This window comes from Flagellimonas algarum, from assembly GCF_040513375.1.
Taxonomy (GTDB): domain Bacteria; phylum Bacteroidota; class Bacteroidia; order Flavobacteriales; family Flavobacteriaceae; genus Flagellimonas_B; species Flagellimonas_B algarum.
In genome coordinates this window covers 344983-402381 of the sequence record NZ_JBEVTG010000002.1, presented here as the reverse complement: position 1 = coordinate 402381, position 57399 = coordinate 344983, and the positions used below count along the sequence as shown (strand labels likewise).

The window sequence follows — 57399 nt, the reverse complement described above, 5'->3', positions numbered from 1 at the left end:
TCCTTACGGGGTTTCAGCGATTCGTCATTCTTTGAACGGTATAAGTTCAGTATCGGCGGCATCCAGGCCGGGCAGCGTGAAAGGCTGTTGACCTCCGGCTTCCTCCATGTTGATTTCGCCCATTTGTTTTTCAACATGTTCACGCTGTATTTTTTCGCTGATGTGGTGATCAGCTGGTTGGGCAGCACCAATTTCGTCATCTTGTATTTCATCAGTTTGGTTGCGGGCAGCTTATTGGCGCTGTTTTTTCATAAAGAAGAGCCGTTTTATAGTGCGGTGGGGGCCAGTGGTGCGGTCACCGGGGTATTGTATGCCGCGATCCTATTACAACCCGATATGAGATTGGCCCTCATGTTCATTCCGATACCCTTACCGGCCTATGTATTGGGTATTGGGTATTTGCTTTATTCTATTTATGGCATGAAAAGCCGCCTGGGCAATATCGGTCATACGGCCCATTTCGGTGGGGCCATTGGGGGCTATGTCACCACCTTGCTGTTCCGACCAAGTCTTTTGGCGACCGATACCCTGATGGTCTTCCTATTGGCGGTGCCTATCGTGATTTTGTTCGTCCTTGAAAAAACGGGCAAACTATCTTAATTAGTAAGATATAACTTACAATTCCCCTGATTTTCTAACGTTTTCGTGCACTTCATCGAAAAAATAGGGTCTTACGTACCATCCGTTGGGGCTTCCCGTTTGTTTTTTACACCAATCACCCCCATTATGAGAAGAGTATTACTTCTAAGCCTACTTTTTACCTTTTTATTTCAAGCTTGTTCCGATACCACGACCGTCTTTGAAGACCAGGATGATAACCTGTCTTTGGAGACCAACGAAACGGTATTGACCTCGAGCATCAGCTATGCCGAAAGCGGTGTACTTGATATTTATGACGAGCAGGAAGACGGTGGACAACAGTCCCGTTTTTTGGACGAACAAGCTGGCGACTATCCATTGACTTTGGTCGCCAGAGTATCGCCACCTTCTTTTAGTGGCGCGAACAACCTGACGGCCACCCATGTCGATTTGGTCGGCGACTATGCGTATGTATCTTACAATACGGTCAATGAGCAATACGCCGGGGCCATCGATATCATCTACGTAGGCGATCCCAACAGTCCACGGGTAACTTCACGTTTGTATTTTACGAATGCCGACTTGAGTTCCATCATGTATGAGAGCAACTATGTGTATGCCGTAGGAGGCGTTGATTCGGAACAATCGGTGATCGCAACGGGCAATTCCTTTATCATCAAGCTACGCGTCGATAACGGCCGCTTCAGTCTGAATGCCGGTTATTCGCTTGGGTTCCAACAAGGATTCGTGGCCAATGATGTGAAGGCGACCACCTCCGGAATTTTGGTCACCAGCGGTAAAGATGGATATATCACCGAATACGATCGGAATGAATTGGAAATCATTCAAGAGGCTCCATTTACCGATTTACGTTCCGTTGCTGTTCATAATGGTCAAATCGCGGTGCTGGATGCCAGTTTAGGTGTCCGTTTATTGGATGGATCCCTGATGGAGACCAGTCAAATTCCGATCAGTGCCGATTTTAGGATTGCGGATAAACGAACCCTGGCCATTTCCGATGATAAGGTCGTAGTGGCCGAAGGAAGTAACGGGGCCGGAATCTATGATTTGAGCTCGGGCACCTTGTTGGAGAACGTACCGATCGTCATCAACCCTGAAGATACGGCCGAATCCGACATCGTTACCAACGCCACCGCCTTGAACGAAGGGGCGCTATTGATGGCCAATGGTGGGGCCGGACTTTGTATCTCTGAGGAAAATGGCAGTTTTGATGTGGTCGGGATCATTGAACTCAACGGTTCGATCAACTATGTTGCTTCAAAGGGAGATTATATTTTCGCCGCCTCGGGACGCGAAGGATTACAGATTATCAAAATGAACAAACCCTCGAACAGTTTGGAAGCGGCCTGTTCCGATGCCCCTGAATACAGCGGCAGTTCCAAATTATTCGTAGGAACGGGAGAGACCCAAGAATACAGCGGTTCGAAACGATTCAATTCCATTCAAGTACAGGGGGAATTGTTGTTGTGCGGAACATGGACGGTCCGAAACGGTATCGATGTCGAAGAGGACGCGGTGTTCGAAATGCGCGGCACCCTGATCAATGGGCGTAACAACCGAAGAAGGGATGTGACCGTTGCAGAAAACGGAACCATGCGCATTGACGGAAACCTCACCGTGTATGGGGATTTGATTTTGGAAGACAATGCCACGCTATCCTTCTTAGGCGATAACGCGACTGTCAATATTTTTGGGGATGTGATTATCGCCCCAACGGCCAATGTAACCGGAACCTTCGATGATATTCAGGATAAGTTTTAACGAAGCCTTAAAACAAAAGAACCAAAGCCTCCGTAAGGGGGCTTTTTTAGTTCAACAACTCGGCGACCTTCTGTTCTAAGGCAGGGCCACGCAGGTTCTTGGCGACGATGACGCCGTTTTCGTCCAATAAAAAAGCGGCCGGGATCGCATTGATGCCGTATTTCTCGGCAATCGGCCCTTGAAAGTACTGGAGGTGGCTGACATGGTTCCACGCCAAACCGTCCACTTCGATGGCTTGCAGCCAATCTTCGGCTTTTCGATCTAAGGAAACCCCGATAACGTTGAACCCTTTGTCTTTGTACTTTTCATAGACCGAAACGATGTTCGGGTTTTCCATACGACAGGGTTTGCACCAAGCGGCCCAAAAATCGATCAAGGTCAGCTTTCCCTTTACTTGGTTCAGGGCCAACTCCTTCCCATCCGGGGTGGGTCCGGAAAAATCAGGGGCTGGAGATCCAATGGCCGTAGCTTTTTCCTTTTCCAATAATTGTTTGACCCGTTTTCCAGGGCGGGTCGCTTTGATCTCATCGGTCAAGGCTTCGTACAATTCGGTGGCCTCTGCCACGGGGATGGTCTTTTGGGCGACCCCCTGATCCAGCAACAAGGCCGAAATCAAGGCTTCAGGGTGCTCTTTGATATAGCTGTTGTTGTAATTCTTGGCTTCTTCTTGGATTTCGAAGTATTCTTCCCGCAGGGATCCCAGGGCGATCGTGTCACGATCCAATTGCGCCTTGTTGAGGTCTTGTCTGAGGGATTGTACCATTTCGCCATAGCGGCGGATTTCTTTCAGATAGCCCATGAACAGTTTGTTCTGGGGAGTTCCTTTTACCTCGGAGTAGGGGAGGCTGTCTTTTTGGGCCGAAATGGTTATCGTGCCGTTTTCGGTGATAAAGGGCACATTGCCGCGTAGTCCGTCGACGAAGAGGTAATGTAATCTCGGAAGGTCGCTGACCCCTTCAAAAGAGAAGGTGCCGCCAACTAGGGTGGTCGTATCGATATCGATGACCCGATTCATCGAATCGGTGGCCTTTAAGAACACCTGGGTGCTGTCTTCCACTTCCCCACTGATGGTCCCATTGACTACGAACCCTTCCTTTTCGGAGGTACATGCCGTTATTGCGATGGCCAATAGTCCGGCTATGGCCCAATACTTTTTCATATCCTTGATTTTCCCCAAAGGTATGGATTCTAGATGGGGGCAAAAAAAAAGTGCTTCGTTCGGAAGCACTTTTTAGTTTGTCAGTTCTCATATCAAAATTGATAGCGGATACCCAAGGCGATGTCAAACAGAAAGTCGTTATCGAATTCATCGAAACCGATGATCCCGATTTCGGGCCGAAAGTCCAAGGATAACAAAAGCGGAATGTCGAAATCGTACTCGATACCGAGATTCCCAGCGGCGAAAAGAAAGAAACCGTCATCGCGGTTGCGGTCGGGTACCGGTTCGAAGTCCGAACTTCCGAGACCTCCACCGACACCGTAGTACCAGTTGAAATTGCCATCGAGTTGGTGAACCCATTGGTAGACCCCTGCCAATTTGAAGGCATCGAACTCACGGCTGTCGCGCCATCCCAAGTTGATTTCCGCCCGGTTGTAGCGGCCGATGGATTTTTGATACGAAATCTCGGCACCGAATCCGTCGCTATCACCCAAACGCAGCCCTAAACTATGGTCGGCGATACTTTGTGCACTAAGGCTCGCTGTTGCAAAAACGAATAGTACGGTAAATAATGTGGTAATCTTCATAAGTTGCTCTTTAAGTTCAAAATTAAGAATAGCTTTGTAACGCTATTGCGATATAAACTTCGTTTGTCATCCAAAAATTGTTCCAAATTGGATAAAAATGTTTTAGAAAAGCTATCCCAGGCCTTGGAAGGTGAACTACAGACCGATGCACTTAGCAAGGCCCTTTATGCTACCGACGCCTCGGTGTATCGCAAGATTCCCGCCGCGGTTTGCTTCCCTAAACATGCCGAAGATCTTAAAAAATTGGTGCATTTCGCCAATGAAAATAAAGTAGGTTTGATTCCCCGTACGGCAGGTACCTCCTTGGCCGGTCAATGTGTCGGTGAGGGCATCGTGGTGGATACCTCTAGGTATTTTACTAAAATCGGACCGATAAACGAGAAAACCAAGCAGATCGTCGTCGAACCTGGGGTGGTGCGTGATGAGCTCAATCGGTATTTAAAACCATTCGGTCTTTTTTTCGGACCCAACACCTCGACTTCGAACCGTTGTATGATCGGGGGAATGGTCGGTAACAACTCCTCGGGCACCACTTCAATCCAATACGGGGTAACCCGCGACAAGGTCGTGGCCATGCGCACCGTACTTGCCGACGGCAGCGAAGTGGTTTTCGAAGAAGTAACCCCAGAACGATTCGCGAAAAAGCTGACCCAGAACGATTTTGAAGGGCGATTGTACCAAACGATCCAAAAAGAACTGTCGGATGCCCAGATCCAAGAATCGATTCGGACGGAATTCCCCAAACCTGAGATCCATAGAAGAAATACGGGCTACGCCATTGATGGCATGCTCGAAAGCGCTGTTTTTACAGAAAAAGGTGCCCCTTTCAATTTTTCACACCTTTTGAGTGGCAGTGAAGGCACCTTGGCCTTCACCACGGAGATCACACTACAACTCGACGACTTGCCGCCTGAACATGCTGCCATGGTGGCCACCCATTACCACAGTCTTGAGGATTGTTTGTCCGATGTGGCCGTGACCATGCAACACAACCTCTTCATGTGTGAGATGATGGACAAAGTGATCCTCGATTGCACCAAGAACAACCGACAACAAATGGAAAATCGGTTTTTCGTCAAGGGGGATCCCGCTGGTGTGCTGATGTTGGAGGTCCGGGCGACCAGCGCCAAAGAATTGGACACCCAAATCACCGCTTTATTGAAAACCATCGCGACGTCGGGCTTGAGTTACCATCATCCGGTATTGTATGGCGATGACATCCAAAAGGCGATCGCCTTACGAAAGGCGGGCCTAGGCCTTTTGGGCAATATGGTCGGAGACCGGAAAGCGGTAGCCTGCATCGAAGATACGGCCGTAGCTTTGGGAGACCTGAAGGATTTTATCGGCGAATTCACGAAAATCATGTCCGATTTCGGTCAAGAGGCCGTGTATTATGCCCATGCCGGGGCGGGTGAACTCCATCTTCGCCCCATATTGAACCTAAAACGTACCGAAGACGTGCTCCTTTTTCGAAAGATCACCACCGAAGTGGCGAAACTTACTAAAAGGTACCGGGGCAGTTTCAGCGGGGAGCACGGGGACGGCATCGTGCGGGCCGAGTTTATACCCCTGATGATCGGGGATGCGAATTACGCCCTGCTCAAACGAATTAAAACGGCATTCGATCCCAATGGTATTTTCAACCCGGGCAAGATCGTTGATGCCTATCCGATGGATGCCTCCTTGCGTTATGAAGTGGATCGCGAAGAACCCCAGATCGAGACCTTACTCGATTTTTCGGATAGCGAAGGGATCTTAAAGGCCGTCGAAAAATGCAATGGTAGTGGCGATTGCCGTAAATCGGCGGATATGGGCGGGGCCATGTGTCCCAGTTACCATGCCACGAAAAGCGAACAGCATACCACCCGGGGTCGGGCGAATACGCTTCGGGAGTTTTTGACCGGTTCCGAAAAAACGAACCGATTCGACCATGACGAACTGAAGTCGGTCTTCGATCTGTGTCTTAGTTGTAAGGCTTGCGCCAGCGAATGTCCGAGCAATGTCGACGTAGCGACACTAAAAGCAGAGTTCCAACACCAATACCAAGAAGCCAATGGCTATTCATGGCGGAGCAAGTTGTTCGCCCACAATACCAAAATCAACCGCTTGGCCGTTCGCAGTCCGAAACTGGTGAATCGCATCTACCGTTCCGGAGTGGGCAGTTTGCTGAAACGCATGAGTGGGGTAGCGGCAGCACGCAGTTTTCCTGAGTTGCACCGTTTTGATTTTGATGCCTATTTGGAACAACAAAGGGGTAAGGGCGGTCCCACGAAATCTAAAGTCGCCTTGTATATCGATGAGTTTACCCGCTATATGGATGTAACGGTCGGCAAGGATGCCATCGATCTTTTGATCGGTCTGGGGTATGAGGTCCGCCTTTTTTATGCAGAAAGCGGACGCACCTATTTATCCAAAGGTTTTTTGAAACAAGCCAAGGCTTTAGCCAAGCGGAATGTTGAAAAGGCCCGACCGATTTTGGATGAAAAGATACCGATAGTGGGGCTGGAACCATCGGCCGTACTCTCGTTCCGTGACGAATATCCGCGTTTGCTCGAAGCTTCCGAAACTGTCGAAGCCTTGGCCGCTTCTTCTTTTTTGATCGAAGAATTCCTAGCAGCCGAGATAGCGGAAGGGCGCGTCACTGCGAATCGATTTACCGAAAAGCCGCGAACAGTCAAGATCCATGGGCACTGCCATCAAAAGGCCTTATCGAACCAAAAAGTCACCTTTGACTTGTTGAACCTACCCAAGAATTACAAGGTAAGCATCATTGCTTCCGGCTGTTGCGGTATGGCAGGTTCGTTCGGTTATGAAGCAGAGCACTATGACATCAGCATGCAGGTCGGCGCACTTAAACTCTTTCCATCCATCAAAAAATCAGATCCTAGCGTTTTGATTTCGGCCAATGGCACCAGCTGCAGGCATCAAATACAGGACGGCACCGGTCGAACGGCCTTACACCCCGTCAGCATCTTGCGTGAGGCCCTGCTGGTCTAAGTCCAGGGGTTCGCCAAGGGGGAGTTTCTCCTCAGGCTTCATTGAAATCGCAGGTTCTTTATCGGTAATGGAGGCGATCAGTTCGTTCATATCCATTTCCTTAAGATCTTCATCGACGAAAAAGGGAGACAGTTTATCGTGGTTGTAGTGGTACACCCGCCAACGTTTGAAGGAGTATTCGAGGGCGGTGAGGTTTTCTACCCAATCCCCTGAATTTAGGTACAGGCAATTTCCGTGTCGGTTTTCATACCGCTCTTTTTTGGGCTGGTGTATGTGTCCGCAAACCACATAGTCATATCCATTTTCAATAGCCAAATCGGCAGCGGTACGTTCAAAATCATTAATGTACTTCACGGCGCGTTTGACCCCTTTTTTGATGCGTTTGGAGAGGGAGTACTTTTCACGCCCCAATCGGGCCAAGATCCAATTTACTATACTGTTGATCATGATCAAAAGATTATACCCATAGCCCCCGAGTTTGGCCAGCCATTTGGCATTTTGGATCGACAGGTCGAAGACATCGCCATGGAAGATCCAGGCTTTCTTTCCATCCAATTCCAAGACCAATTTGTTGCTGATGTTGAAATTCCCCATCAGGGTCGGCGCGAATTTGCGCAACATTTCATCATGGTTTCCGGTGATGTAGTGCACTTCGGTGCCTTTGGAGGCCATACCGATCACTTTTTTTAACACTTTCAAGTGGGATGGGGGAAAATAACGCTTGCTGAACTGCCACATATCGATGATGTCACCATTAAGGAGCAACTTTTTAGGTTGGATGCTGTTGAGGTACGCCAACAATTCATCGGCGTGGCACCCATAGGTTCCAAGGTGGACATCGGAGATTACGGCTACTTCGATCTTGCGTCGTTTCACTAGAATAGGATTTTGGCTACAAAGTAACTTCGCTTCAATGAATTGAAAATCAAATTGAAATCAAGAATTCATAAGCTTTGCGTTAAGATAATGTCACGCCGGTACCCCCATTGTTTCCAAAACCTTAAGTGAAAACCGGCTTTTTTAACACGGCAATATGGAGTACCTTAGCGTTTTGATACTTATCGGTATGGCAGGAAACTCTTTTGGCACCCTATTTAAGCTTATGACGTACGGCGAATCACACGGTCGCGCCATTGGCGGGGTCTTGGATGGATGTCCGGCGGGACTGGAACTCGATATCGATGCCATTCAAGCGGAACTCGACCGAAGAAAGCCAGGGCAATCCGCCATTGTAACCCAGCGGAAGGAACCCGATACCGTCGAGATCTATTCGGGGGTATTCGAAGGGAAGACTACCGGCACCCCGATCGGTTTCGCAATCCACAATACCAATCAAAAGTCTAAGGACTATTCCCATATCAAGGATTCGTACCGCCCGTCACATGCCGATTACGTTTATGATAAAAAATACGGTTTTCGCGATTATCGCGGCGGTGGGCGTAGTTCGGCCCGCGAAACCGCCAGTAGGGTAGTGGCAGGGGCCATTGCGAAGCAATTGCTGTCCGATATCAAGATCAACGCCTTTGTCAGCCAGGTCGGGACCATGAAACTGGAAACGCCATACGCCGAACTCGATTTTTCGAAAACGGAATCCAATCCGGTGCGATGCCCAGACCCCGAAATGGCCGCCCAAATGGAAGCCTATATCAAGACCATCAAAAAAGAAGGCGATACCATCGGTGGGGTTATCAGCTGTGTGGTCCAAAACGTACCCGTCGGTTTAGGCGAGCCCGTTTTTGATAAGCTACACGCTGAATTGGGCAAGGCCATGTTGTCGATCAATGCCGTGAAAGGGTTTGAATACGGCAGCGGGTTTGCCGGTGTCGAAATGAAGGGCAGCGCGCACAATGATGCCTTCAATACCGACGGAACCACCAAGACCAACCGCAGTGGCGGAGTGCAAGGGGGGATCAGCAACGGTATGGATATTTACTTCAAGGTCGCTTTCAAACCCGTGGCTACCGTGCTCCAAGGCTATGAAACCATCGATAAGGAAGGCAAGCCGGTGACTACCCAGGGAAAAGGCCGTCACGATCCCTGCGTCGTACCCAGGGCCGTGCCCATCGTAGAGGCCATGACCGCCTTGGTACTGGCCGATTATTGGCTATTGGCCCGTTCGAACAAAATCTAAGCTTCGGCTTTTTTTATCACTCCAAAATAGTATCTTACTGCATAAATTATCAGTATGCGTAAGTTGGAACTGCACTGGAAGATCCTGATCGGGATGCTTCTTGGTATTCTTTTCGGTTTTGCCATGACGGGCGTGGATTGGGGCAAGGATTTGGTCTCCGATTGGATCCAGCCCTTGGGAACCGTTTTTGTGAAGTTATTGAAGTTGATCGCGATTCCCTTGATCATCGCTTCCTTGGTCAAAGGGATTTCTGACCTCAAGGACATTTCGAAGTTCCGGAATATCGGATTACGCACCATAGGTATTTACATCATGACGACCGTAGTGGCCATCACGATCGGACTCTTGCTCGTGAACGTATTGCAGCCCGGAAATGGGATTTCCAATGAGACGGTTGCCAAACTGACCGAGACCTATGCCGAATCAGAAGGGGTGCAGTCAAAGATGAGCGAGGCCATGAACCAAAAAGAAAGCGGTCCGCTGCAGTTTTTGGTCGATATGGTACCGGATAACGCCCTGGCCGCTATGAGCAACAACGGACTGATGCTGCAGGTCATCTTCTTTACCATTTTCTTGGGCATTTCCATGTTATTGATAGGCGAAAAACGCGCCAAACCCTTAAAAGACTTTTTCGATTCGTTAAATGATGTAGTGTTGAAAATGGTCGACCTGATCATGCTCAGTGCCCCGTATGCGGTCTTCGCCCTTTTGGCCAGCGTTGTGGTCTCTTCGAGCGACCCGGACCTGTTGTTGGCCCTCTTGAAGTATGCGGGCGTGGTCGTTGGCGGATTGTTGTTGATGATCGTGTTCTACACTATAGTCGTTTCGAGTTTTACCAAAAAGAACCCTTTTTGGTTTTTAAAGGAAATCAGTCCGGCCCAATTGCTGGCCTTTTCCACCAGTTCGAGCGCCGCGACCCTGCCTGTGACCATGGAGCGGGTCGAAGAGCACATCGGGGTAGATAAAGAAGTTTCGAGTTTCGTTTTGCCCGTAGGGGCTACCATCAATATGGACGGTACCAGCCTTTATCAGGGAGTGGCAGCCGTGTTTATTTCCCAGGCCTTGGGCTTCGACCTGAGCTTTGGGGATCAGCTGACCATTGTTTTGACAGCCTTGTTGGCCTCTATCGGTTCCGCGGCCGTTCCGGGTGCCGGTATGGTCATGTTGGTCATTGTTCTGGAAGCCATCGGTTTCCCGGCTGATAAATTGGCCATCGGACTGGCCTTGATTTTTGCCGTAGATCGCCCGCTGGATATGTGTCGTACCGTAGTCAACGTGACTGGCGATGCCACGGTGTCGATGATGGTGGCTAAATCCGTTGGTAAACTCGGTAAGCCCAAAGTCAAGGATTGGGACGACCACTATGATGACGTAAAATAACCCATCAATACCGATCAAATTATGAACATCTGTTTTTTAATGTATCCTTGGGAGGAAATCGACCCGGAGAACGACACCAGTTTGGCCTTGATCCACGAATGTGTCAAGCGAAACCACGGGGTGGCCCTGTGTACCCCGGCCAATTTGACCATTCGAAACAGCGTGACCAGTGCCTTTTGTACGGTGGTCGGTCGCATGGATAAGGTGCCTTCGAATCTGAAGACCTTTTACAAGCAAGCCAATATCAGGGAGGAAATGCTGCCCTTGGCAGGCTTTGATGTCATTTTTATGCGGGCCAATCCGCCTTTGGATCCTTTGATGTTGAATTTTCTGGATTCGGTCAAAGACGATGTCTTTATCATGAATTCCTTACAGGGACTTCGGGAAGCGAACAACAAATTGTATACGGCCGCATTCGGTGATAGCCATAGCAACATCATACCGGTCACCCATGTATCGAAGAATAAACGATACCTGGTACAACAGATCAAGGAATCCCCAGCCGAAAAGATGATCTTAAAGCCTTTGAACGGCTTTGGGGGCTCAGGGGTGATCCTGATCGAGAAATCTGCGATGAGCAACATCAAATCCCTCTTGGATTTTTATGTAACCAACTCAGATGGAACCTCTAATTATGTCATACTTCAAGAATACATTGAAGGTGCTGATCAAGGTGATGTACGTATCTTGATCTTGAATGGGGAACCCATCGGGGCCATGCGTCGTGTACCGGGTAGCGATGACCACCGCTCGAACGTTTCAGCGGGGGGATCGGTGGCCAAACACTCCATGTCAAAAGAAGAAAAAGCACTGTGCAAACAAATCGGCCCTAAGTTGGTCAAAGACGGTCTTTTCTTTGTCGGCATTGATGTGATCGGAGGCAAACTGGTCGAGGTCAACGTCATGTCACCTGGTGGCATTACCTATATGAACAAGGTTTACAAAACCAAGATCCAATGCCAGGTCATCGATTTTATCGAAAGCAAGGTCACGGCCAAACTCCAGGCCTTTGACCGTCGTTCACGCCTGCGTAAGGAAGTGGAAGATGCGTAGGCTATCGGTCGACGCCATCATCGGTTTGATCGAGGCGGGGGAATGCTTTGAAGCGGTTTCCGATGATTATGCCTTTACCCTTAAGGTCGAAAACTATGTGCCTTATGTATGTGGGGCCGTGCATAACGGCCACCAATTCAGAAGTTCACTCTGGGAAAATTGCCTGCATACCGAATACGAACGCTGGTATGAAGAAGATCCCTGCACAAAGCAGATGGTCGCTTCCCATCCCATTGTAATCGCGGGTTGTGACAGCCGTTTCGAATACGACTTGAACCGGCATCCCGATACGGCCATCTATACCGATGCCTGGGGCAAGCAGTTGTGGCGTACCCCTTTGGATCACGAAGAGAAAACACATAGTCTGACCAAACATGCGCGTTTTTATCAAGTGGTCGACGCCTTGATGGGGAAGCTGGAGTCCTTGTTCCCAAAAGTGCTGGTCTTCGATATGCACAGTTACAATTGGAAACGGTGGGAACGGGAGGTGCCGGTCTGGAACTTGGGTACGGCGAACATTGACAACGACCGCTTTGGTGACTTGGCCAAGGCCTGGAGCCGCAAATTAGGGACCATGCAATTGCCGAATGGCATCGCTTCGACTTCCAAGATCAACGATACATTTCAGGGCAATGGGTATTTCCTGAAGCATATTACCCAAGGTTTTTCGAACACTTTGGTCTTGGCGACCGAGATTTCCAAAGTGTATTGTGATGAGCTGACCGGGGTGATTTATCCGGAGGTGGTCGATTCCGTTGCCAAACAATTGCAGGAATTGATACCTTTGCAGGCTAAGGAATTCGATGCGCATCCATGATCCAAGAACAAGAGAACAAAGCCTTACAAGAACAATACGCGGCCTTATTTGAAATCGATGCCAATTTGGATCGGCTGGTCAAACGCATTGAGTTGTTGACCTACGTCAATCCGTTGAACATCGAAAAGGAGAAGCACCGCTTTTTTGCTTCCAAATACAGCCTTGATCCCGAGTTCAAATATCCCAAGGTCAAATTCAACCCCTTCAAACTCCAACGCCTCTTCTTTGCCCAACGCCTTGAGCGTATTGAAGACGATGTCTTGCGCAAGATGTACCAAGATGTGATCAATTTCTATTCGAACATGATCCAGTGCATCGAAACTATTGGGAAGGCCAAACAGTTTTACTACAATTCGTTGAGTGTCTACGGCACCCCGACGGAGAAAGACGTTCAAAATGCCCAGTTCATTCTGCATTACCCCGACGAAGCCATGGGTAGTGATATGGACCATGTGTTCAGTCCATTTGAGGCACGGGACTATTTTGAGGATTTTGCCCGGCGTTACGATTTTCCCTTGAACATCCGTTTTTCGACCAATATTGCGGCAGAGGCCATGGTGAGCAACAGTTCGCAAACCTTGTTGATTAAAAAGAACACTAAATTCAGTAAGAACCAATTACTGACCTTGGCGAATCATGAAATCGGCATCCATCTGGTTACGACGTACAATGGCTTGCATCAACCTTTGAAGATCTTTAGCAATGGTTTGCCCAAGAACGTAGAGACCCAAGAAGGGCTCGCCGTCTTCAGCGAGTATATGGGCGGCGCCCTGACCTTAAAACGGTTAAAGGAATTGGCGTATCGCGTATTGGCCTCAGACAGTCTGATCAAAGGCTATGGTTTTGCGGATACCTTCGACCTCATCCACAACAAATACAAATTGAATCGGGAAGAAGCCTTTACCATTACCTTACGCGCCCACCGTGGGGGCGGTTTTACCAAAGACCGCCTGTATTTAAGCGGCCTGCGCAAGATCTATAAACGCTATCAACGTGAAGAATCCATGGATTGCCTGTTGATGGGGAAGGTGGCCCTTACCGATGAACCCAACATCAACTACTTGAAAAAATTGGGATTGGCGCAGCCCATTGCCCACAAGAGCCTTTCGTTTGAGCAAAAGCTGAACACCAACCCCACATTGGATTTCATCCTCAACAACCTAAAGTGAGATGAACCGCCCCCTGGGGTATTTGACCTGAAAGGAGAACTTTTCGGTACGCCGCTGTTGTGGTCCTAGATCCAATTCCCATTCCAACAACCCTTTTTTGGCATCGTAATCGGCATTTTCAGTGACGATCTCGCTGACCTTGATGTCTTTATGCTGTGATTTCGGGATGCGATCCAAAAGCTTCAGCTTTATGGCCACCCCTTTGTTGTTCTTGACCTCGAGGGTGTAGGTCCGCTCCAAGACCCGGTTGCTACCCGTAAAGGATTTACTCTTGAAGTTGCGGTCTTGGGCACGACTGACCGTGATGTTGGGGTCGATGCCCAATGACAATACCATGTCTTTTTGTGTGGTATAGGGATCCAAGACCGTTTTACCTGCATAAGTGCCTTCGAAGTAGATATTGGCTTCACCGGGCAACAGTTGGTGTCGTTCCCAGTTGGAAAAACGGGCGGTCAAGAAGACATTTTCATTGAGGATCGGGGCGGCGTAGTACGCGTAGGTGGCCGGCAATTCGAAAGTGCTGATGCGCACCGCCGTTATATCACCATCGGAGGCTATGGTATAGGTTTTTTTGATCCGGAATTCGGTCTTGGTCGCCCCTTCGATCGTGCTGCTGGGTTTGGTTTTGATGATGACGACACCATGGTTTCCCCGTGAACCGTAGAGTGCGGAAGCTTCGGTCTGGGTCAAGGTCCTAGTACTTTGGATTTCCTGGGGGTCAAGATCCCCTTCCATAAATCCAGTAACCGGAACACCATCGATGATATACAAGGGAGCCGGAGCTGTTTTGTATTTGTTCGAACCGGCACCCCGGATTTGGACGCCCGCGACCTTTCCGCTTACCCCAGTGACGGAGGTGACCGCATACCCCAAAGCTTTTTTTTCACGACGTGTACCCATTGCGGTTACGACGACTTCTTCCAAGGCTTGAAGATCCTCTTCCATGGATAGGTTCATGATCGAGGAATAGATCGGTTGGGACACGTTTTTTTGTCCGATAAAATGATATTCCAGTTCTTGGCCATAGGGAATATCCAAGCTATAGTGCCCGTCAAAATCGGTTTGGGTGCCCTTGTTCGTCCCCTTGATGATGACATTGACCCCAGGGAGGGCCAAACCTGTGGCATCGGTTATCGTGCCACTTACGGTTTTAACGGCCGGGTTGAAGGCATAGCGCTGTTTTTGTGTGGCTTGTCTTGATCGCCTTTGGTAGCGGCTGGTGAAATTCAGGAAGTGGGGTTCCAGCTTCGGTTTGTCGATGTTGTATTTGGGATTGCCGGTCGATAGCACCACGGCCACATCCTTCCAATCTTGACCGGTACGTTGGTACACATTGCCCTTGTAGATCAGTTCCAGTTCATCATTCAGTGCTTCGGACTTGATATCGTAATTGGGTACCCAGCCGGCCTCTCCCACCATGTATTTCAGGGTAATCGATAGGGTAACGGCCTTCGGGGCATCAAAAGTCACGGCCAATGTTCCGGTTTCTTGTTTCGGGCTTTGGTTGACCTCTTGGATTTGCCGTTGCAGTTGGATTACCGCTTCGTTCAGGCGTTTGATTTTTTCTTTGGTATCCAGGATTTCATTCCGGATTTGGGTGATGCGTTTTCGGTAATAGGCGCTGATCTGTTGCACTTTTTCAAGACTAAGGGCTTGGTTGTCGGTGCTCACTAGCCGGTTGGTGGTAATGACCTTTTCCTCTTCTTCAAGTCCGTGGATGCTATTGTTCAAACGGGCGATCTGAAGCGTTAAGGCATCGATCTGTAGCTGCCATTCCGAAACTTGTGGTGGTACAGTGCTGGGATTCAAATGGTCGAGGTCATAGGCCATGGCCAAGATGGAAACATTACCGAGTCCGGAAACTTGGATGCTGCTTTCATCGATGCGGTGCGATAAATCGGTAAAGCGGATTTCATTACGTCCGCCGACCAAGTTGATTTCGGCGGTTCGTATGATTTCGGCCCCGCTGAGGTATACGGTCACCGATTCGATTTTTGACGGGGTTTGCTTGGGGTTGGCACTGACCAAAAACGGCAGCAACAGCAGGTACAGGAACATCGTTTTCATAAGAAAGGCTTTTAGGATTTTAAGCGAACCTAGGGGATAGGCTGGGCGCAGAAAACCTAGATTTCGTAAAGAAGGCCTCCCGATGAGTGAAATTGTACTTTCACAAAGTTTTGATCGTTACCTTTAGGAAACCAATCCAATCCAAACCAATCCATGAGGTTCCCATCCATTGCCGCACTCTTGTTCATGTTGTTTGCCATCACCCTAAGTGCGCAAGAACCACCGGAATTCGGGGCCGTAGACAGCCACCGGCATTTTGTTGATGAACTGAACAAGGCCAAGGATGTGCATTTCGAGACCATTCTGGCGGCCTACGACGCGCATATTGCCAACAACCCAGGCGATATCGGCGCACTTGTCGAACGCTGTAAATTCATCGGCAATTCCTATTTTGATGAGTATGAGGGGTACAACCTCAAATACGATGAGACGGAGGCTTGCATCGATGCGCTCTATCAGACACATCCCAACCATCCCAGGGTTCTGATTTATGTGGCCGAAAATCGGTACGGCGAATCCCGATTGGAATTGTTGGAATCGGCCCGGACCCTGATCCGTGAAGATGATGCACAATGGTCACCCCGGCAAAAAGGGGAAGTATTCAAAATGCTTGGGGCCTACCATCAAGAAGACCAACCTAAAGCTTTGGCCTACTACCAATCCGCACAGCAAATCGATGCGGATTTGGATCTTTCCATACAAATTGCCGGGATTTTGCAGGAACAAGGGAAAACGGAACTGGCTAAAAAAGCCCTCTTGCCTTATTTGGAAAAGGATACGGTCGTCTGGAACATCAACCAAAAGGCCAACCTGCTGTTGAAACTCAACGAACCCGAAAAGGCCTTGGAGTTGTTCGATTGGGTACGGACAAAGGACTCTACCTATATCGACAATGCCGAAGTGGCGAAAGCACTGGCCGATCTCGGTAGTGTGGATGCCGCACGTGAAGCTTTGGTACGTGACACCTTGAACGAATGGGATCGCGTGGCTAGCAAGCAACGACTTTTTGCCCATGACCTGACGTATTCCAATGCGGAACAGGCCTTACAAACGTATAGAAACCTACAAGAGGAGCGAGCCTTCGATGATTTCTTCGGAATCAAACGGTTCCGTGTTTTCTTAAAAGATCCGTTTTTAGCCTGGACAGTCAAAGAAGCCTTTCATTTTGCCTTGTTGTACGTACTGATCATCATCTGTTTCATCATTCCCTACTTCTGGATCTTGCCCATATTCGGTTTGGGAAAGGTTTTACACAAAAGCGGCGTCCACTTTAAGCGGCGCCTCGATTTTAGCTGGACTATCGAACATTTTTGGTTGTTGAGTGCGGTCTATTTGTTGGCCCAGATCGCCACGATTTTTGCCTATGAATACGAACAGACTATGAACTATATGTTCGACCTGGTAGTGGTCTATGGGGAGGAAGTCCTCGAAACGGAGGTATTGGCCGGTGAGATGATCTTGTTCGTGCTCTTTATGGCCCTAGGCACGCTCTTTGTTTTGAACAAAGCCCGTCTAAAGCAGGTCTTCGGGGGCGAATTGGGTTGGGGGCGGATCATCGGCTTGGCCGTGGTTTTCGTCATTTTCAATCGGATTTTACTAAAGATCATCGGACTGTTCGTGGAAGTGGAAGGCCCGTCCTTCGATTTGAATTTCATTTTGGGCGCCGAACAAGAGATTTTGGCCGTGATGTCACAACACGGCTTTTTGGTGACCGCTTTGATGGCAGCCGTCATCGTACCCATTTATGAAGAGATCATCTTCAGGGGGGTGATCTTGGGTTCGGTCGAGAAGTATATTGGGTTCAAGGCGGCCAATGTGTTTCAGGCGGTCTTGTTCGCCTTGGTGCATGATGACTTGAGCTTGTTCCTGTTTTTCTTCGTCTTTGCCTTGATCGTGGGCTATTATACCAAGAAAAGCCATGGGCTCTTGGCCGGTATCGTCCTCCATGGGCTGCACAACTTCACCGTACTCTTGGGCTTGTATTACCTGTCGCAGCTGCACTTTGGGGGCTGATCGACTCATTTTCTTTGACCGTTTCTGAAAACGGAATGGGTTGATTTTGTGGTCAGTGGTACAGGATTGGTAGGCAGTGGTACAAAAAGTGACGCCGAATCCATAGCGCGACCGTACCTTTCTGTTGAAAACCCACCATCATGTATAAATCCGTTCTCATTGTTTCCCTAGTGTTTTTGATCCCCTTGCTCGGTTTAGGCCAGGAGGGAAGTGTTTGGTATGCCTACAGTTTACAGGGAGACAAACAACGGATCACGGAAACCAAGGACCTGATTTTGTACGAACAAGTTCGGGAAGCAGAAAGTCCCTATCCCGCCCGAATCGACACCGTCGCTATCGGGAAACGCTTGAATGATTCCACTTACATCGTCACCCGGCGTCGCGGCAAGGATGCGTATGCCTTGATGGCCACTTCGATGAGGGATGGAGGTCAAATCAAAGCAATAGGTGTTTATTATCCTGCTGATAGCATGGAGGCCGTGGAAACCGCCTATGTCGAAAACGGATTGCCAGAATGGCATACCCTGACCTTGAATTGGGTATTCTCCGAAGCCGGGGCCCAACGTTTGGAAGGCTTGCCGGGCTATGATGAAGTCACTCGAGAAGCCTTGTTGGAGGCGTTATCGATCCGTGAGGAAATCAGTCCCGCCCTAAAGGCCTACGCCCAGGCCCATCCGGATACGAAACCCTTCCGGATGTATCGCTTCGTGGAGGTCAAAGGCCAGCAGAAGTTTATCGAATTGGGGTACAATCCGTACAAACCCGTACCCTACAACTTCGAAAAACAATTTGCAGGTGACGACGAGGTCATCAAGGCGCTCACCCAGCCGGTTTCTTTTGATTAATCCAAAAATTTAGCCTGTAGCTCGGGGGTCGGGATCATGCATTGGTCTTTGCGACCGAACCACCGGTAGCGGTTTCTGGCGATGAAATCGTAGACCACATCCCGAATGGAACTCGGGATAAAGGAAAAAATGCGAAGTGCAGACCACCCACCGCTAAGGTGTTTGGCGATTTCAAGGGCGGCATCCGACTTGACGAAATACGCCACCCCTTCTTCGACCAAAATGATCGAATCCGTTTTGGAGGTGTCGATACCCCGCTCTGCGATCATTCGTTGGCCGATCTCGCTTTGTAGGGCCGCATACCGAAAAACATCCTTCTTGTCGCGTTTGATCACGAATTGGATGGCGCCGTTGCACAGATTGCATACCCCGTCAAAGAGAATGATTTTTTCTTGCTTTTCCACAGTACAAAAATACGCAAAGGACCATCAAAACCCTAAAGTATTGAGGGTGACCAGGTGTCAATTTCTACTTAGTGGTCTTATCGATGAAGGCATCGACATCTTTTTTGAATTGCTTTATGGAGGGGAAATGGGTATACCGCTTCATGATGTTCTTTTTCGTAGTTTTAAGGATAACCAAAAACTATAGAATGAAACATTCAAAATTCAAGCATTTCCTATTTCTTTTGGCAATAGGAGCGATGTCGATCTCTTTTACGGCATGCGCCTCGGAATCAGACCAAGATCTGTATGACCAATCGGCCGATGGCGGCGATGACGATGAGGATCAAGGCAATTGGGTGCAATTTTAAAGTGTATTCAAAAATCCGACCAGATCGATGTCCTTACCCAAGTCCAATTTCTTTTTGAGCCGGTACTTTGATTTCAAAATACTATCGGGCAAGACGTTCATCGTGGCCGCGATTTCCTTCGTGGTCAGGTTCATCCGTAAAAAGGCCGCCAATCGGATTTCTTTTTCCGAAATATCGGCATAGAGGGTTTTCAACTTTTGGTCGAAGTCGTTGTGCACCTCTGAAAAATAGGTTTTAAAGGTCTCCCAATCCTTGTCGGAGGCCTTTTCCTTTTTGAGCAGCATCACAATGCGGCGAAACTCCATCTTAAACTTGTCCGGGGAGCTTTTGAGGTTCTCCAAATTCTCTTTGAGCTCGTCCAAAAAGGTGTTTTTCTGCACCAAATGCAGCGTCTGGCTGGCCAGTTCCTTTTTCTTGTGAGCGATTTCCTGTTTGTAAATCGCTTCCTGCTTTTCGCGGGCGATACGGTTCTTTTTGATGCGTTGACGGTACCCGAAAACGGAGAGTCCAAAAAGGGCCAGGGCAGAGGCCATACCTCCCATATACAGGCCCTTGCGAAGGTTGCTGATTTCAACCTCTTGGTTCAGCGTTTGTATTTCCTTTTCTTGTAAGACGAGCGCGGCTTCCTTTTTTTCGGTCTCATACATGATTTGCAACTCTCGAAAACGATTCCCATTTTCAATATTAAAGATGCTGTCATTCATCCCTTTGTAATTTTGATAAGAAGCTAGAGCAGCTACCGGTTTGCCAAGTTTTGACTTAAGGGTGGATTGCAAACGAAAGGCCTTGCTTTTCAAGCTGAAACCAATTTCACTTCCCATGTTGCGTAGTATTTTTTCAAGCAATTCATCCGCTTTGGCAGTTTGCCCTCGTTCTACATAAATCCCAGCCAAACCCAGCCTTGCTTGAAATCCATGATTTCTGTTTCCCGTTGAATCCGAAATCGTTTGGGATTTCAGAAAGTTATTCTCGGCATCCGCGAATTTGCCCTGATGCTGGTACAACCCACCTTGTATCAAATAGGCAAGCGATTCATAAATAGGCCCCTTTATCTTCTTCGCAATCGAAATACTTTCCATCAAAAGCGAATCTGCTTCCAGCTGTTTTTCAGGCCTTTTAAACAATAGGGCTGCCAGGTTCGTCATGGTTAGGCATTGGTAATGCTTGTCATTTTTCCTTTTATAAAGTTCCATCGCGCTTCTAAAATAGGGCTCCGCTGATGTGCTGTCTTTCATCTTTAGATACGATTGCGCAATCAATGAATTGGCATCACTCCACCGAAGGGAGTCTTTTACGGATTCAAATATTTTTGCAGCCGAAATTGCGTTTTCCAATGCCAGTTGGTGATAGCCTTGACTGCCGCGTATAACACCTAGGGTATGATACACACTCCCCAACCCAGCACGATCATTTATAGCTCCAAAATTACTCTTGGCCTTTTCAGAAAAATATAGCGCGCTATCCATCATGCCCAGTTTTTCGTAATTCTGGGAAATATTCAATTCCATCGCCGCCGTGGTTGCGGTTTTTCCTTGTTGTTGGCTTAACTGCAGTGTTTTCTTGTAAAATGACGTTGATTTGGACAGGTCATCATAATAGAAATAGGCAATGCCTTTACGTTGATAGCCCGTAGCAAGAATCGAGTTGTTATTCAAGTCTTTTCCCAAAACAATAATTGAATCACTAATGGTGAGGGCCTGATCTACATCATTATTGATATGTGCTCTCCAAAGGTCAACTAGAATGGAAGTTCTTGAAGAATCTCTGGGGATAGCTTGCAAAAGGTTTGAAAGACTATCTATTTTCTGACGGTTGGAGCCATACTGTGCATTAAGCGACACATAAAAAGTGAGAAAAAATAGAAGGCTATAAAGTTTCATAGGGTATTTAAAAAAGTAGTTAGGTCTGTTTCTTTATCCAAACCCAGTTTCTTTTTGAGCCGGTACTTTGATTTCAAAATGCTATCGGGCAAAACGTTTAAGGTGGCCGCAATCTCTTTGGTGGTCAAGTTCATGCGTAAAAAGGCCGCCAAACGGATTTCCTTCTCCGAAATATCGGCATAGAGGGTTTTCAACTTTTGATCAAAGTCGTTGTGCACCTCTGAAAAGTAGGTTTTGAAGGTCTCCCAATCCTTGTCGGAAGCTTTTTCCTTTTTCAGTAACATTACAATGCGGCGGAACTCCATTTTAAACTTATCGGGCGAGTTTTTGAGGTTTTCCAAATTCTCCTTGAGTTCGTCTAAAAAGGTGTTTTTCTGCACCAAATGTAAGGTCTGGCTCGCCAGTTCCTTTTTCTTGTGTGCGATTTCTTGTCTATAGATTTCTTCCTGTTTTTCACGGGCGATACGGTTCTTTTTCATCCGCTGACGAAACCCGAAGACAAGCAGTCCTGATAAGGCTAGGGCAGAGCCCATACCTCCAGCGTATAATCCTTTTTGCAGGTTATCGGCCCGGGACTTTTCATTCAAGGTGTTGATTTCCTCTTCCTGTAACGCGATTTCAGCTTCTTTTTGTTCTGTCTGGTGGATAATTCTTAGTTCATCGATTTTTTGGGCATTGGTCTTCTTGGAAGTCGAATCTTCCAATATTTTAAAGGTTTCAAAATGTTCGTAAGCCGCTTGAAACCTGCCTTGTTCCTTGTAAATTTCCATCTTGATTTTATAAGCGGACAATAAGTACTCTTTCTCATTCGGAAATTCACGGATAATTTCGTCCAACAAGGCTAAACTCTTTTCTTTGGCATTGATGTTTTTAAGATATTTTGCCCTTCGCATCTTAAAATAAGATGCCATACGATGGATATTCAGTTCTTTTGATGTCGCAATTCCCTCATCTATTAATTTTTTCGCCTTTTGGTTCTCGTTAAGCTCTAGATAAGTATCGCTTAGGTGCGCAATACTCACTAAGTAAATAGTGGTATAACCAAATTTTTGTGAGATTTCCATGCTCTTTAAAAAATAGGTTTCCGCTTCCCTAAATTGTTTTTTGAATTTGTAAGAGATTCCTAGGATATTCAACATCATTGCTTGGTATTCAATATCCTCAAATCGCTCATAGATCTTCAATGCCTTGTTGCTATTCGCTATAGCACTATCAAAATTTTCTAGCGAGTTTTCAATAACCGCTATTTTTTGGAAAACATCAGCTATACGGATACTATCTCCAAATTTTTCATAAACCTCCAGACTCTTCATCACACTTTTGAGGGACAATTCATAAAACCCCTTGTCCGTGTATATGGAACTCTCCGTTTCATACGACATGGCTAAACCCAAGGTGTCTTGAATTTTCTGGTTGAACTCGATGTTTTTTTCATTAAGAGCCATTGCCTTTTCATAATTACCTCTATCTATTTCCATGATTACCCAACTATGCCTGGAAATGGATTCCTGACTTAAGTTTTTTGTTTCAATGGCAAGGTCCAAGGTTTTTTCAATGTAATATTGGGCGGAGTCATATTGACTTAGCCGAGTATAAATGGTTGAGAAATGATTCAAGGCTTTCAGACGTGCTTGATCATTGTTTGCATCTTTCGAAAGCTGCAATTGGATTTGGGCAAAACTCTTTGCTTTGTCGATATCACGATACATATAATAGGAGGTAATCCTATTACTCGCCCGAAGTTTTATACTATCATTGTTTGTTGTTTGATATACATGTAAAAGGCTGTCTATTTTAGTACTGTTTTGCCCAACTAGTTCGATTGCCGAGAGCATAAGGAGTATGGTTAGTTTTTTCATAATGTGTTCAGATATGAGGTTAAATCGGTTTCTTTGTCCAGGCCCAATTTCTTTTTGAGCCGGTACTTTGATTTCAAAATGCTATCGGGCAAAACGTTTAAGGTGGCCGCGATTTCTTTGGTGGTCAAGTTCATTCGTAAAAAGGCCGCCAGGCGGATTTCCTTCTCCGAAATATCGGCATAGAGCGTCTTCAACTTTTGATCAAAGTCGTTGTGCACCTCTGAAAAGTAGGTTTTGAAGGTCTCCCAATCCTTGTCGGAGGCCTTTTCCTTTTTCAGCAACATCACAATGCGGCGGAACTCCATTTTAAACTTATCGGGCGAGTTTTTGAGGTTTTCCAAATTCTCCTTGAGTTCGTCTAAAAAGGTGTTTTTCTGCACCAAATGTAAGGTCTGGCTCGCCAGTTCCTTTTTCTTGTGTGCGATTTCTTGTCTATAGATTTCTTCCTGTTTTTCACGGGCGATACGGTTCTTTTTCATCCGCTGACGAAACCCGAAGACAAGCAGTCCCGATAAGGCTAGGGCAGAGCCCATACCTCCAGCGTATAATCCTTTTTGCAGGTTATCGGCCCGGGACTTTTCATTTAAAGTGTTGATCTCTTCTTGCTGTATTGCGATTTCAGCTTCCTTTCGTTCCGTCTCATAAACGACTTGCAATTTGTTCATCTGTTTGGCCTTTTCCATTGTAAAGGCGCTATCATTGATTTTTTGGGAGCGTTTTAAGTCCACCAATGATTTCCTTAGGTCCCCTTGCTTTTCATAGTTAAGGCTTCGAATGGCCAAAGCCTCTTTCAGTTTTTTCAGGAGCTTTAAGGAATCCGCTTTATGGACCGAAGCATTTAGGTATTCAAGCCCTTGAGTCCATTCATTGTTCAGGGTATGGGTGTGGCCCAGATCCAATAAAAAAGCGATTTGGTTGATTTCGGAAACATCCGTCAAATCTTGGTTTAAGCATTTGTTATAATAGGAAATGGCCGTTTCGTATTCTTTTTTTTCCAAAAAAGCAGCTCCAAGTTCGTAGTAAGCGTAAACAACCTGGGTGGGAAAACCATGGGTTTCAGCGATTTCAAGGCACCTATTGTGAAATTCGATCGCCTTGTCGTAGTCTTTTTTCAGTTTATGGACGTTGCCTATATCCATAAGGGTCGTGGCCTGATACAAGTGATCGTCGGTTGCTATATAGGTAGCCATGGCAGCCTCGAAGGCTTCCAAGGCGGGATCGTGTTCTTTTTGCACCAACATTAGATTGCCGATATTTCGGTAGGTGTCTGCCTGGTGATAGGTTTGGGTCGGCAGCGTATCCATGGTAGAAATGGCCTTTTTGAAATATTCCATGGCCTTTGGGTAATTGCCCAGCTCATAATAATTGTAACCGATCACATTTAAGGCAGAACCGTATCTAAGGAAATCCTTGTACTGGAGTTGGTAGGTAGCCGCAGAGTCCATTAAGGAGATGGCTCTTTTATAATTCCCTTTGTGTTCCTCATAAGTGGCCAAGTTCCTTAGAATGGAAGTGATAAAGAAATCGTTGTCATAGGTATGGGATAGTTTTAAGGCTTTCCGGTCATATTCCGCCCCTAGGTCCACTTGCCCGATTAGGGCATAATAATGTCCATAACAAATCGCGCTTCGGATAATACCGTATTCGGATTCGGCGGCTGTTGATAGCTCCGAACAGGTATCAAGATACTCCTTCGCCTTTTCCGGATCATCATATACGGTAACCTCATAGAGCCTAAACAGGGTTTTGATTTTCTTTTCAGTTTCAGTGGTCGACTCATAAACTTGTAAAAGGCTATCGATTTCTTCTTGGTTTTGGGCAAAAACGCTTTTGATAAAAAGGAATAGGAGCAAAGTGACAATGAATCGGAACTTCATGGAAGATGGATTTGAATTGTTAAGATACGGAATATGGAACAGTGATATTAAGCCCAATTGTTCATCATCAAACACCTTGTCCTTGATTCGTCCATGAATATAATTCGTTCAGAGCTTATAAAATGTAATATAAAGGATTAAAAATCAATTACTTAAATTTTTAATTCTAAACAACGGAAAAGCTGTTGTCCAGGGGTGTTCTTTCCCGAAAACCAAAGTCCTGTCCATACTTTGTCCATGCCGAAAATTAGGACTGGGCGTATTCGGCTTCTAGTTTTGGGGTGTTGAATCTAAAAAAACAGAATGATGAAATCAATGAACCAAAAACTTAGAATGTTGCCCGTACTCTTCTTGGGCATGACCCTGATGACTACTGTTTCTTGTAGTAAAGACGAAGATGAAACAGAACCGCCTGTTGTCGAAGTAGCGGACATCCGTTTTCGAGTGAACCTGACAAAAATCAAAGCCACCGATACCTCAGGGGAAGGTGATGCCAACAATGTGGAGCTTGAAATTTACGGTGATTTAACCACATCGTTGACCATTGGAACTACTGTTGACACCAGAGTACTATGGTCTACGGTTATGGATGAAGCCATTAGCGTAGGGCAAAACGACACCCAGTTGACCGGTGAGGCAACCTTTACCGTACCTGAGGATCAATTGAGCAATAGCAGTATTACCTGCGCTGGCGAATTGGACGAAAATGATGGAGGCGGTTTTTCGCAGTTCCAAGGTGACGAGTCAAGTACTTTTACCTTGGCTGCCATTACGGGTACCCAAGATGTTGAACTCACGTTTTCGGACACTCCCGGCCAAACATCAGTGGTGACTTACACCATAACGAGGCTTTAATGGTTGTATTAGCGGCTGGTGCTTTAAGTTGTAGATTCAACAACTTGGCATCGGTCGCTTTTCAACACGGCACGTGGGTCGAACCAGACCAGATGCGGTCCTCTCAAGTATAACCATTAAAGCAATACCGATGAAAACGAGCATACTTTTGCTTGCCTTGGTATGGATACAAGGGATGCAAAGCCAAGAATTACAACGCCAAATGTTGGCCTCGGCCGGAAACAGCCAAACGGTAACCTCAGCTGCCGGAACCTACTTCATCCAACAGAGTATCGGCCAACATAGCGTGATCGGAACCTTTCCGGTCGAAAACAACGAACTACGACAAGGGTATATCCAAGCCTTACCGGCCATCGTGTTGGGGGGTGACCCCAATGTCTTGGAAGTGGTGGTCTATCCGAATCCGTTTACCAACGGCGTCATTGTCAACCTCGAACAGCAGCTTGAGGAAGCGATCGCCATGGAACTTTTCGATATCAGCGGCCGCCTCATACGTACCGAAGATTTTGATGCCAGTACCCAACTGACCATACCCTTATTGGGGTTACCGCAAGGGTCCTATTTCCTTAGGCTCCGTTCAGGGACCCAGCAAACAGTGGCCCAATTGATCAAGCGATGAGCCGTTTATTGCTATTCGTCGCTTTGGTGGCTTTGTCACAAGGGCTTCGATCTCAACAGCTGTATGCCGAATGGGGGCAAGTGATCTCTAGTTTCGATTATGAAAATTCCGCCGGGGGCACCTTGGAAAACCTACAGTCCAATGGCGCTTCCTACCTGAACGCCGGCTATGCCTTTCAACTGCCGGGGGATAAGGTCAACATCCTGCTGGGTGCCGTTCTGAACACCTACGGGGCTGTGGCCAGTGATGCCCTATTGGATAATTACTTCGAGTGGAATGTCAGCTACGCCGGCCTACAAACCGGCATGGTCTACTATTTCAGCAGGTCGAAGGCCTTTGAATTCTACCTCAAGCCCACGGTTTCTTTGGAGTACCTGGTTCGGGGGACCCAGATTTTGAACAACCAGGTGTTCAATCTGTCGGGTGAAGATGAATTCGATGCCTTGCTATGGGTGCCGCGCTTGGGACTAGGGGTGCAATACCCCATTTCGAACAAAGCCGCACTTTATTTGAGCTACCACTACGGGCGGAGTTTCGCATTGGCCAACGCACGCCCTGAGGATAATGAAAAACTAAGTATCAACATGCACGCCGTCGGTTTGGGCATCGTCATCCAATTGCCCGGCTGTAATTGTGCCTTTAAATCGTTCTAATATGAAAAAGCAGTACTTTTTGATCGCATGCCTATGGGCGCTTCCCCTTCTGGGATGGACCCAGGTCGAGGGCATTACCTATCAAGCGGTCTTGGTCGATAACAATCCGGATGAGATACCCGGCGTAGATGTGCCTTCGAACAACATTCCCAACCAAGACCTTCGCATTCGATTTACTTTGATCGACACTTTCGGGAACATCGATTACCAAGAGACCCAAGATACCCGTACGGATGCCTATGGCACGATCAACCTGACCATCGGCCAAGGTCAACCCACCGGGCAAGGGCTCGCCAGCTTTGATTTGATCAATTGGGATGGGGCCAAAACCCTGGAGGTGGATATCGATTTACAAGCAGGAAGTAATTTCACGCCTTTCAGTAGACAGCCGTTGACCTATGTGCCTTATGTGCGCCACCGCAACCTGATCGCCGATGGCATTACCGACCTGAACAATGATTTGAATGTCAACAACCAACGCACGGCTTGGTTTACGGGCGATGTGATCGTAGACCAGAACACCCGTCTGAATCGGTTACGGGTTGAAGACGATGCCGAGTTTAGAGATCGGGTGATCATCGAGACTACCATGGAAAGCACGCTACAAGAGGATATCGATTCGTATCCGTTATTGGTCACGGGCAGTGCGCATGGGGTGGCCATTCAATTGAATCGGGACACTCCCACCAGGGAACATAACTTCATGTCGTTCTGGAATGCCCAAAACGAACCCATCGGCCGTATCGAAGGCTTTCAGGCCTTCAGCGACGTCAGTCAGAATTTCATTCTGGAGGTCTTGTTGGATAGCGAACCGTCCGAAGACGAAGCCAAAGATCAGGAAGATGATGATACGGCTCCCCCTGCCGATGCTCCGGGTGCCTTTGACATTTATTTGAACAACGACTATTCCTTAAACTTGCTTTTGGAATATATGGACCTGCTGGAAGCTTCGGCCACTTTCGGGACCAACCTCGCGGCTTGTATCGGGGGTGTGGCTGTTTTGGGGGACTGTGATGATGCGGCTTGGTCAGGTTTTTCCCTATTGATCCAAGGCTTTCAGATTTCGCTCACCATCGCCTACAACGAGATCAATCGCGGTACGGCCTTTGAATCGGGCGGTGCCGATTATGCCGAATGGCTGAAAAAATACGACCCAAAAGAGACCTTGACCTATGGAGAGGTCGTTGGGGTGCGGGCCGGTGAAATTTCCACCACCTTTTTGGATGCGGAACGCTTCATGGTCATCTCGCACAACCCGATCGTCACCGGGGCCATGCCGCTACAACATGAAGAACACCTGTACAAGCGCGTCGCTTTTATCGGGCAGGTTCCGGTAAAAGTATTGGGCACGGTCGATAAAGGCGATTACATCCTGCCATCGGGGAATGGCGATGGCATGGCCATTGCCGTGGCCCCCGACCAAATGCGGGTCAACGATTACCAACGCATCGTCGGGGTGGCCTGGGAAGCCTACCAGGGCCAAGAACCGTTCTCTTTCATCAATACCGCGGTAGGCATCAATGCGAACGATCTATCGCAAGAACTCGCGCGCATGCAGTCGACGATGAACCGCATGCAAGAAGCCTTGGCTGAAGTCAACCCTGCATTCCGCCCCGAGTACTTCGAGGTGGAAACCGTATCCGTAGCCCCCCAAAGCAAAACGACAACGGCCAGGCCCCTGAACGAACTGCTCGCCAAGCAATATGGTTTGGACCAAATCACCGATAACCGGGAAAAGATGCGGACGCTGCAGACCCTAATGCAGGAAAAAGACTTGGAAAATCCGCATTTCAAATTTGCCGATATGCCTTACCTCTCTGAAATAGTGTCGAATCCGTCCGAAGAGAACCTGGCGAAATACAACGCCTACTATGCACGGGCCATTCAAAAAATGCAAGCGATCATCGCTTCGAAATCAAGTAACTGAATCCAAAAAAAAATAGCATTCTAAAAACCAAAACAATGAGAAAACTACTGTATTTACCCGCACTTGTATTATTGCTAATTGCCACCTCCTGTTCGAAGGATGATGAAGGCACTGAAATCGATCCCAGCCTGGTCGGAAGCTGGAGTGGCACCTACTCCGGCGGTGACCGCGGAGTCTGGACCGTCAATGTGAGTTCGACCGGTAATGTGACCGGCACGGCCACGTCTTCCTTCACCTCCGATTCGGCCGATATCAGGGGTCGAGTGGCCGATAATGGCAGTCTTTCCGCAACCTTGGGCAATTCCGAAGACCGCGAATTCGTTGGGCAGTTGGAAGAAACCAATGAAGCAGCGGGTACCTGGGTCGACAACCGCAGGGGGCAGAACGGCACCTGGACGGGTGTGAAAAACTGATTCGTAGGGCAGGCTTATTTTTTTGGGCCGGCCTCGACCAATTCCAGCAAATCCACACTCACTTGGGTGGTAAACAAGCCGTAGTTCACTACGGCTTTTCCTTTTTCCAACACATCGATGCTACCGACGGCCTTCCCGTCGTGCATGCGCACCCGATCCCCGAGCTTGAACACCGGTCTGGGTTTCGCTTTTTCGGCTTGTACTGCCTTTTTCTTTTTGACCGCCTTTTCTTGGCGCACCTTGACGATCTTTTGTTCCAGCTCGTTCGCTGTTTGTTTCTTGACCGCTTTTTTGGCCTTGGCCTCCTTGGCCGAGCTTTTTTTGCGCTTGCTGTTCTCCGTCTCTACGATACGGAGCAATTCCGAGATCAAGGGTCGCTTTTTATTGTCAAGGAAATAGCGCTCCGCGGCATCGTTGACCTTGTTTCCCAAATGGATCATACGTTGGTTGTGGTCGTAGAGTTCCTGGTAGTTCTCCAACTTCGATTTGATCTTGGCGTTCAGCTTTTCTAGCCGGGCCGCTTCTTGCTTGGCCTTGGTCTCCTCGTCTTGCAGGCGCGACTCGGTCTGTGACATTTTCGACCGTTCTTTCTGCAACTTCGAAATGGTAGCATCGAAACGCACCTTGCCCCGGTCGATCTTCTTTTTGGCCTTATTGATCAGCGAATAGGGGATGCCGTTCTTTTGGGCCACTTCGAAGGTGAACGAACTGCCCGCTTCACCCAAGACGAGCTTGAAGGTCGGTTCCAAGGTACGGTTATCGAACTGCATGTTCGCATTGGTCATATGCGGCAATTCGTTGGCCAAGAGTTTGAGGTTCGCATAGTGGGTGGTGATGACTCCATAGGCTTCCCGTTCGTAAAACACTTCAAGAAAAGCCTCGGCTAGCGCCCCACCCAATTCGGGATCCGAACCTGTTCCGAATTCGTCGATCAAGAACAGGGTATTGCTGTTGCACCGCTTCAGAAACTGGTTCATGTTCTTCAAGCGATAGCTGTAGGTACTTAGGTGGTTCTCGATGGATTGGTTGTCACCGATATCGGTCAATATCTTATCGAAAAAACAAACGGAACTCCTTTCATGAACGGGAATTAGAAACCCCGATTGAAGCATTACTTGAAGTAATCCTATCGTTTTTAGGGTGATGCTTTTTCCTCCGGCATTGGGCCCTGAAATGACGATGATGCGGTTGCCTTTTTCCAAGGAAATGGTTTGCGGCCAGGTCTTTTGCTGCTGTTGCTTGTTTGCCAAAAACAAGAGCGGATGAAAGGCATCGCGCAAAAACAAGGTCTTATCGTCATTCAATTTGGGCAATGCGGCATCCATTTCGCTCGCGTATTTAGCCTTGGCCGCCGTGATATCGATATGGGTCAAGTAGTCTTGGTAGCCCGATAGTTGATGGGATTCGTGGCGGATAGAATCCGTCAGTTCCAAGAGGATTCGGCGAATTTCCTCTTTTTCCTCATATTCCAAATTGCTGAGTTCCGTGCTGAACTGCAAGGTAGCCTCGGGCACCACGTAGACGATGCTCCCGGTTTTCGAGGATCCCATGACCGTACCTTTGACCTTGCGGCGGTGCATGGCCTTTACGGCCAATACGCGGCGGTTCTCGACGATGGATTCTTTGATGTCGTCCAGAAAGTCGGCCGTTTGATAGCGTGAAAGGGCAGCCCCGAAACTCTGGTTGATTTTTGAGCGTACCGTATTGATCTGTAACCGGATCTGCTTCAATTCGATCGAGGCATCATCGCGGATCTCCCCGAACTTATCGATGACGCGGTTGATCGCGTCCGGTATCTGCTTATTTTCCTCCTGTATGTCTACCGTCGCAAAGAGCAGGGGATAGTATTCCTTGAATTTTTTGAAGAACTTTTTGTGGATGGACAGCGTGGTGCACAAATGACCGATCCTTCGGAATCCGGATACCTCGAGCGTGGTGTTCTCGATACCCAACAGCTTCAATTCCTTGGTGATGGCGTCGAATCCGTGGTTAGGGATGCGGTTCTCATTGGTGAAAGAGGCCAAATACTCCGAGGTCTGTCCCAAATGCGCCAGCAGCGCTTGCTTGTCGGTGAACGGGGCAAGCTCCAATGCAGCCGCCTTGCCCAGTTCCGTTGCACAGCGTAGGGCGAGTTGTTCCAACACGGTCGGGAACTCGAGATCTTCCAGGGTTTTTTTGTGGATGGCCTGCATAGTCTTTTTCAAGCAGCGCAAAGATACGCATTCACCTCACTTGAATAGGGATCAACTGCCCGCAAAGGGGGTACCGAAGATACCGACGCCGAGTTCGGCCCAAATCAAAAAGAGGAGGATAGCCACGACCAACCAAAGGATGTGCTTACGTTTTAGTTTCATTACCAGTGTGTTGCGTTACTGCTAAGATAAGTTTTTCAACCCCAAACCGTACCACATCGGTGGTCGGGAGTCCCGTCAGAGCCTCGGTGGCATCGACTTTTTCTTGCGCTACTTCCTCGCTGAGGCCCACCGTGTTCAAGGCGACACCCAAGGTTTTCGCGGGTTGTAAAGAGCCGTTGACCGCAGCGACCGCCTCATTGAGGGCGATAAAAGCATCCAAGGGGGGTATCGGGACATGGGAGACCGGATAACGCAAATGCGAATGTGCGGCCTTATGGCACAGGATGAAATGGGTCGGTTGTGAACCGCGGATCAGTGGTAGGGTGGCCGTGCTCCCGGGATGGGCCAGGGAACCCTGCCCTTCGATGATGACAATGTCTTTATCGGCCTGTTCCAAAACCGCCTGTTCGACGGCCCCAGCAGCCTGGTCGACCTTGATGGCGTCTAGTGGGATGCCATTGCCCATCAGGGTGATTCCGATTTGCCCGGTAGGTACGAATCCTACGGAACGTCCTTCGGCCTGTAAAGCGGCATACAATTCCAATCCGGCCGTCATTTTCCCAGCGGCCATGTCGGTACCGATCATCAAGATGCGCTGGTTGGGCAAGGCGGCGGCCTTGGCCGTCGCTATCGGATAGCTCGGCTGGGGTTTGCGCACGTCCCAAATGCGATTGGTCACCAGATGCTCGCCGTATCTGGCGTTCAAATCATCGTGCAGCCCATTGATCAACGACATGCCGCTTTTCAGGGCTTCGGTGATCGGTGCGTCCCAAGCGTCGGGAAAACGTCCCCCGCTCGGGGCGATGCCCAAGACCAAGATTTCGGCTTCGTACCGCAAAGCTTCGGCTACGCTGCCCACCACGGGAATCGCATAGGGCAGTGCCACCGCTTCCGCAACGGTTTTTCCGGCATAGTTGGAATCGATCACGCAGACGATCGGATGTTTTGAAAAGCGCATCAAACCGTAGCCCATCTTGCCGGAATCGTTGTCTAAAGCCCCTTCCATAAACAGGGCGATTTTTTGATCGGTACTGAACATTAGGGAACGGATTTGAATTGGCCACCATGGCCCGGTACATCGAGCGGCATGGTGATTTCATTGAATAAGGGAGCCCCTTCGCAGGGATCCGGGTTCAGGTTCAAGTGCGAATCCAGGTCGATATGGTCCAAGGCCCCGGATACAGCGGCCCCGGCAGCGATCGAGATGGAGGTTTCGCCCATGCATCCTATCATGGTCTTTAGACCAAAGGAATTGGCCGTGGCAATGATGCGCAAGGCACCGCTTATCCCACCGCATTTCATCAGTTTCATATTGACCCCGTCGACCGCATCGGCCCATTTGGGGATGTCGGAAGCAAAACGACAGCTTTCATCCACGAAAATCGGGAGGGGTCGGTCGACAAATAGTTCGGAAAGCCTGGCTTCCTCGCCTTCTTTTAGCGGTTGTTCGACGTATTCGCAATGCCGTTCGGCCAACCACTGCATCATATGCTTGGCATCGGCCACGTTCCATCCACCGTTGGCATCGACACGGATGGAGATGGGATAGTTTTGATGATAAGCCAGGACCGCTTCGTACATGGCCTTGTCGGCCACGATGCCTTCAGGATTCCCCAATTTCACCTTCAAGGTACGGATACCGTCCTGCTCCAAAATCAAGGGTAGCCGCACCGCCGCCTCTTCGGGGGACATAATGCCCAAAGTGATCGAGGTGGCCTTGTTGGGTTTCGAAAAGCCCAACAAACGGTATAAAGGCATGCCGGCTTTTTTCGCCTTTAAGTCCCAAAGCGCCATATCAAGCGCGGCCAAAGCACAGGGGGATACCCCATGGACCAAGGCCTGGTCGTAGGTATCGAAAACGGCGTCGGGATCGATATCGTGCTTTGCTTCAAAAGCCTGCAGTTGGGCTTGGGCCTCCTCAGCCGTGGCCGCCCCTTCGGAAGCACCGGGGGAGGTCTCTCCCCAGCCGGTATGGCTGCCGTCGGTTATGGATACGAACAGGTTGTGTTGGCCATCGCGAACACCGCGGCTGATGCGCAGCGGAAAGCGTTTTTTCAAATACTGGATGTGGTAATTGAGGGTCATGGTTCGGGTTTGTCTTTTAAATGTATTCGATTTTGTTTGGGTAGCAAAGAAATCAACGGCAAACTGTATTTTTATGCCAAAACCCAGTCATGGAGGTACAGATCGAACCCAGTTGGAAAAGCCGGTTGCAATCGGAATTCGAACAGCCCTATTTCAAGCGATTGATCGAATTCGTCAAAGCCGAATACCGCAGCCATACCTGCTACCCCAAGGGCGGACAGTTGTTTGCGGCCTTCGACCACTGTCCGTTTCAAGAGGTGAAAGTGGTAATCATCGGCCAGGATCCCTATCACGGACCCAACCAAGCCAACGGCCTGTGTTTTTCGGTCAATGATGGGATTCCGCATCCGCCTTCGCTGATCAATATCTTCAAAGAGATCAAGGTCGATATGGGGGTGCCCTATCCAGAGAGTGGCAATTTGGAACGCTGGGCCGAACAAGGGGTATTGCTGTTGAACGCCACCCTTAGCGTGCGCGCCTCCCAAGCGGGTAGTCATCAAAAACAAGGCTGGGAGACCTTTACCGATGCGGTGATCAAAACGCTTTCTGCCGGTCGCGAAGGGGTAGTATTCCTATTATGGGGCGGATTCGCCAAGAAAAAGGCCGGGCTGATCGACAGTTCGAAACACCACATCCTGACCTCAGGGCATCCTTCCCCCTTAAGTGCGAACCGAGGGTTGTGGTTTGGGAACCAGCACTTTAGCAAAACCAACGCCTTGTTGGCCCAAATGGGCCGCCCGTTAATAAGTTGGTGAACTATAAGTTTCCTACCCAAAAATTTTGCAATATTAAATTTTGTACGTTTAAATCTTATTAACTTTATACGAAAATTCTTATAGGGGTGGGAAAGCTACAATCGGTGTTGTTGGTAGATGACGACGACACCACCAATTTCCTGAATAAATTCTTCTTGAGCCAATTGGACAGCGGTTTGGAGGTCAATGTGGTCGCCAACGGGAAGGAAGCCATCGAATTTTTACTGCTCAACGGTGGTGAGATCGCTCCCTGTCTTTTGATATTGGACACCAACATGCCGGTAATGAACGGCTGGGAGTTTTTAGACGCCTATGAGGCGAAAATCGATGCGGGCATCAAAAAGAAGGTCGTGATCGTCATGCTGACCGCCCTCGACACCGAGAACATCGTTGCCAAAGCCATGGCCGCGCCCAACGTGGCCGATACGGCGCAGAAACCCCTTTCCGATTTGAAATTCAGGGCGCTTATCAACAAACATTTTTCTTAGTTATTCCAACAAATAGGTGGTCGAATCATGGGTGGATTCCAACAAGCCCAATTGGTGTAGGCGGTGTTGCACGTCCAACAGGGTAGCCGTCTCGAGCTGCTCTTGACCCCATTCGGTCTTGGACAACCACGAACGGATATCCTCCAATTGCTGCCCATAACGGTTCGCCAAGGTGCGATCAATACTGGGGATCATCTTGAATTCGCGGGTATAGCCATTGATGACTTCCAAAATATGGGGCAGCAGGGTCGGATGTCGTTCCAAAAAGTCCGTACCGGCCGCGACCACGAAACAAGGCCAAGGGGTCGGGCAATCGCCCAAACGGCGAAAAGTACCCGCGTCTACCAAAGGCTTGGTCGTATAATGTTCCCATAAGAAATAGGCATCCATTCCGCCCGTCAATCCGGCTACAGCACCGTCCAAATTGTTGATGATCTCGAATTCGAGTGCCTTACGGTCCCAACCTTGGTTTTCAGCATGTACATAGGCCATCAAATGACTGCCACTGCCCATACGACTGATGGCCGCTTTGGCACCTTGGAGCTGGTCGAGTTGGGTATAGTGACTGTCTTGGGCCACATGGATGCCCCAAAGAAGGGGCGAAGCCACATAGGTCTGCACGATCTTGGTCGGATTGCCGGCCGCGATGCTTTTGACGATGCCTTCGGTCAAGATGATGGCCAGATCGGTCTCTTGATCCGCCAACATCTGGGCCATACGCCCCGTGCCTTCGGGGATGTCGGTCCACTGCAGGTCGATGCCCCGGTCGGTAAAGGCGCCATCTTCAATGGCCATATGCCAAGGGAGGTTGAAATGCTCGGGTACCCCGATGATCCTAACGTGCTGCATCCGTTTTCGCTTTTAGATAGGCATAGATAGCATATTGTGACCGAAGTTCGGCTGTATCGTCCGCTTTTTCCACCTTGTGGTTGCTGTCCTCGGCGTCGATCACCCGGGCTTTGGCGGTGTCTTGGAGTTGCAGCTCGAGAATATCCTTCAATTCCGAAAAAACAGCGGTGTCCAAAATGGGGGTCAGTACTTCGATGCGCTTGTCGAGATTTCGGGTCATCCAATCGGCGGATCCGATAAACATTTTGGGGCTTCCCCCGTTTTCAAAAAGGTAGATCCGGCCGTGTTCCAAATAGCGATCGATGATGCTGGTAATCACGATCGGCGCTTCCCCTGGCGCCAATTCCGATAGGGCCTTGGGTTGCAGGCAACAAAAGCCCCGGACCAACAACCGAATGGGCACCCCGGCTTCGCTTGCCCGATAGAGGGCCTGGATCATCTTGGTGTCTTCCAAACTGTTCATTTTAGCCGTGATACCTGCGGGTTTTCCTTGTCGGGCGTTGTCGATTTCGTTTTGGATCAATTCCATAAAGCGGTTACGGCTTGTAAAAGGCGATACCAAAAGGTATTTTAATTTGGGGATGATCAACTTGCGGTCCAAGACATCGAATACTTGCGCCAATTCACCGGTAATGCCTTCATGGGCCGTTAACAGGCCGTGGTCGCAGTATAGTTTGGCGGTCTTCGCATTGAAATTCCCGGTACCGATATAGGCATAGCGCTGGGTGCGGCCTTCCTGTTCGCGCTCGACCAAGGCGATTTTCGAGTGTACTTTGATGTTGGGCACGCTGAACAATACGGTAGCACCTTTCTCTTGAAAGATCCGGCCCCATTTGATATTGTTTTCCTCATCGAAGCGTGCTTGGGCCTCCACGAAGAGCAAGACCTGTTTCCCCAGTTCAAGGGCCTTCAATACGGCATCGGTCAATTTCGAGCTTTTGGCAATGCGGTAAAGCGATAGTTTGATGCTGGTGACCGAAGGGTCCTGGGCGGCGTTCTCGATAAATGTTTCCACCAAATCGAATTCTTGGTAAGGAAAATGCACCAAAAGGTCTTTTTCACCGATACGGTCCAAGAGGTTGCCTTCATACCCGGCTTCCGGATGGGGCAGCGGTGGCATGGGTCCGTATTGCAAGTGGCTATGGGCCGCTTTCACAGGAAAACCGAACAGGTCCGATAGGTTGTGGTATCGGCCACCCTCTAGCATATCGACCGAACCCAAGCCCAATTCCGATTGCAAATGCCGTTGCAGGCTTTCGGGCATGGCCGCATCGAAGAGTAGGCGTGTGGGTTGCCCCGATTCACGTTTGCCCAATGCGTTGTAGATCCGATCGACCAGCTCGGCATCGGTATAATCATCTTCCAAATAGAGTTCGGCATCCCGAGACATCTTGATGCCATAAGCCCCTTTAACTTGCTTTTGGGGCAAGAGGGTCGGGGCATGGGCCCTGACGATGTCGTCCAAGAACAGCAGGTTCAGTCCCGGGCCGGGGAGTTCGATAAAGCGGCCGCACGTCTTGACGGGAATTTTGATGGTATCGAAGTCGGTATCGGAGATATCGGCGATCAGGTACAATTGGCTGTCGTCGACATCGGTTTCCCGCACCAGGTCGATGACACTGCAGTGGGGCCGGATTCCCGTTTCGAACAGGGCCGAAACGTATTCGTTCTGTTCGGTATCCAGCTCCTCCATTTGGAGTATTCGTATGCCTTCTTCCCGTAATTCCTCCAAAATCCCCCCAAAAACAGCACCGTATCGTTCTTGTTGTTGTCGAACGGTCTTGAGTATGAACTTCAATTTTTTGTTGGGCTTTAAGACCAGCTTCTTGCGAAGGGGTTTGTCGACCGCCTTCAATTGACGCAACTGCGAGACCCGTACCTTGAAATATTCATCGAGGTTGGATGAAAAAATGGCCAAAAACTTCAGCCGTTCGAGTAGGGGGGTAGTCGGATTGGCCGCTTCGAGCAATACCCGCTCGTTGAAATATAGCCAATTGATGTCGCGATGCTTCAAAGGTCGTTTGTCCATACTGCAGTTTCCCCAAAAATAACCAGAAGATAGGGGTTGTACTTAAAGCGAACGTTAAGTCAGCTGCTCAAGGGTGTATTGAATGAGGGCTTCGACCGTGTCAGCGGGTCGGGTCGAGAACGCTCCAGTGGCCCGGTTGGCCAAAATGGCGTTCATCGAGACCGCATGATGTCCTAAAGCGGTCGCCAGACCGTAAATACCTGCCGTTTCCATCTCCAAATTGGTCAAGGGGCGGCCTTCAAAACGGTAGGTCTGCAACAGTTCATTTAAGTCGGGATACTTCGGGGAGAGCCTGATTTTCCTGCCTTGCGGGCCGTAGAAGCCGGCGTTGGTCACGGTAACCCCAAATCGTATACGATTTGAATCGAGCTGTTGGCATAGGCTTTTCGAAGCTTCGGTCACATAATGGGCAATGGATACCCCATGGTCTTGTAAATAGCTCGAAAAATGGGTGGCGAAAGGGGAATCCTCGGCTGTGTAAAACTGGAAGAGGCCGTCAAAACCGATGGCGCGTTCCGAGATCAAAAAGCTATCGACCGGAATGTCGGCCTGTAAGGCCCCCGAAGTGCCGATCCGGACGATGTCCAGATGGGTCAGGTCCTTTTTTATGGTCCGCGAAGCAAAATCGACGTTGACCAAGGCATCCAATTCGTTCAAAACGATATCGATGTTATCCGTACCGATCCCCGTAGAGATGACGGTCAACCGTTTTTGGTTCAGATAGCCGGTATGGGCGACGAATTCCCGTTTTCCTTTTTGGAGTTCCAGGGAGTCGAAGTGTTTGGAGACCGCTGCCACCCGATCGGGATCACCGACGGTGATCACGGTAGGGGCCACATCCCCAGGATGCAGATTGAGGTGGTATATGCTGCCGTCGGAATTGAGAATCAGCTCAGATTCGCGCAAAGGCATGCTATAGTTTTAGGATGCGTTCCGTAGTCGTATTGTACAAAAAGTTATACTTCAAGGCACCGCCAAGATAGGCGTCGTTATCGCGTAAGAAAGCGTAGTAGTTGGTTTGTTCTTCCAATACTTCCTTGCCCTTTTTATTCAAACGCACCGGACTAAGCGAGGAGAACAAAGGACGCACGTGGCCGATAATCCGTTCGAATTGGGAGTCGCCGTAACCGTATACCCCTTGGTTGCTTAAAATAGCCCCCATCAATTCCCGTTTGTTCTTCGGTTTTTGCGCTGCAGCTACCTTCAACACTTGGTTTTCAACGGCATTCAGGCCATTGCGGATGCTCGGGAACCGTTTTAAATGGGCCTGTACGGCATCGCCTAGGTAGGCGAACTGGTAATTTTCGAAATCCTTGAGGTTTTCAAGACGCATGGGGTTGTCGCTGCAGTACAGCTGCCATACGTAATCGGCGTATTCGATATCGTCTTGTGAGAGTATGGTGCGGTTCTCGTACAAAGCCAAGAGCTTTTCATCACTCAACTCGTTCAAGGCATACAGATTGCCTGAAGCGTCCTCCTTGCCACTGCAGACCAAAGCGATTTCCGCATGACGACGGTGGGTCTTGAGCCAGCTGATGACCGCTAGCATATTGACCTGACAAAAAAGATCGTATTCAAACCAAAGGACGATACGATCTTGTTGTTTATGATTGCAGAGGGAACGGTATTCCTTCAGCGTTTTTTCTACGAACCACGACTTGGTGACTTTGTAGTTTTTGTTTAAAAAATCAAAACGGGTTTTCCAAAAAGACTCGCTTCCGACCGTGCTTAGTGTTTTTCCTTCACACAGCATCTCCCTCCAAGTAATAATGTCTCCTTTGATAGGCAAAGTGTTCAGCCTATCTGTGAAACTGTCCCCATTGGTAATGTGCAACAGCGATTTCATTTTTAGTTGTAGTTTTCGTTGGTTAGAAGAACTAAAGTAAGCTTAAAAGGAAAAAAACAAAAATAATTTTCTCAAAACCCTGCGTTTCATCCGAGAAATTTAACAGTTGACCGAATAATCGGACGGACTAAAGCAACCACTGGTTTCAACCCCCGACACGCTTGACCGAAAACCCATTTTCTTTCAGGAAATCCATGATCTTATCCCTAAAATCCCCTTGTATGATGATGGTTTCGTTTTTATGGCTGCCGCCCGTACCCAATAGGTTTTGCAGGGCTTTGGTCAATTTCTTGAAGTCTGAGGTAGCTCCGTTATAGCCTTCGATCAACGTAATCGGTTTGCCTTTCCGTTTCTCGTATTTGCACAGCAACGGGTCGTCTTGCAACCAGAATTCCGGGGCCTCAGGCTTGGGCGTATCATCAGGTTCGGGTTGGTGATCGGGAAATAGGTTTCTCAATTGGTCTTCCAAATCCATGTTCAGTGTAGTTTGAGTTGTTTTGGGTCTACGGTCAGGCTGACTTCGGTGTCATATACAAGGGCGTCGATCTTCGGCAGCAAGACTTCGAGCGTGCTGCGCTGATGTTGGTGTTCGACCTTGGTCTCGGGGTCGGGCAGGTACACCAATCCCTCATAGTCGTCCTCCCCATAATGCAAGGTGATGTCGAAGAAATAAAAGTTTTCGGGCGGAATATGCGGCGTCCAGTCCAAACCTTCAACAAAATGCTTGGGCGTGCCGATTGCGTATTGCAAAGGGGAAATATCCAGGTTCAAGGTCCCCATGAAATAGGCCTCCAAGTCGATACCCCGAGCTTTGAACAAGGGGGCTTGTTGTTTTAAGGTGCCTTCTGGATAGCGGGTATCGCCTTTCTTTCCTGAAGCGGCCCCATAGCCCCTGATGATGGTCGCCTTGACGGTCATCTTATTTTTTGATCAGGCCCAATTCGATAAGGCGTTCGTTGAGATAGCCCCCGGCGGTGATGTCTTCGAATTGCTTCGGATGGGCCTGGTCGACACAATTCTCCAGACAGTCCAAGGGCATTTCACTGATGGGATGCATGAAGAAGGGGATGGAGTAGCGCGAGGTGCCCCATAGTTCGCGAGGTGGATTGACCACCTGATGGATGGTGGATTTTAGTTTGTTGTTCGTCAAGCGGGATAGCATATCGCCCACATTGATCATCAATTGATCGGGTTGGGCGATGGCATCGACCCATTCCCCCTCGTGGTTCTGTACCTGCAAACCTTTGCCATGGGCCCCCATCAACAAGGTTATCAGGTTGATATCGCCATGGGCGGCGGCACGCACCGCGTTCTTGGGTTCACTGGTGATGGGCGGATAATGGATCGGACGGAGGATGGAATTACCGTTCTTGATGAATCCGTCGAAATAGGTTTCTTCCAAATCGAGGTGCAGGGCCAAGGCGCGCAGCACGTATTGGGCGGTCTTTTCGAGCATTTGGTAGGTTTCCTTGCCCACCGCATTGAATTCCGGCAATTCATGGACCGTTACATTGTCGGGGTATTCTTCTTCCAGCTTTGCATTGTCTTCCACATACTGGCCGAAATGCCAAAATTCCTTCAAATCGCCTTCCTTGCGGCCTTTGGCGTGTTCCTTGCCAAAAGAAGTATAGCCGCGTTGCCCGCCGATGCCCTCGATCTCGTAACTGTCTTTGGTAGGCTGTGGGAGGGCGAAGAACTTCTTGATTTCCCCATAGAGGTCCTCCACCAAGGCATCCGAAAGAAAATGTCCGCTCAGGGCGACGAAGCCGATGTCTTCGAAAGCGGCCCCGATCTGTTCGACGAATCGTTGTTTTCTGGCGGGATCACCAGAGACGAAATCCCTAAGGTCTACGCTGGGTATGGCACTCATAACGGTTGTTTTTACGGACTATCAAAGGTAAGCAATCTGAAAGAACCGAAAATAAAAAGTAGGTCCATCCCCCTACATTTTTACTACTTTTATCCCTGTTGAAAAATAGACCTATGCGATACCATAGTGGGGGACTCGACCCGCAAACGCTGATCGACCTGTACCGGGGCATGTTGAAACCCCGGATGATCGAAGAGAAAATGCTCATTTTGCTACGCCAGGGCAAAATTTCAAAGTGGTTCAGTGGTATCGGACAAGAGGCCATCTCGGTCGGGGTGACCTCGGCCTTGAAAGCGGAGGAGTACATCCTGCCCATGCACCGCAACCTGGGGGTCTTTACCTCTCGAAACGTACCCTTGAACCGGCTGTTTGCCCAATGGCAGGGTAAGGCAAGCGGTTTTACCAACGGCCGCGATCGCAGTTTCCATTTCGGTACCCAAGAACACCGCATCGTGGGCATGATCTCGCATCTGGGGCCCCAATTGGGCGTGGCCGACGGCATTGCCTTGGCCGACATGTTACGCCGCAAGAAGCGCTGTACGGCGGTCTTCACTGGCGAAGGGGCGACCAGTGAGGGGGATTTCCACGAAGCGCTGAACGTGGCCTCTGTTTGGAACCTGCCCGTACTGTTCTGCATCGAAAACAACGGCTATGGGTTATCGACACCGACCAGTGAACAATACAACTGCAAGCACTTGGCCGATCGGGCCAAAGGCTATGGCATGGAATGCCGCATTATCGACGGAAATAACATTTTGGAGGTCTACGCCAAGGTGAACGAACTCTGTAAATCGATCCGCAAACGACCGCGACCCGTCTTGGTCGAGTTCAAGACCTTTCGCATGCGGGGCCATGAGGAGGCCAGTGGCACCAAGTACGTGCCTGAAAAGCTGATGAAGAAATGGGAGAAGAAAGATCCCATTGCCAATTATGAAAAACACTTGCTGAAAGAAGGGGTGTTGACCGAAGCCGATATCGAAGGCTTTAAAGCGGAATTTAGCGCTGAAATCACCACAAATCTCGATTTGGCCTTCTCGGAATCGGCTGTCGAATACAATGAAAGTAACGAATTAGGTTCGGTGTACAAAGAGTTTGTATATCAAGAACATAATCCTTCAGAGAAAACATCCAATATTCGATTCGTGGATGCCATTTCGAAAGGGCTGTACCAATCCATGGAAACCCATAACGACTTGATCATCATGGGCCAGGATGTGGCCGATTACGGCGGGGTTTTCAAGATCACGGAAGGCTTTGTCAAAGATTTTGGCCGCAGCCGGGTGCGGAATACCCCGATTTGCGAATCGGTGATCGTTTCGGCGGCCATGGGGCTCTCCATCAATGGGATGAAGGCCGTGGTCGAAATGCAATTTGCCGATTTCGTCAGTTCGGGCTTCAATCCTATCGTGAATTATTTAGCGAAAGTCCATTACCGCTGGGGACAGCAGGCCGATGTGGTGGTGCGCATGCCCTGTGGTGGGGGCGTCGGTGCCGGACCCTTCCATTCGCAAACGAACGAGGCATGGTTTACCAAGACCCCGGGACTCAAAGTGGTCTATCCGGCCTTTCCGGCCGATGCCAAAGGGCTGTTGGCCACCGCGATCAACGACCCCAACCCGGTGATGTTCTTTGAACACAAGGGCTTGTACCGCAGCGTGTACGGCGACGTGCCCGAGGAATATTACACCCTGCCTTTCGGGAAGGCGAACGTGCTCCAACAAGGCACGGCAGCGACCTTGGTCACCTACGGCGCCGGCTGTCATTGGGCCTTGGAGCTGTTGGAAAAGCATCCGGAATGGGATGTGGAACTGCTGGATCTGCGTACCCTGCAACCCTTGGACGAAACCGCCATCTTCGATTCGGTCAAAAAGACGGGCCGATTGCTGGTCTTGCACGAAGACACCCTCTTCGGGGGCTTGGCCAATGATATCGCAGCCCTGGTCGGCGAACGCTGTTTTGAATATTTGGATGCCCCCGTCGTTCGCGTGGGCAGCCTCGAAACCCCGGTTCCTTTCGCCAAAGCCTTGGAAGCGAACTTCTTACCCAAGCAACGCTTGGAAACCGCTATGGGGGCCTTGCTGGCCTATTGAGTGAAGGACGGATTTTTTTGGATTCCTAGACGTCGCTAGGGGTTGTTTTACTCGTATATCCACAAACGCTAAATCATTAGGATATGCTAAAACAAACCTCACTTATGGGTATCGTCTTGCTGTTATGCTGTGCTTCCTGCACGGTCTCGAAGTCGGCACGGACCCAACGCAACCTCTTTAGTGGTACCTGGAATCTGGACAACATTCGCTATGAGAACAATTCAGGCAGTTTTCAAGCCCTGCTGTTCGGCGATGCCAAAGACATCTGTTTCGAAGACAGTGAATGGTTCTTTCGCGACAACAACAGCACCGGCCGGTATACCATTACCGGGGGGTCGCTTTGTCAAGGCGGTGACCGCTACTTCAGATGGTCGGTGGTCGAACCGACCCAGAACTACTCCAGTCAGCTGCAGTTCAAGTTCATCGATGAGAACAACAAGGATATCACCGGTCAGGGGTATCGCTTGAACATTTCGAACCTGACCGAATCGCAAATGGTCTTACGATCCAACGCCAATGTCGATGGGGAAACCGTGACCATAGTCTATGAATTCTCAAAAAAATAATATGAAACGAATTGCAAAACAAAGTGTATCCTACCTGCTCGTTTTGAGCCTTTTGGTAGGGTGTAAGACCATACAGAATGCGAACAACGCCCAAAAAGGCGGGGCCATAGGCGCTGCCGGAGGGGCCGTGATCGGCGGGGTGATCGGTAACAATGTCGGCAAGGGCAATACCGCCCTTGGGGCCATCATAGGTGCTGTCGTCGGCGGGGCCGCAGGTGGGTATATCGGCAGCCGAATGGACCGTCAGGCCGAACGTATCGAAGAAGAGATCCCCGGAGCCGAGGTACAACGGGTAGGGGAAGGGATCAACGTGACTTTTACCCAAGATGCCGGGGTGTTTTTCGACACCAACAAGTCGGATGTCAAGGGGTCCTCGGCCGAGACCCTGAACAAATTGGCCGGTATTTTCAAGGAATACCCCAAGTCAAACATCTTGGTCGAAGGGCATACCGATAGTGCCGGATCGGATGACTACAACTGGAAGCTTTCACAACAACGGGCCGAATCGGTGACCCGATTTTTGGTCGCTCAAGGCATCAGTCCGCTGCGCTTTACCACCAAATGGTATGGAGAGAGCCAGCCCCGGGCCACGAACGAAACGGCCGAGGGCAAGGCTAAGAACCGTCGGGTCGAATTGGCCATCGTTGCCAGCGACGCCTTGAAGGAAGAGGCCATGCAGGAAACCAAGAACTAAAGTTTCGTAAACCCCACAGAAAAATCCCGATTTCGATCGGGATTTTTTATTTCTACACTATTTTCAAGGCGTGGAACGCTTCGACATCGCGATTTTAGGTGGGGGATTGGCCGGCTTGACGGCCGCCATCCATCTGGCGCGCCAATCCTATAGGGTCGTGTTGTTCGAAAAGCATGCCTATCCGCACCACAAGGTCTGTGGGGAATATGTGTCCAACGAAGTGTTGGCCTATCTCAACCATCTTGGGGTCGATGTACAAGCCGAAGGCGCCGTGGCCATTGAACGCCTGCAACTGAGTACTCCCGGCGGGAAAGGCTTGGAAGTCGATTTGCCTTTGGGGGGCTTCGGCATAAGCCGCTACCATTTCGACCACCTCTTGTACCAACGGGCGATCGCCCTTGGTGTTACCGTGCGTTTCGAAACCGTAAACCGAGTCGATTTTGAAGCCGAATCCTTCACCATTGGAAGCACTGGAGGTTTGGAAATCCAAGCCAGCTTGGCCTTGGGGGCTTTCGGGAAACGCTCGCTCTTGGATAAAAAACTGGACCGGGACTTCCTCCGCGTCAAATCCCCATGGTTGGGGGTGAAATGCCATTACGAACATCCGGACTTCCCTGAAGACCTAGTGGCCCTCCACAGCTTCAAAGGCGGGTATGGGGGCTTGTCGAAGACGGAGACCGGCCAGGTCAATTTCTGCTATTTGGCGACCTATGCCAGTTTTCAACGCTTTGGGGACCACCAGCGGTTCGAAAAGGAGCATTTGCGGAAACAGCCCCATTTGAAGCGTTTTTTCGAAGCTGCCACCCCCGTTTTCGAAAGTCCGTTGAGTATTGCCCAGATTTCCTTTGCCCCCAAAAAGCCGGTCGAAGGGCATCTGTTGATGGTGGGTGATAGTGCCGGCCTCATCCATCCGCTTTGCGGTAACGGCATGGCCATGGCGATCCACAGCGCGAAACTGGCCGCAGAATGCTGTACGGGTTTTCTAGAGGGCATCACGGATCGTACAACCATGGAAAAGGACTACACCCAGCTTTGGCAGCAGCATTTTAGCCGACGCCTTCGTATGGGTAGGGGACTGCAACGGCTGTTGTTGCATCCGTTTTCAGCCCATCTGGCCTTGCATTCCGTCGCCCGTTCAAAAAAATTCGTCCAGACCATGATCCGGCAAACCCATGGAAGTCCTATCTTAGTGTAATGGACTTTAGCCTACGAAGCACCGTCTTGGAACATATGGACGACCCTTGTTTGGACAAGGAATCTTACCAAAAAGCCTATAAGGACATCAATCGCTGCAACCGATTGCTCGGTGGCAACGCCATTACCATCAAAGGCGTGCTCGAACTCCTCAAAAAGCATCCGAAAAAATCGTATACGATTTATGATATGGGCTGCGGTGACGGACAAATGCTTCGCAGTCTCTCTAAAGCCCTTGATAAACAAGAAGTTACTTGTGAGTTGGTCGGCATCGACCTGCGCGACGAGGTGTTGGACATCGCTCGGGAAGCCTCTACGGCCTACCCGCAGATCCGCTATGAAAAAACGGACATCATGGCCTTAAAAGGCGGTCAATATTGCGATATCGTCCTCTGTACGTTGACCATGCACCATTTCGAAGAGGAAGCCATCCACGCTTTTACCCGACAGTTCGCCGACATGGCGCGGGTGGGGGTGGTCATCAATGACCTGCAACGCAGTACTTGGGCCTATCGGCTGTTCCAACTCTTCAGTCTGGTCTTTATCCGGACCGAGATCGCCAAAGACGATGGACTGATCTCGATCAGCAAGGGGTTTCGACAGGCGGAATTGGAGGATTTCGCGGCCCGACTGCCCGATTGTGAACACCGGATCGAATGGAAATGGGCCTTCCGCTACCGTTGGATCTTTTCACCCAAATCCCGATAACACGCATGGCCAACCCACGCATCATACAAGCCAGTAAAGTCCTGCCGCCCTACACGCGGACGACCGAGCAGATCCTGCCCTTTGTCCAGAGCTGGTTGCAAAACCAAGACGAACGTTTTCGCCGTAAGGTGATCAAGATTTTTGAAGGGGCCGGGGTCGACAAGCGCTACGGCATCATGGATATCGAAGACGTCTTTACGGCCACCTCCTTCGAGGCCAAAAACCGCCAGTATGCCGAAGCGGCCGTGTCCATGGGCACCGAAGTGCTGCAAAAGGCCTTGCTGGCGGCCGATTGGGCGCCGGACAGCCTGGATTATATCTTGACTGTTAGTTGTACCGGGATCATGATCCCTTCTTTGGACGCCTATTTGGTCAATGCTTTAGGGTTGCGTCAAGACATAGTGCGCTTACCGGTGACCGAAATGGGGTGTGCGGCCGGCATTTCCGGCTTGATCTATGCGGCCCGCTTCTTACGCGACAATCCGGGCAAACGCTTGGCCTTGATCGCGGTGGAGAGTCCCACGGCCACCTTCCAACTCAACGATTTTTCGATGGCCAATATGGTCAGTGCCGCCCTGTTCGGTGATGGGGCCAGCTGTGTTTTGGTCTCTTCAGAGGCCGATGCGACCGGTCCAGAGCTCGTAGGAGAGGGGATGTACCACTTTCCGGAGTCTAACCATATGATGGGCTTCGATTTGACCGATACGGGCCTTAAAATGATCCTGGATCCTTCCGTGCCCGAGGTGATCGCCGAACATTTTCCGGCTATCATCCATCCCTTTTTGGAGGCCCATGGTACCGACATCACTGAAGTCGACCACCTGATCTTCCATCCCGGGGGCAAAAAGATCGTGCAGACCGTAGAACAACTGTTCGGGGGACTGGGGAAACAGATCGATGAAACCCGCAGGGTGCTGCAAGAATACGGCAACATGAGTAGCGTGACGGTGCTCTATGTATTGGAGGAATTTTTAAACCAGGCCATACCGGCTGGCGAACAGGGCGTGATGCTCAGTTTCGGCCCCGGTTTCTCGGCCCAACGGATTTTGTTGCGATGGTAGGCGAAGTGCAACGATGGGCCCTGGTATTGGGCGGAAGCAGCGGACTGGGACTGGCTACCATTAAAAAATTGGCCACCCATGGCTACGGTATCTTGATGGTGCATCGTGATCGCCGTACGGAACTACCAAGAATTGAGGGTGAAATCGATGATATTCGCGCTTTGGGGGTGCCTTGCGAGCATTTTAACGTGGATGCCACGGCCTTGGACAAGCAGCAGGAGCTGGTGGCGAGGTTTCGAACCTTATTGGGGGAGCAGACCATCCATGTGGTCGTACACAGCATCGCCAAAGGCAATTTAAAACCGCTTTGGGGGCCGAAGGAAGATCGCTTGGGGCATGCCGATCTGCAGCTGACCCTGAACGCCATGGCACACTCCTTTTACGATTGGGCCAAGGCCCTCGTGGATGCCGGTCTGTTGGGTGATGATGCCCGGTTGCTCGCCTTTACCAGCGAAGGGAACAGCCGTGCCTGGCCGACATACGCTGCGGTATCCGCCGCCAAAGCGGCCTTGGAAGCCCTGATGCGCAATATGGCCCTGGAGTTCGCCCCTTTGGGTATCAAAGTCAACTGCATCCAGGCGGGAGTGACCGATACGCCCTCTTTCCGGCGCATTCCCGGTCACGAGCAATTGAAAGAAAACGCCCTAAAACGCAATCCCAATAAACGCTTGACCACACCCGAGGACGTGGCCAATGTGGTCTACCTCATGACCTTGGATGAAGCGAAATGGATCACGGGCACCGTGATCAAAGCCGATGGAGGGGAAAGTTTGTTATGAAGCCACACCAATCCATCCTGGCCCAACTGCCGTATCAAGCCCCATTTTTGTTCGTGGACGGTCTGAATCGCATCGACGATACGGGGGTGGAAGGATATTACACCTTTACTGCAGATGCGGACTTCTATAATGGACATTTTAAAGAAGTTAAGGTCACACCGGGGGTGTTGTTGACCGAATGCTGTGCGCAGATCGGTCTGGTCTGTTTGGGCATCCACTTATTGCGGGATTCCGGACTGGATGCCGAGGCGATGGTCGGTCTGTCGAGTACCGAAATGGAGTTCCTGAAACCGGTCTTTCCCGGTGAAAAAGTGCGGGTGGTCTCGGAAAAGGTTTATTTCCGCTTCCAAAAACTGAAATGCCGGGTCAAAATGTACGATTCCAGCAACACCCTTGTCTGTCGCGGCACCATTTCTGGCATGCTCACCCAAAAATCGGATCATGAATAGGGTGGTCATCACCGGCATGGGGGTCTGTGCTCCTAACGGGGTGGGGCTCGAAGCCTTTGCTGCGGCCTTGGAACAGGGGCAGAGTGGTATTCGCTTTCTGTCGGAACTGGAAGAACTTCAATTTTCATGTCAAATCGCTGGCAAACCGATACTTGAATATATTAACTTAAATTACTACTTCACTAAAGTGGAGTTGAAGGGACTGGCTGCCAATGGCCTGATTTACGGGATGATCGCCGGGATGGATGCCTGGTGGGATGCCGGAAACTCCCGGGAAACCCAGGAACGACCCGATGAAGAGACCGGGGTGGTCTTTGGGACGGGACTCTTGGGCATCGACAAGCTTCGGGAAGCCATCTATCAGGTGGATGCCGGAAACGTCAAACGCTTGGGCAGTACCGCTGTGGCCCAAACCATGGCCAGCGGCATCAGCGCCTATTTGGGTGGCAAGATCGGTGCCGGCAACTGGGTGAGCTCGAATTCTTCCGCCTGCAGCACGGGTACGGAGGCGCTGTTGATGGGCTATGACCATATCAAAGCCGGCAAGGCGACCCGCATGCTGGTCGGCAGCTGCAGCGATAGCGGACCTTATATCTGGGGCGGTTTTGATGCCATGCGCATCTTGCCCCGAAAGTACAACGACTGCCCGGAGTCCGCCAGCCGGCCGATGAGCGCCACGGCCTCGGGCTTTGTGCCCGGAAGTGGGGCAGGGGCCTTGGTCTTGGAATCCTACGCCAGTGCAAAAGCGCGTGGGGCCCGCATCTATGCCGAAGTGCTGGGTGGGGCGGTGAATAGCGGTGGGCAACGCCAAGGAGGCAGTATGACGGCCCCGAACAGCCAGGCCGTACAAGCCTGTATCCGAAAAGCCCTAAAGCATGCCGAAGTGCATCCGAAGGAAATCGATGCCATCAACGGCCATTTGACGGCCACCTCCAAGGATCCCGTCGAAATCGCGAACTGGGCCGCCGCTTTGGAGCGGCAAGGGGCCGATTTCCCCCATATCAATTCCTTTAAAGGGCATGTGGGGCATTGTTTGGCGGCTGCCGGCAGTATCGAAAGCGTGGGGGCGGTCTTGCAAGTCCACCGCCAACGGCTGTTCGGATCCCTGAACTGTGCCGATCTGCATCCTGATATCGTCAACCAGGTGGCTGCGACCTGCATCCCCCAAAAAACCACGGCCATGTCCCTTGATATCGTGGCAAAAGCCAGTTTTGGTTTTGGAGATGTCAATAGCTGTGTTATTTTTAAGCGCTATATCGAAAAAAATGAGTGAAGAAGAAAAGTACAGCAAGCTGCTGGGCATCGTGGAGGCCTATTTGCCCGATGATGTCGCTGCCTCCCAGATCACTAAGGAGAGCAATTTTACCACCGAATTGAACATCAACTCCGCCAATCTGGTCGATATCGTCCTCGATGTGGAAGATGCCTTTGACATCATCTTGGAGAACGAGGATATGGACGGCATGCAGACAGTGGCCGATGCCTTGGGCATCATCGACAAAAAACTGGCCTCGTGAGTAGCGAGAAACAGCGGCTGCGCAAGCAATGGTGGCTGTTCGGCACTATGGGGGCACTGCTCTTGGGCAGTGGGCTTTGTGGCATGATCGAAAGTGGCTTTTTAAAGCATGATGGGGCCGAAACCCATCTTTGGGTACTCGGCGGCACCGGATCGCTCTGTTTGACCGTTGCGGGCGTCGTCTTGCTGATCAGGGCAGGGGTGATCCAAGGAAAACGGGAACAACTATGAAAGCATTTATCGCGTGGGCCAAACCACGCCTGCAGGTCGAGCGTTCGCTACTGCTGACCTATGTCATCGTCTATTTCGTATGGGGGATGGCCATGAACCAAGTGGGCATCGAACTGCAGATCGCCAAATTTACCTATTGGTGGCAGGTGATCAGCTGCTATATCCTCTATATGGTGCCCATATCGCTAGTGTTGCGGGGTTTGCCGTTTCACCAGCAGTACGCCTACGGCCTGGTGGCCATGGGCTTGTTGGAATTCGGGGGGTATGCCTTGCGGACGTCCTATGCCTATCCGGATAACCTCTTGGATCAGTTCTTCAGTCCACAAAACTTCAGCCTGGGCATGGCCCTGTTCTTCGCCCTGTATTTTCCATTGGGGAATTGGGGTGTGGGGAAATTGCACGCCGCCCTTTTTCGTCGCTAGGGGGTACCTTCAACCCAAAAATCGGTCGTTCGCCCTGAATCTTTAGGAAACTTGGGATGGGGTAGTACCTTGTGCCCTACGAGAATACGAACACTATGAAAAGATTCCCCCTAGTGGTGGCCTTGCTATGGGCCGGCACGGCGGCTATGGGCCAATATACCACCCGGTCTGAAGTCGAACTCCAATCGAAAAAAGAGGTGGCCGAGCAGACCTTGGTCTACCAATTCGAAGACCGTTTACTGCCCGACAAAGCGGCCCGTGAAGCCAAACAGGCGGCGGTACGCCGCCGCAAACAGCAGTTGGCCTTTATGATCGATACGGCCAGCATTTCGGATCGGCAACGTACGGCTTTACGTCGCGATATGGCCGAAAATCCCTTTTCGAAGCGCTTGGCGAAATTCGTACAGCGAATGAAAGCGCTAGAGGAGACCGGTATGCCTACGGCTTCGGCCCAAAAGTAAACTCCAGGGCGATGGTCACGCGATTGTCTTCCCGTTTCTTCTTGATGTTGATATCAAAATCGGAACTGTAGAGCTCCGCCTTACCCAATAGGCGGTCGCCCGAACGGGTGAAGGTGAATTGCAGCGGTTTTTCAATGCCTTTGATGGTCAAAAGACCGTCGACGACCCATTGGTTTCCATCGGCCTTGACTTCGGTACTTCGAAAGGATATGCGCGGATATCCCTTGGCATGAAAGTATTTCCGGCTTTTGAGCGACCAGTTCCTCAAGCCGTTATTGGTATCGAGGGTTTCGGTGGCCACCGAACCGGCGAATACCGAGGCTTCGGGCCGTTCCAGATCGATTTTGGAGGTCGATTGAAAATCCCCCAACGTGCCTTTGGTGCCTTTGGAAACGTATTCAAAGCGGATTTGGGCGTCCTTCAAAACGACATCCTGCGCCTGGGTGATCCAAGAAAACAGCAGGAGGGAAGCGACCCAAAAAAACGTACGGCTTGACATACCCAAAAGGTCGGCATTCCCGCGGATTCTTACAAGTCTTTCAACTTTTCTTTCCGTTTGCGCAATTGGGCGTCCAATTCGTGGATGACCTCGTGATAAGAGGTGTCGAAGCTATCCGTATTCGCCTCGGCGAAGAGGAGGGGACCCGGTAGGCTTAGGCGGATCTTGCAGATCTTTCCGGCTTTCGGATGGTCGGGCCGGTATTGCAGGAAGACAAAGGCGCGGATGATACCATCGTATTTGGCCTTTAGCCGTTCCATTTTGTTTAAGATCAGCTGCTCCAGGCTTTCGCTGGAGGGGGTGCCTTGGTATTCGAAGATCGTGTGCATCGGTTCAGGGTTTTAAGAGTGATTTTAGGATCGAAACCCGCTGTATTCTTTAGGTTAACGGAATGCTAAGACAAAATTAAACCCTGTTAAAGTTCTAAAAGATGACGGTTGTCATGTTTATTTTTATCAGAAATTACGTAATTTATAGGGAGAATATACCTTAAACAAAACAGGCCATGACCCAGACCAGCAGCAAAGAAGCGTTAGAACACCTTTTGATCCGATTGGAACGCAACCACCAATGCGTGCTGCGGATGGCTAAAAATCTGAACAGTTACCGTTACGAACCCAAGGATTACGAGGGTTTTCTGGTGTTTCGGGATTTGAAGTTCGATGTGAACGAACTAGCGGCCCAGCAAATGCAGTTGTTCGACCGTTTGCATGTAACCGATACGTCGGTTTTGGACCAAGCTACTACGGAGGTCGATGACTTATTCGACCGCTTTGCGGCTATTGAAAAGGCCATGGCGTCGTATTTGTTGAACAATCAGGGGGTGTAATCAGAAATCTTGTAGGAGAAAGAACGCTGGCGGGTGGAGGTTTTAAAATTTGGTATTTTACATAATATAAATTATGGGGCAAACAAAATAGTTCGATTTCCGTATAGCTTGGCTATTTGCACATAAAATCAGTTCTGTGCTGCTAAGCACATAACGGCACCGATTTTATGTCAAAGGAAACCAACACGTAATTTGCTTGTTAGGTTCATTCGTAGGCTATAATTATTAACTCGATATTCATCCACGTTTCGCATGTCTTAGCCACTTGGCCAGCGCCATTAAAAGCTCAGCTTTTCGTTTTTATTGAAGCTATTGTGTTTAATTGGAAACTTGGAGAAGAAAAATTTCAGGAACTTTTCGTCAGCTTACCGCAAAAGCTTAAAATTTTGCTGAAGCATAAATTTCTAAGCACTTGCTAACTTCCTCCTCCGAACCTATTTTTTTGCAGGAACTTCCAATATTATGTCAAATAGCACGATGTTGTAGTGAAAATTATTCAACATGTTTTTTTAAAGCTTGCACTATTTGACCAATCTTTTTTCTTTTCTCGATATAGTCTTTAAGTTTAGGGTCATCTAAATTTCTTTCCACTGCCCTACCTAGTTTTTTTAGCTTTTGCCATATTATAGCAATCTTGTTTATTTCTTCCGTAGGTCTTGGGTTTCCTTGTCCGTCTATAAAGGATTTAGGCATACAATTTGCTCTCATTGATACCGCAAGCCAATCTGCAATTATGAAATTGGGATGATCTTCGCCAGACCTTTTTTTTCCTTTGGAATCCTTATAGCTTTTAAGATTTGCAAATGTAAAACTACCTCCATTAGCGATTTTTGAATTCTCTTTCCAGTTAGTATTTGTTCCAGAATTTTTGGTCAATGCTTCAGAAAATTCCAATGCTTTCGCTGAATTGGTTGGTAATCTGTCTAAAAGAAAGGTTGCTTTTTTTACTCCCATACGGTTTAACCAAATAGCAACTCGTAAACCTATAAAAGAAAGCATTGAAGTATAACCACAAATACCAAACATAAGACTTCTTGGATAATCGAAATCTGACCAGTTATATTTGGTAAAGTTGTCTAACCATTTACCACCCAAACTTTTATTCGCTTGATTAAAAACATCTCTTACGAGATGCATTAACGTTAGTTGAGTCGAAATAAAACCAGACGCATAAATATTAATTTCCTTTTTATCGATTGCTTTTACTAAGTTCTCCGCATGCTCCAACTTTTTTTTCCAGGTTCCAGATTTATATTGTTTTAAACCTTTAACTCCTTCATCCTCGTCAACTACCACTCCAACCATTGACCATTTGTGATCATTTTCAAATGAAAAGTTGACTTCCCCCTTAACCACGATTTGTTCTGAAGGACTAACATCTACAAATACTAAAAGACCATGCTCTTTATGAACTGCCATTATTCTATGATTAAATTAAATAAGTTTTGGTTTTGGACTTTCTTTTTTCTTGATAAAAAAGAAACAAAAAATCAAGAAGAAAATATGCTCCCACGCTCCCTTTGTGTCTTAATAGCTACGCTATTTGGGCGTTTCACACCCTAACACAAAGCCCAGGGCAATGGCTCTTTGTGCCAAGCCACAAATTCACCCCAACGCAGGCCCGCATTTTCTTCCTGCCCCGAATTCTTAATCGCTTAAATTATAAGTACTCTTTTAGAGATTTCATGGTTTCATCAATTGTAGAGGGAATGTCACCACTTAAAATTTTATCATAACCCACTACTTGAATATTTGCAATATCAATAGTCATACAGGCAGAGGGATTAACTATATAATCTTCAGAGTAATAAGATGATAAAAATCTATATAAAGCTTCCGAGTAAATACCTAAATCACTTGGCTTGAATCCTTCCTGCCAAACAACAAGCCAGATTCCACCAATACATTTATTATTCTTTGCTCCATAAGAAAATATGTGTTGTGGTAAAATCTGAATGGGTAAACCATTCATGTCTAAAACTGACTTTGGTTTTGATAAAAAAGTCAAATTCGGTGATGGCATCCAATGGGAAAAATCGAAGTCAATATATTTTTCAAGTATTTCGATATTCCTCCTATACATGTTCTTAACTTGGGGTGTCTTGTTTAGGTTATAAAGAGCCGAAACCTCATCTATTTTATCCGTGATATGTGATTTGTCATTTTCTCTAAAAGCGCCACTAATTGCACTTATACTCCTTACCCAATAATTTCCTCCCCCATCTGAAACGGATTTTTTAGCAACTTTTAATCTGTTAGTAAAAGTCGTTTTTTGCGATTTAGACAATCTTCTAAATTCAACAAGTTTCTTTACAGGTAGTTTCTGAATAGCCATTTGAGATTCGAAATATTGGGTTAACCATTCTTTTTTTGATTGTACTTAGGATTATTACCACTATGATTTCTGCGATAATTTTTTAACTGGCGTGTTTCCTCTCTGATAGCTCCGATTGGCGTTTTTGCTCTTCCAACTACTTGCATATGTGTAAATTTTTTACCAGATTCTCTATGCTGAACCTCTCTTAATTCTGGATTACTTGTTGTTCCCTTGTAAACAATTTTTCTTCCAACTTTAAGGTTGTAATTGTAGGTGTTTCTTTTTTTCTTCATAGCAAAAATCTTAAATGAAAATATTATTAATCGCTACGAAGAAATGGCGACATGACGCAACCTATGTTCGCCATGAAAAAAAATTAATAAAGAATTTATTTTTTTGAGGTATAGTTACTTAAGGCACCTTTAAAAATATCAATGAATTCTGCTCTTAGAAAGGCTGGTGAGACTATTTCAGCTGTTTTTCCATAGCTTAAAATTTTCGAGTAAAACTCGTATGAAGGTTTTACAGAAACCTTTATAATAAACTTCATGTCATCGTCTTCTAAAATTTCTTGTGTGTTGTGGATGGGAAGAGCTTTTAGATAGTTACCTTGATCAGCATCAAAGGAAATAACAACTTCAATAGGTGGTTTGTGAGATACAGTTATGCCAAAAGAATACTTGAAGTATTCTACGCTATCGAACTCAATTGCTTGGAACTCTTCATCTAAAATGGAAACATCTACGATTCTATCAAGTGCTAAAGTAATTAGACTTTCATTTTTGTAATTAACACTAATTACGTACCATAGTTTTTTGTCTTCTTTAAGTAAAATTGGCTTTACCCTATGTCTCTTAATTTCGTCATCGAACTTTTGATAGTCTATTTCTAATACTTTTTTCTTAGCAATAGAATCTAAAATATCAGCAATATGTTCTGTTCCACCAATTAATGGGTGTTTCTCGGTTTCTAAAATAGTTTCCTTCTCAAATAATTCTTTAACATTTGGCGAGATATTTGAGTTTTCTATTACCTTCTTTACCGCTTTGGTAATTTCACTAAAGAGAGGGTATTCCTTATACTGACTTATTGTTTTAGCGTAAAAAAGTAGAGCACTTATTTCATCTGGTTCTAATTCTAATGAAGGAAATATATGTTTTGGGATTTCTTCATAATAATATGTTTTAGTAGCAGTATCCTTGTTTATTGGAAGAAAAAAGCCAAGTTCCGTGTCTTCGGCCAAATCTTCCAAGTCCTTCTGAATAGTTCTTAATCTTACCGGAATTCCAGCATCATTGCAAATTTCTACGATTCGAGTTGATTTATGCTTACCTCCCCTTCTAAGTACATTGTGAATTATTCTATACCTTTTTAAAGCCTCTTTATTTTTTGGCATAATATCAAACAACTAATTCTTTAAAATGTTCATATAACATTACCATTGCTAGGGTATCCAATTCGCAATATTTCAATAAAGCCGAGGTTATTTCCTCAATTTCTGCTTCCGACATATCGGTATATTGTAGTTTGCCGTAGGCAGTTAAAGCTGCACCTCCGTCATTAATGTTTTCAATTTCAGAAATTGATTGCTCAATTTTTTCTTCAGTCCAATCATCAAAGACAGGAGGAAGACAGTCGTATGGATTGATTAACTGTCCTTCATCTCCCCATCTTAACCAAACAAAATTATTTGGAAAGTTTGTTGATGTCAAAGAGATATCACCGATAGATTTTGAGTATTTGTTTTTCAAGAAGTCACTGCTATAAAGTGCAGCGGGTAGCAGGTCTTTTAAGGAATTTGAACCATTTGTTGCTGGATTAAAGTAAAAGCTCTTTGCTACCTGCCATAGATCGACCATATCTCTTTCTCCCTTCCATTTATTTGGGCTTT

General features: G+C 48.6%; 57 protein-coding genes (2 of these 57 cut by a window edge). 32 read left to right on the top strand and 25 right to left on the bottom strand.

The window, feature by feature from the left end; translation table 11 throughout:
- Together ABV409_RS09045 and ABV409_RS09040 are read left to right on the top strand one after the other, a co-directional pair.
- Window positions 1-600, top strand: partial view of a rhomboid family intramembrane serine protease gene (locus ABV409_RS09045; protein WP_353877260.1) — the 3' portion only. Its footprint begins 54 nt before the window's first position; 600 of the gene's 654 nt are visible here — the last part of the coding sequence; its start codon lies off the left edge, out of view; it ends in the stop codon at window positions 598-600.
- A gap of 126 nt (window positions 601-726) precedes the next feature.
- Window positions 727-2361 carry an LVIVD repeat-containing protein gene (locus ABV409_RS09040; RefSeq protein WP_353877259.1) on the top strand — a complete coding sequence of 545 codons (1635 nt, stop codon included), beginning with the start codon at window positions 727-729 and terminating at the stop codon, window positions 2359-2361.
- A gap of 46 nt (window positions 2362-2407) precedes the next feature.
- On the opposite strand, the gene ABV409_RS09035 is transcribed toward ABV409_RS09040, so the two are convergent.
- Window positions 2408-3520, bottom strand: a complete 1113-nt coding sequence (locus ABV409_RS09035) for a redoxin domain-containing protein (RefSeq protein ID WP_353877258.1) — start codon at window positions 3518-3520, stop codon at window positions 2408-2410.
- Between the two features lie 92 nt (window positions 3521-3612).
- Window positions 3613-4107 carry a hypothetical protein gene (locus ABV409_RS09030; protein ID WP_353877257.1) on the bottom strand — a complete coding sequence of 165 codons (495 nt, stop codon included), beginning with the start codon at window positions 4105-4107 and terminating at the stop codon, window positions 3613-3615.
- Between the two features lie 87 nt (window positions 4108-4194).
- Between ABV409_RS09030 and ABV409_RS09025 the strand changes: the two genes are divergently transcribed.
- Entirely contained in the window at window positions 4195-7104 is a 2910-nt protein-coding gene (locus tag ABV409_RS09025; protein ID WP_353877256.1) for an FAD-binding and (Fe-S)-binding domain-containing protein, read from the top strand.
- Here ABV409_RS09025 and ABV409_RS09020 read toward each other — a convergent pair.
- Entirely contained in the window at window positions 7063-7980 is a 918-nt protein-coding gene (locus ABV409_RS09020; protein WP_353877255.1) for a UDP-2,3-diacylglucosamine diphosphatase, read from the bottom strand. The genes ABV409_RS09025 and ABV409_RS09020 overlap by 42 nt on opposite strands.
- Window positions 7981-8170: 190 nt before the next feature.
- On the opposite strand from ABV409_RS09020, the gene aroC reads away from it, so the two are divergent.
- The 5 genes from aroC to ABV409_RS08995 are packed head-to-tail and all read left to right on the top strand — an operon-like array spanning window position 8171 to window position 13654.
- Window positions 8171-9235, top strand: a complete 1065-nt coding sequence (aroC, locus tag ABV409_RS09015; RefSeq protein WP_353878160.1) for a chorismate synthase — start codon at window positions 8171-8173, stop codon at window positions 9233-9235.
- 54 nt (window positions 9236-9289) lie between these two features.
- On the top strand, window positions 9290-10615 hold the full coding sequence (locus ABV409_RS09010) for a dicarboxylate/amino acid:cation symporter (protein WP_353877254.1): 1326 nt from the start codon (window positions 9290-9292) through the stop codon (window positions 10613-10615).
- A gap of 21 nt (window positions 10616-10636) precedes the next feature.
- The gene (gene gshB / locus ABV409_RS09005; RefSeq protein ID WP_353877253.1) at window positions 10637-11668 is read left to right on the top strand and encodes a glutathione synthase; all 1032 of its coding nucleotides are present in this window, start codon (window positions 10637-10639) and stop codon (window positions 11666-11668) included.
- Window positions 11661-12485: an N-formylglutamate amidohydrolase gene (locus ABV409_RS09000; protein ID WP_353877252.1), complete on the top strand. Its 825-nt coding sequence runs from the start codon at window positions 11661-11663 to the stop codon at window positions 12483-12485. The genes gshB and ABV409_RS09000 overlap by 8 nt, the downstream gene beginning before the upstream one ends.
- Window positions 12482-13654 (top strand): peptidase MATCAP family protein, encoded by a 1173-nt coding sequence (locus ABV409_RS08995; protein ID WP_353877251.1) that lies wholly within the window; start codon window positions 12482-12484, stop codon window positions 13652-13654. The genes ABV409_RS09000 and ABV409_RS08995 overlap by 4 nt, the downstream gene beginning before the upstream one ends.
- Here ABV409_RS08995 and ABV409_RS08990 read toward each other — a convergent pair.
- A complete protein-coding gene (locus ABV409_RS08990) occupies window positions 13646-15721 on the bottom strand; it encodes a mucoidy inhibitor MuiA family protein (RefSeq protein WP_353877250.1) in 2076 nt (691 codons plus the stop codon). The genes ABV409_RS08995 and ABV409_RS08990 overlap by 9 nt on opposite strands.
- Before the next feature lie 153 nt (window positions 15722-15874).
- On the opposite strand from ABV409_RS08990, the gene ABV409_RS08985 reads away from it, so the two are divergent.
- Window positions 15875-17734 carry a CPBP family glutamic-type intramembrane protease gene (locus tag ABV409_RS08985; RefSeq protein WP_353877249.1) on the top strand — a complete coding sequence of 620 codons (1860 nt, stop codon included), beginning with the start codon at window positions 15875-15877 and terminating at the stop codon, window positions 17732-17734.
- 140 nt (window positions 17735-17874) lie between these two features.
- Window positions 17875-18579: a hypothetical protein gene (locus ABV409_RS08980; RefSeq protein WP_353877248.1), complete on the top strand. Its 705-nt coding sequence runs from the start codon at window positions 17875-17877 to the stop codon at window positions 18577-18579.
- On the opposite strand, the gene ABV409_RS08975 is transcribed toward ABV409_RS08980, so the two are convergent.
- Window positions 18576-18983 (bottom strand): thiol-disulfide oxidoreductase DCC family protein, encoded by a 408-nt coding sequence (locus ABV409_RS08975; protein ID WP_353877247.1) that lies wholly within the window; start codon window positions 18981-18983, stop codon window positions 18576-18578. The genes ABV409_RS08980 and ABV409_RS08975 overlap by 4 nt on opposite strands.
- A gap of 188 nt (window positions 18984-19171) precedes the next feature.
- Between ABV409_RS08975 and ABV409_RS08970 the strand changes: the two genes are divergently transcribed.
- Window positions 19172-19333, top strand: a complete 162-nt coding sequence (locus ABV409_RS08970) for a hypothetical protein (protein ID WP_353877246.1) — start codon at window positions 19172-19174, stop codon at window positions 19331-19333.
- Here the strand turns inward: ABV409_RS08970 and ABV409_RS08965 are convergent.
- The 3 genes from ABV409_RS08965 to ABV409_RS08955 all read right to left on the bottom strand — a co-directional run bounded on the left by ABV409_RS08965 (window position 19330) and on the right by ABV409_RS08955 (window position 24949).
- Window positions 19330-21000, bottom strand: coding sequence for a tetratricopeptide repeat protein (locus ABV409_RS08965; RefSeq protein WP_353877245.1), 1671 nt, complete (start codon window positions 20998-21000; stop codon window positions 19330-19332). The genes ABV409_RS08970 and ABV409_RS08965 overlap by 4 nt on opposite strands.
- Window positions 21001-21209: 209 nt before the next feature.
- A complete protein-coding gene (locus ABV409_RS08960; RefSeq protein WP_353877244.1) occupies window positions 21210-22691 on the bottom strand; it encodes a tetratricopeptide repeat protein in 1482 nt (493 codons plus the stop codon).
- Window positions 22692-23068: 377 nt separating this feature from the next.
- Window positions 23069-24949: a tetratricopeptide repeat protein gene (locus ABV409_RS08955; protein WP_353877243.1), complete on the bottom strand. Its 1881-nt coding sequence runs from the start codon at window positions 24947-24949 to the stop codon at window positions 23069-23071.
- A 303-nt stretch (window positions 24950-25252) separates the two neighbouring features.
- On the opposite strand from ABV409_RS08955, the gene ABV409_RS08950 reads away from it, so the two are divergent.
- The 5 genes from ABV409_RS08950 to ABV409_RS08930 all read left to right on the top strand — a co-directional run bounded on the left by ABV409_RS08950 (window position 25253) and on the right by ABV409_RS08930 (window position 29416).
- Window positions 25253-25804 (top strand): hypothetical protein, encoded by a 552-nt coding sequence (locus ABV409_RS08950; RefSeq protein ID WP_353877242.1) that lies wholly within the window; start codon window positions 25253-25255, stop codon window positions 25802-25804.
- Window positions 25805-25934: 130 nt separating this feature from the next.
- Entirely contained in the window at window positions 25935-26423 is a 489-nt protein-coding gene (locus ABV409_RS08945; protein ID WP_353877241.1) for a T9SS type A sorting domain-containing protein, read from the top strand.
- Window positions 26420-27076, top strand: a complete 657-nt coding sequence (locus tag ABV409_RS08940; protein ID WP_353877240.1) for a hypothetical protein — start codon at window positions 26420-26422, stop codon at window positions 27074-27076. The genes ABV409_RS08945 and ABV409_RS08940 overlap by 4 nt, the downstream gene beginning before the upstream one ends.
- Window position 27077: 1 nt before the next feature.
- Complete coding sequence (locus ABV409_RS08935) at window positions 27078-29003, top strand: hypothetical protein (RefSeq protein WP_353877239.1); 1926 nt, start codon at window positions 27078-27080, stop codon at window positions 29001-29003.
- 35 nt (window positions 29004-29038) lie between these two features.
- Window positions 29039-29416: a hypothetical protein gene (locus ABV409_RS08930; RefSeq protein WP_353877238.1), complete on the top strand. Its 378-nt coding sequence runs from the start codon at window positions 29039-29041 to the stop codon at window positions 29414-29416.
- Between the two features lie 14 nt (window positions 29417-29430).
- Here the strand turns inward: ABV409_RS08930 and ABV409_RS08925 are convergent, their stop codons facing one another.
- The 3 genes from ABV409_RS08925 to ABV409_RS08915 all read right to left on the bottom strand — a co-directional run bounded on the left by ABV409_RS08925 (window position 29431) and on the right by ABV409_RS08915 (window position 33855).
- Window positions 29431-31608 carry an endonuclease MutS2 gene (locus ABV409_RS08925; protein WP_353878159.1) on the bottom strand — a complete coding sequence of 726 codons (2178 nt, stop codon included), beginning with the start codon at window positions 31606-31608 and terminating at the stop codon, window positions 29431-29433.
- Window positions 31609-31753: 145 nt separating this feature from the next.
- On the bottom strand, window positions 31754-32809 hold the full coding sequence (locus ABV409_RS08920) for an N-acetyltransferase DgcN family protein (RefSeq protein ID WP_353877237.1): 1056 nt from the start codon (window positions 32807-32809) through the stop codon (window positions 31754-31756).
- Window positions 32809-33855 carry a dipeptide epimerase gene (locus ABV409_RS08915; RefSeq protein WP_353877236.1) on the bottom strand — a complete coding sequence of 349 codons (1047 nt, stop codon included), beginning with the start codon at window positions 33853-33855 and terminating at the stop codon, window positions 32809-32811. Before ABV409_RS08915 ends, ABV409_RS08920 begins: the two co-directional genes overlap by 1 nt.
- Before the next feature lie 89 nt (window positions 33856-33944).
- On the opposite strand from ABV409_RS08915, the gene ung reads away from it, so the two are divergent.
- Together ung and ABV409_RS08905 are read left to right on the top strand one after the other, a co-directional pair.
- On the top strand, window positions 33945-34610 hold the full coding sequence (gene ung, locus ABV409_RS08910; RefSeq protein ID WP_353877235.1) for a uracil-DNA glycosylase: 666 nt from the start codon (window positions 33945-33947) through the stop codon (window positions 34608-34610).
- An 86-nt stretch (window positions 34611-34696) separates the two neighbouring features.
- Window positions 34697-35098: a response regulator gene (locus tag ABV409_RS08905; RefSeq protein WP_353877234.1), complete on the top strand. Its 402-nt coding sequence runs from the start codon at window positions 34697-34699 to the stop codon at window positions 35096-35098.
- On the opposite strand, the gene ABV409_RS08900 is transcribed toward ABV409_RS08905, so the two are convergent.
- The 7 genes from ABV409_RS08900 to ABV409_RS08870 form a co-directional block, all read right to left on the bottom strand.
- Entirely contained in the window at window positions 35099-35947 is an 849-nt protein-coding gene (locus tag ABV409_RS08900; RefSeq protein ID WP_353877233.1) for a substrate-binding domain-containing protein, read from the bottom strand.
- On the bottom strand, window positions 35934-37976 hold the full coding sequence (gene ppk1 / locus ABV409_RS08895) for a polyphosphate kinase 1 (protein WP_353877232.1): 2043 nt from the start codon (window positions 37974-37976) through the stop codon (window positions 35934-35936). The genes ABV409_RS08900 and ppk1 overlap by 14 nt, the downstream gene beginning before the upstream one ends.
- 54 nt (window positions 37977-38030) lie before the next feature.
- The gene (locus tag ABV409_RS08890; protein ID WP_353877231.1) at window positions 38031-38888 is read right to left on the bottom strand and encodes a nucleoside phosphorylase; all 858 of its coding nucleotides are present in this window, start codon (window positions 38886-38888) and stop codon (window positions 38031-38033) included.
- Between the two features lies 1 nt (window position 38889).
- Entirely contained in the window at window positions 38890-39822 is a 933-nt protein-coding gene (locus ABV409_RS08885) for a DUF1835 domain-containing protein (protein ID WP_353877230.1), read from the bottom strand.
- 145 nt (window positions 39823-39967) lie between these two features.
- Window positions 39968-40297, bottom strand: a complete 330-nt coding sequence (locus ABV409_RS08880; RefSeq protein WP_353877229.1) for a translation initiation factor — start codon at window positions 40295-40297, stop codon at window positions 39968-39970.
- A 2-nt stretch (window positions 40298-40299) separates the two neighbouring features.
- Window positions 40300-40740: a hypothetical protein gene (locus ABV409_RS08875; RefSeq protein WP_353877228.1), complete on the bottom strand. Its 441-nt coding sequence runs from the start codon at window positions 40738-40740 to the stop codon at window positions 40300-40302.
- Between the two features lies 1 nt (window position 40741).
- Entirely contained in the window at window positions 40742-41692 is a 951-nt protein-coding gene (locus tag ABV409_RS08870; protein WP_353877227.1) for an isopenicillin N synthase family dioxygenase, read from the bottom strand.
- Window positions 41693-41805: 113 nt separating this feature from the next.
- Between ABV409_RS08870 and ABV409_RS08865 the strand changes: the two genes are divergently transcribed.
- From ABV409_RS08865 to ABV409_RS08805, 13 genes are all read left to right on the top strand, one after another.
- Complete coding sequence (locus ABV409_RS08865) at window positions 41806-43782, top strand: alpha-ketoacid dehydrogenase subunit alpha/beta (protein WP_353877226.1); 1977 nt, start codon at window positions 41806-41808, stop codon at window positions 43780-43782.
- Between the two features lie 83 nt (window positions 43783-43865).
- On the top strand, window positions 43866-44348 hold the full coding sequence (locus ABV409_RS08860; protein WP_353877225.1) for a lipocalin-like domain-containing protein: 483 nt from the start codon (window positions 43866-43868) through the stop codon (window positions 44346-44348).
- Window position 44349: 1 nt separating this feature from the next.
- The gene (locus ABV409_RS08855) at window positions 44350-45042 is read left to right on the top strand and encodes a YiaD family glycine zipper/OmpA-like lipoprotein (protein WP_353877224.1); all 693 of its coding nucleotides are present in this window, start codon (window positions 44350-44352) and stop codon (window positions 45040-45042) included.
- Window positions 45043-45112: 70 nt separating this feature from the next.
- Window positions 45113-46237, top strand: coding sequence for an NAD(P)/FAD-dependent oxidoreductase (locus ABV409_RS08850; protein ID WP_353877223.1), 1125 nt, complete (start codon window positions 45113-45115; stop codon window positions 46235-46237).
- Complete coding sequence (locus ABV409_RS08845) at window positions 46237-46944, top strand: methyltransferase domain-containing protein (protein WP_353877222.1); 708 nt, start codon at window positions 46237-46239, stop codon at window positions 46942-46944. The genes ABV409_RS08850 and ABV409_RS08845 overlap by 1 nt, the downstream gene beginning before the upstream one ends.
- A 5-nt stretch (window positions 46945-46949) precedes the next feature.
- Window positions 46950-48005, top strand: a complete 1056-nt coding sequence (locus tag ABV409_RS08840; RefSeq protein WP_353877221.1) for a type III polyketide synthase — start codon at window positions 46950-46952, stop codon at window positions 48003-48005.
- The gene (locus tag ABV409_RS08835; RefSeq protein WP_353877220.1) at window positions 47999-48784 is read left to right on the top strand and encodes an SDR family oxidoreductase; all 786 of its coding nucleotides are present in this window, start codon (window positions 47999-48001) and stop codon (window positions 48782-48784) included. Before ABV409_RS08840 ends, ABV409_RS08835 begins: the two co-directional genes overlap by 7 nt.
- Window positions 48781-49233: a 3-hydroxyacyl-ACP dehydratase FabZ family protein gene (locus ABV409_RS08830; protein ID WP_353877219.1), complete on the top strand. Its 453-nt coding sequence runs from the start codon at window positions 48781-48783 to the stop codon at window positions 49231-49233. The genes ABV409_RS08835 and ABV409_RS08830 overlap by 4 nt, the downstream gene beginning before the upstream one ends.
- The gene (locus tag ABV409_RS08825; protein WP_425590006.1) at window positions 49223-50506 is read left to right on the top strand and encodes a beta-ketoacyl-[acyl-carrier-protein] synthase family protein; all 1284 of its coding nucleotides are present in this window, start codon (window positions 49223-49225) and stop codon (window positions 50504-50506) included. The genes ABV409_RS08830 and ABV409_RS08825 overlap by 11 nt, the downstream gene beginning before the upstream one ends.
- Window positions 50499-50750, top strand: a complete 252-nt coding sequence (locus tag ABV409_RS08820; protein ID WP_353877217.1) for an acyl carrier protein — start codon at window positions 50499-50501, stop codon at window positions 50748-50750. The genes ABV409_RS08825 and ABV409_RS08820 overlap by 8 nt, the downstream gene beginning before the upstream one ends.
- Entirely contained in the window at window positions 50747-50980 is a 234-nt protein-coding gene (locus ABV409_RS08815; protein ID WP_353877216.1) for a hypothetical protein, read from the top strand. Before ABV409_RS08820 ends, ABV409_RS08815 begins: the two co-directional genes overlap by 4 nt.
- Entirely contained in the window at window positions 50977-51402 is a 426-nt protein-coding gene (locus tag ABV409_RS08810; protein ID WP_353877215.1) for a hypothetical protein, read from the top strand. Before ABV409_RS08815 ends, ABV409_RS08810 begins: the two co-directional genes overlap by 4 nt.
- 95 nt (window positions 51403-51497) lie before the next feature.
- Complete coding sequence (locus ABV409_RS08805) at window positions 51498-51863, top strand: hypothetical protein (protein WP_353877214.1); 366 nt, start codon at window positions 51498-51500, stop codon at window positions 51861-51863.
- Here the strand turns inward: ABV409_RS08805 and ABV409_RS08800 are convergent.
- Window positions 51841-52362: a YceI family protein gene (locus tag ABV409_RS08800; RefSeq protein WP_353877213.1), complete on the bottom strand. Its 522-nt coding sequence runs from the start codon at window positions 52360-52362 to the stop codon at window positions 51841-51843. The two genes, ABV409_RS08805 and ABV409_RS08800, sit on opposite strands and share 23 nt — an antisense overlap.
- A 29-nt stretch (window positions 52363-52391) precedes the next feature.
- The gene (locus ABV409_RS08795) at window positions 52392-52691 is read right to left on the bottom strand and encodes an HPF/RaiA family ribosome-associated protein (protein ID WP_353877212.1); all 300 of its coding nucleotides are present in this window, start codon (window positions 52689-52691) and stop codon (window positions 52392-52394) included.
- Between the two features lie 176 nt (window positions 52692-52867).
- Here ABV409_RS08795 and ABV409_RS08790 point away from each other — a divergent pair, with 176 nt between their 5' ends.
- Window positions 52868-53191: a hypothetical protein gene (locus ABV409_RS08790; protein ID WP_353877211.1), complete on the top strand. Its 324-nt coding sequence runs from the start codon at window positions 52868-52870 to the stop codon at window positions 53189-53191.
- A 492-nt stretch (window positions 53192-53683) separates the two neighbouring features.
- Here the strand turns inward: ABV409_RS08790 and ABV409_RS08785 are convergent, their stop codons facing one another.
- The 5 genes from ABV409_RS08785 to ABV409_RS08765 form a co-directional block, all read right to left on the bottom strand.
- The gene (locus ABV409_RS08785) at window positions 53684-54610 is read right to left on the bottom strand and encodes a hypothetical protein (RefSeq protein WP_353877210.1); all 927 of its coding nucleotides are present in this window, start codon (window positions 54608-54610) and stop codon (window positions 53684-53686) included.
- A gap of 241 nt (window positions 54611-54851) precedes the next feature.
- Window positions 54852-55526, bottom strand: a complete 675-nt coding sequence (locus ABV409_RS08780) for a hypothetical protein (RefSeq protein WP_353877209.1) — start codon at window positions 55524-55526, stop codon at window positions 54852-54854.
- A 20-nt stretch (window positions 55527-55546) separates the two neighbouring features.
- On the bottom strand, window positions 55547-55801 hold the full coding sequence (locus ABV409_RS08775) for a hypothetical protein (RefSeq protein ID WP_353877208.1): 255 nt from the start codon (window positions 55799-55801) through the stop codon (window positions 55547-55549).
- Between the two features lie 95 nt (window positions 55802-55896).
- Entirely contained in the window at window positions 55897-56904 is a 1008-nt protein-coding gene (locus ABV409_RS08770; RefSeq protein ID WP_353877207.1) for a helix-turn-helix transcriptional regulator, read from the bottom strand.
- A gap of 4 nt (window positions 56905-56908) precedes the next feature.
- Window positions 56909-57399: the 3' end of a DUF2779 domain-containing protein gene (locus tag ABV409_RS08765; protein WP_353877206.1), read on the bottom strand. The gene runs 1480 nt beyond the window's last position; the window shows 491 of its 1971 coding nt (coding positions 1481-1971); its start codon lies beyond the right edge, outside the window; it ends in the stop codon at window positions 56909-56911.

Bases quoted from the DNA above. Each gene is read 5' to 3' on its own strand.
- ABV409_RS09040 (WP_353877259.1), top strand. From the start codon at position 727: ATGAGAAGAGTATTACTTCTAAGCCTACTTTTTACCTTTTTATTTCAA.
- ABV409_RS09035 (WP_353877258.1), bottom strand. From the start codon at position 3,520: ATGAAAAAGTATTGGGCCATAGCCGGACTATTGGCCATCGCAATAACG.
- ABV409_RS09030 (WP_353877257.1), bottom strand. From the start codon at position 4,107: ATGAAGATTACCACATTATTTACCGTACTATTCGTTTTTGCAACAGCG.
- aroC (WP_353878160.1), top strand. From the start codon at position 8,171: ATGGCAGGAAACTCTTTTGGCACCCTATTTAAGCTTATGACGTACGGC.
- ABV409_RS09010 (WP_353877254.1), top strand. From the start codon at position 9,290: ATGCGTAAGTTGGAACTGCACTGGAAGATCCTGATCGGGATGCTTCTT.
- gshB (WP_353877253.1), top strand. From the start codon at position 10,637: ATGAACATCTGTTTTTTAATGTATCCTTGGGAGGAAATCGACCCGGAG.
- ABV409_RS09000 (WP_353877252.1), top strand. From the start codon at position 11,661: ATGCGTAGGCTATCGGTCGACGCCATCATCGGTTTGATCGAGGCGGGG.
- ABV409_RS08995 (WP_353877251.1), top strand. From the start codon at position 12,482: ATGATCCAAGAACAAGAGAACAAAGCCTTACAAGAACAATACGCGGCC.
- ABV409_RS08990 (WP_353877250.1), bottom strand. From the start codon at position 15,721: ATGAAAACGATGTTCCTGTACCTGCTGTTGCTGCCGTTTTTGGTCAGT.
- ABV409_RS08985 (WP_353877249.1), top strand. From the start codon at position 15,875: ATGAGGTTCCCATCCATTGCCGCACTCTTGTTCATGTTGTTTGCCATC.
- ABV409_RS08980 (WP_353877248.1), top strand. From the start codon at position 17,875: ATGTATAAATCCGTTCTCATTGTTTCCCTAGTGTTTTTGATCCCCTTG.
- ABV409_RS08970 (WP_353877246.1), top strand. From the start codon at position 19,172: ATGAAACATTCAAAATTCAAGCATTTCCTATTTCTTTTGGCAATAGGA.
- ABV409_RS08960 (WP_353877244.1), bottom strand. From the start codon at position 22,691: ATGGAAATAGATAGAGGTAATTATGAAAAGGCAATGGCTCTTAATGAA.
- ABV409_RS08955 (WP_353877243.1), bottom strand. From the start codon at position 24,949: ATGAAGTTCCGATTCATTGTCACTTTGCTCCTATTCCTTTTTATCAAA.
- ABV409_RS08950 (WP_353877242.1), top strand. From the start codon at position 25,253: ATGATGAAATCAATGAACCAAAAACTTAGAATGTTGCCCGTACTCTTC.
- ABV409_RS08945 (WP_353877241.1), top strand. From the start codon at position 25,935: ATGAAAACGAGCATACTTTTGCTTGCCTTGGTATGGATACAAGGGATG.
- ABV409_RS08940 (WP_353877240.1), top strand. From the start codon at position 26,420: ATGAGCCGTTTATTGCTATTCGTCGCTTTGGTGGCTTTGTCACAAGGG.
- ABV409_RS08935 (WP_353877239.1), top strand. From the start codon at position 27,078: ATGAAAAAGCAGTACTTTTTGATCGCATGCCTATGGGCGCTTCCCCTT.
- ABV409_RS08930 (WP_353877238.1), top strand. From the start codon at position 29,039: ATGAGAAAACTACTGTATTTACCCGCACTTGTATTATTGCTAATTGCC.
- ABV409_RS08925 (WP_353878159.1), bottom strand. From the start codon at position 31,608: ATGCAGGCCATCCACAAAAAAACCCTGGAAGATCTCGAGTTCCCGACC.
- ABV409_RS08920 (WP_353877237.1), bottom strand. From the start codon at position 32,809: ATGTTCAGTACCGATCAAAAAATCGCCCTGTTTATGGAAGGGGCTTTA.
- ABV409_RS08915 (WP_353877236.1), bottom strand. From the start codon at position 33,855: ATGACCCTCAATTACCACATCCAGTATTTGAAAAAACGCTTTCCGCTG.
- ung (WP_353877235.1), top strand. From the start codon at position 33,945: ATGGAGGTACAGATCGAACCCAGTTGGAAAAGCCGGTTGCAATCGGAA.
- ABV409_RS08900 (WP_353877233.1), bottom strand. From the start codon at position 35,947: ATGCAGCACGTTAGGATCATCGGGGTACCCGAGCATTTCAACCTCCCT.
- ppk1 (WP_353877232.1), bottom strand. From the start codon at position 37,976: ATGGACAAACGACCTTTGAAGCATCGCGACATCAATTGGCTATATTTC.
- ABV409_RS08890 (WP_353877231.1), bottom strand. From the start codon at position 38,888: ATGCCTTTGCGCGAATCTGAGCTGATTCTCAATTCCGACGGCAGCATA.
- ABV409_RS08885 (WP_353877230.1), bottom strand. From the start codon at position 39,822: ATGAAATCGCTGTTGCACATTACCAATGGGGACAGTTTCACAGATAGG.
- ABV409_RS08880 (WP_353877229.1), bottom strand. From the start codon at position 40,297: ATGGATTTGGAAGACCAATTGAGAAACCTATTTCCCGATCACCAACCC.
- ABV409_RS08875 (WP_353877228.1), bottom strand. From the start codon at position 40,740: ATGACCGTCAAGGCGACCATCATCAGGGGCTATGGGGCCGCTTCAGGA.
- ABV409_RS08870 (WP_353877227.1), bottom strand. From the start codon at position 41,692: ATGAGTGCCATACCCAGCGTAGACCTTAGGGATTTCGTCTCTGGTGAT.
- ABV409_RS08865 (WP_353877226.1), top strand. From the start codon at position 41,806: ATGCGATACCATAGTGGGGGACTCGACCCGCAAACGCTGATCGACCTG.
- ABV409_RS08860 (WP_353877225.1), top strand. From the start codon at position 43,866: ATGCTAAAACAAACCTCACTTATGGGTATCGTCTTGCTGTTATGCTGT.
- ABV409_RS08855 (WP_353877224.1), top strand. From the start codon at position 44,350: ATGAAACGAATTGCAAAACAAAGTGTATCCTACCTGCTCGTTTTGAGC.
- ABV409_RS08845 (WP_353877222.1), top strand. From the start codon at position 46,237: ATGGACTTTAGCCTACGAAGCACCGTCTTGGAACATATGGACGACCCT.
- ABV409_RS08840 (WP_353877221.1), top strand. From the start codon at position 46,950: ATGGCCAACCCACGCATCATACAAGCCAGTAAAGTCCTGCCGCCCTAC.
- ABV409_RS08835 (WP_353877220.1), top strand. From the start codon at position 47,999: ATGGTAGGCGAAGTGCAACGATGGGCCCTGGTATTGGGCGGAAGCAGC.
- ABV409_RS08830 (WP_353877219.1), top strand. From the start codon at position 48,781: ATGAAGCCACACCAATCCATCCTGGCCCAACTGCCGTATCAAGCCCCA.
- ABV409_RS08820 (WP_353877217.1), top strand. From the start codon at position 50,499: ATGAGTGAAGAAGAAAAGTACAGCAAGCTGCTGGGCATCGTGGAGGCC.
- ABV409_RS08810 (WP_353877215.1), top strand. From the start codon at position 50,977: ATGAAAGCATTTATCGCGTGGGCCAAACCACGCCTGCAGGTCGAGCGT.
- ABV409_RS08805 (WP_353877214.1), top strand. From the start codon at position 51,498: ATGAAAAGATTCCCCCTAGTGGTGGCCTTGCTATGGGCCGGCACGGCG.
- ABV409_RS08800 (WP_353877213.1), bottom strand. From the start codon at position 52,362: ATGTCAAGCCGTACGTTTTTTTGGGTCGCTTCCCTCCTGCTGTTTTCT.
- ABV409_RS08795 (WP_353877212.1), bottom strand. From the start codon at position 52,691: ATGCACACGATCTTCGAATACCAAGGCACCCCCTCCAGCGAAAGCCTG.
- ABV409_RS08790 (WP_353877211.1), top strand. From the start codon at position 52,868: ATGACCCAGACCAGCAGCAAAGAAGCGTTAGAACACCTTTTGATCCGA.
- ABV409_RS08785 (WP_353877210.1), bottom strand. From the start codon at position 54,610: ATGGCAGTTCATAAAGAGCATGGTCTTTTAGTATTTGTAGATGTTAGT.
- ABV409_RS08780 (WP_353877209.1), bottom strand. From the start codon at position 55,526: ATGGCTATTCAGAAACTACCTGTAAAGAAACTTGTTGAATTTAGAAGA.
- ABV409_RS08775 (WP_353877208.1), bottom strand. From the start codon at position 55,801: ATGAAGAAAAAAAGAAACACCTACAATTACAACCTTAAAGTTGGAAGA.
- ABV409_RS08770 (WP_353877207.1), bottom strand. From the start codon at position 56,904: ATGCCAAAAAATAAAGAGGCTTTAAAAAGGTATAGAATAATTCACAAT.